The organism is Prosthecobacter fluviatilis, from assembly GCF_042655725.1.
Taxonomy (GTDB): domain Bacteria; phylum Verrucomicrobiota; class Verrucomicrobiia; order Verrucomicrobiales; family Verrucomicrobiaceae; genus Prosthecobacter; species Prosthecobacter fluviatilis.
Window position 1 is genome coordinate 57,672 of record NZ_JBHSMQ010000002.1, and the last position, 55,700, is coordinate 113,371.

Annotated in this window: 53 protein-coding genes (2 of these 53 cut by a window edge); 18 read left to right on the top strand and 35 right to left on the bottom strand. The window is 60.6% G+C overall.

Going from position 1 to position 55,700, the window contains the following annotated elements; genetic code table 11:
• Positions 1–178, top strand: the end of a protein-coding gene (locus ACFQDI_RS05420; protein WP_377164220.1) for a metallophosphoesterase family protein. It extends 1,283 nt beyond the left edge of the window; the window shows 178 of its 1,461 coding nt (coding positions 1,284–1,461); the start codon falls outside the window, past its left edge; it ends in the stop codon at positions 176–178.
• Positions 179–212: 34 nt separating this feature from the next.
• On the opposite strand, the gene ACFQDI_RS05425 is transcribed toward ACFQDI_RS05420, so the two are convergent.
• Positions 213–821, bottom strand: coding sequence for a carbohydrate-binding family 9-like protein (locus ACFQDI_RS05425; protein WP_377164222.1), 609 nt, complete (start codon positions 819–821; stop codon positions 213–215).
• A gap of 77 nt (positions 822–898) precedes the next feature.
• On the opposite strand from ACFQDI_RS05425, the gene ACFQDI_RS05430 reads away from it, so the two are divergent.
• The gene (locus tag ACFQDI_RS05430; RefSeq protein WP_377164224.1) at positions 899–2,836 is read left to right on the top strand and encodes a CehA/McbA family metallohydrolase; all 1,938 of its coding nucleotides are present in this window, start codon (positions 899–901) and stop codon (positions 2,834–2,836) included.
• A gap of 41 nt (positions 2,837–2,877) precedes the next feature.
• The gene (locus ACFQDI_RS05435; RefSeq protein WP_377164226.1) at positions 2,878–4,308 is read left to right on the top strand and encodes an FAD-dependent oxidoreductase; all 1,431 of its coding nucleotides are present in this window, start codon (positions 2,878–2,880) and stop codon (positions 4,306–4,308) included.
• Here ACFQDI_RS05435 and ACFQDI_RS05440 read toward each other — a convergent pair whose 3' ends face one another.
• The 4 genes from ACFQDI_RS05440 to ACFQDI_RS05455 all read right to left on the bottom strand — a co-directional run bounded on the left by ACFQDI_RS05440 (position 4,309) and on the right by ACFQDI_RS05455 (position 8,649).
• Positions 4,309–4,617, bottom strand: coding sequence for a ribonuclease III domain-containing protein (locus ACFQDI_RS05440; RefSeq protein WP_377164228.1), 309 nt, complete (start codon positions 4,615–4,617; stop codon positions 4,309–4,311).
• Positions 4,618–4,662: 45 nt separating this feature from the next.
• Positions 4,663–7,251, bottom strand: coding sequence for a M56 family metallopeptidase (locus tag ACFQDI_RS05445; protein ID WP_377164230.1), 2,589 nt, complete (start codon positions 7,249–7,251; stop codon positions 4,663–4,665).
• A 6-nt stretch (positions 7,252–7,257) separates the two neighbouring features.
• The gene (locus ACFQDI_RS05450) at positions 7,258–7,638 is read right to left on the bottom strand and encodes a BlaI/MecI/CopY family transcriptional regulator (protein WP_377164232.1); all 381 of its coding nucleotides are present in this window, start codon (positions 7,636–7,638) and stop codon (positions 7,258–7,260) included.
• Between the two features lie 84 nt (positions 7,639–7,722).
• Positions 7,723–8,649 carry a hypothetical protein gene (locus ACFQDI_RS05455; RefSeq protein ID WP_377164234.1) on the bottom strand — a complete coding sequence of 309 codons (927 nt, stop codon included), beginning with the start codon at positions 8,647–8,649 and terminating at the stop codon, positions 7,723–7,725.
• A gap of 249 nt (positions 8,650–8,898) precedes the next feature.
• Between ACFQDI_RS05455 and gap the strand changes: the two genes are divergently transcribed.
• The 3 genes from gap to rarD all read left to right on the top strand — a co-directional run bounded on the left by gap (position 8,899) and on the right by rarD (position 12,113).
• On the top strand, positions 8,899–9,948 hold the full coding sequence (gene gap, locus ACFQDI_RS05460) for a type I glyceraldehyde-3-phosphate dehydrogenase (RefSeq protein WP_377164236.1): 1,050 nt from the start codon (positions 8,899–8,901) through the stop codon (positions 9,946–9,948).
• Between the two features lie 112 nt (positions 9,949–10,060).
• Positions 10,061–11,233, top strand: coding sequence for an MDR family MFS transporter (locus ACFQDI_RS05465; RefSeq protein WP_377164238.1), 1,173 nt, complete (start codon positions 10,061–10,063; stop codon positions 11,231–11,233).
• Positions 11,223–12,113 (top strand): EamA family transporter RarD, encoded by an 891-nt coding sequence (gene rarD, locus ACFQDI_RS05470; protein ID WP_377164240.1) that lies wholly within the window; start codon positions 11,223–11,225, stop codon positions 12,111–12,113. Before ACFQDI_RS05465 ends, rarD begins: the two co-directional genes overlap by 11 nt.
• A gap of 6 nt (positions 12,114–12,119) precedes the next feature.
• On the opposite strand, the gene ACFQDI_RS05475 is transcribed toward rarD, so the two are convergent.
• Complete coding sequence (locus tag ACFQDI_RS05475) at positions 12,120–13,043, bottom strand: D-alanine--D-alanine ligase (protein WP_377164242.1); 924 nt, start codon at positions 13,041–13,043, stop codon at positions 12,120–12,122.
• 93 nt (positions 13,044–13,136) lie between these two features.
• Between ACFQDI_RS05475 and ACFQDI_RS05480 the strand changes: the two genes are divergently transcribed.
• Positions 13,137–14,696, top strand: coding sequence for an N-acyl-D-amino-acid deacylase family protein (locus ACFQDI_RS05480; protein WP_377164244.1), 1,560 nt, complete (start codon positions 13,137–13,139; stop codon positions 14,694–14,696).
• Position 14,697: 1 nt separating this feature from the next.
• Here the strand turns inward: ACFQDI_RS05480 and ACFQDI_RS05485 are convergent, their stop codons facing one another.
• Positions 14,698–16,650, bottom strand: coding sequence for an LTA synthase family protein (locus ACFQDI_RS05485; RefSeq protein WP_377164246.1), 1,953 nt, complete (start codon positions 16,648–16,650; stop codon positions 14,698–14,700).
• Positions 16,651–16,891: 241 nt separating this feature from the next.
• Here ACFQDI_RS05485 and ACFQDI_RS05490 point away from each other — a divergent pair, with 241 nt between their 5' ends.
• Complete coding sequence (locus ACFQDI_RS05490) at positions 16,892–17,152, top strand: hypothetical protein (protein WP_377164248.1); 261 nt, start codon at positions 16,892–16,894, stop codon at positions 17,150–17,152.
• Positions 17,153–17,158: 6 nt separating this feature from the next.
• Here the strand turns inward: ACFQDI_RS05490 and ACFQDI_RS05495 are convergent, their stop codons facing one another.
• The 4 genes from ACFQDI_RS05495 to ACFQDI_RS05510 all read right to left on the bottom strand — a co-directional run bounded on the left by ACFQDI_RS05495 (position 17,159) and on the right by ACFQDI_RS05510 (position 21,051).
• Positions 17,159–18,175 carry a glycosyltransferase family 9 protein gene (locus tag ACFQDI_RS05495; RefSeq protein WP_377164250.1) on the bottom strand — a complete coding sequence of 339 codons (1,017 nt, stop codon included), beginning with the start codon at positions 18,173–18,175 and terminating at the stop codon, positions 17,159–17,161.
• Positions 18,172–18,894 carry a metallophosphoesterase family protein gene (locus ACFQDI_RS05500; protein ID WP_377164252.1) on the bottom strand — a complete coding sequence of 241 codons (723 nt, stop codon included), beginning with the start codon at positions 18,892–18,894 and terminating at the stop codon, positions 18,172–18,174. The genes ACFQDI_RS05495 and ACFQDI_RS05500 overlap by 4 nt, the downstream gene beginning before the upstream one ends.
• A 315-nt stretch (positions 18,895–19,209) precedes the next feature.
• Entirely contained in the window at positions 19,210–19,671 is a 462-nt protein-coding gene (locus ACFQDI_RS05505; protein WP_377164254.1) for a dihydrofolate reductase, read from the bottom strand.
• A gap of 21 nt (positions 19,672–19,692) precedes the next feature.
• The gene (locus ACFQDI_RS05510) at positions 19,693–21,051 is read right to left on the bottom strand and encodes an MBL fold metallo-hydrolase (RefSeq protein ID WP_377164257.1); all 1,359 of its coding nucleotides are present in this window, start codon (positions 21,049–21,051) and stop codon (positions 19,693–19,695) included.
• 130 nt (positions 21,052–21,181) lie between these two features.
• On the opposite strand from ACFQDI_RS05510, the gene ACFQDI_RS05515 reads away from it, so the two are divergent.
• Positions 21,182–22,054 (top strand): SHD1 domain-containing protein, encoded by an 873-nt coding sequence (locus ACFQDI_RS05515; RefSeq protein WP_377164259.1) that lies wholly within the window; start codon positions 21,182–21,184, stop codon positions 22,052–22,054.
• Here ACFQDI_RS05515 and ACFQDI_RS05520 read toward each other — a convergent pair.
• The 6 genes from ACFQDI_RS05520 to ACFQDI_RS05545 form a co-directional block, all read right to left on the bottom strand.
• Positions 22,051–23,268, bottom strand: a complete 1,218-nt coding sequence (locus tag ACFQDI_RS05520; RefSeq protein WP_377164261.1) for a hypothetical protein — start codon at positions 23,266–23,268, stop codon at positions 22,051–22,053. The genes ACFQDI_RS05515 and ACFQDI_RS05520 overlap by 4 nt on opposite strands.
• A 30-nt stretch (positions 23,269–23,298) precedes the next feature.
• On the bottom strand, positions 23,299–25,827 hold the full coding sequence (locus ACFQDI_RS05525) for an ATP-dependent Clp protease ATP-binding subunit (RefSeq protein ID WP_377165566.1): 2,529 nt from the start codon (positions 25,825–25,827) through the stop codon (positions 23,299–23,301).
• Positions 25,820–26,944: a protein arginine kinase gene (locus tag ACFQDI_RS05530; RefSeq protein ID WP_377164263.1), complete on the bottom strand. Its 1,125-nt coding sequence runs from the start codon at positions 26,942–26,944 to the stop codon at positions 25,820–25,822. The genes ACFQDI_RS05525 and ACFQDI_RS05530 overlap by 8 nt, the downstream gene beginning before the upstream one ends.
• Positions 26,945–27,020: 76 nt before the next feature.
• Positions 27,021–27,578 (bottom strand): UvrB/UvrC motif-containing protein, encoded by a 558-nt coding sequence (locus ACFQDI_RS05535; RefSeq protein ID WP_377164265.1) that lies wholly within the window; start codon positions 27,576–27,578, stop codon positions 27,021–27,023.
• 82 nt (positions 27,579–27,660) lie between these two features.
• Entirely contained in the window at positions 27,661–28,275 is a 615-nt protein-coding gene (locus tag ACFQDI_RS05540) for an HAD-IA family hydrolase (RefSeq protein ID WP_377164267.1), read from the bottom strand.
• 36 nt (positions 28,276–28,311) lie between these two features.
• The gene (locus ACFQDI_RS05545) at positions 28,312–29,166 is read right to left on the bottom strand and encodes a platelet-activating factor acetylhydrolase IB subunit (RefSeq protein WP_377164269.1); all 855 of its coding nucleotides are present in this window, start codon (positions 29,164–29,166) and stop codon (positions 28,312–28,314) included.
• A 220-nt stretch (positions 29,167–29,386) separates the two neighbouring features.
• On the opposite strand from ACFQDI_RS05545, the gene fdhA reads away from it, so the two are divergent.
• Positions 29,387–30,583, top strand: a complete 1,197-nt coding sequence (gene fdhA, locus ACFQDI_RS05550; RefSeq protein WP_377164271.1) for a formaldehyde dehydrogenase, glutathione-independent — start codon at positions 29,387–29,389, stop codon at positions 30,581–30,583.
• Positions 30,584–30,867: 284 nt separating this feature from the next.
• On the opposite strand, the gene ACFQDI_RS05555 is transcribed toward fdhA, so the two are convergent.
• Both ACFQDI_RS05555 and ACFQDI_RS05560 read right to left on the bottom strand, forming a co-directional pair.
• Entirely contained in the window at positions 30,868–31,500 is a 633-nt protein-coding gene (locus ACFQDI_RS05555) for a DUF2959 domain-containing protein (protein ID WP_377164273.1), read from the bottom strand.
• Positions 31,501–31,506: 6 nt separating this feature from the next.
• Positions 31,507–31,863 (bottom strand): glutaredoxin family protein, encoded by a 357-nt coding sequence (locus ACFQDI_RS05560; protein ID WP_377164275.1) that lies wholly within the window; start codon positions 31,861–31,863, stop codon positions 31,507–31,509.
• Positions 31,864–32,014: 151 nt separating this feature from the next.
• On the opposite strand from ACFQDI_RS05560, the gene ACFQDI_RS05565 reads away from it, so the two are divergent.
• Complete coding sequence (locus tag ACFQDI_RS05565; RefSeq protein WP_377164277.1) at positions 32,015–32,860, top strand: SPFH domain-containing protein; 846 nt, start codon at positions 32,015–32,017, stop codon at positions 32,858–32,860.
• A gap of 12 nt (positions 32,861–32,872) precedes the next feature.
• Here ACFQDI_RS05565 and ACFQDI_RS05570 read toward each other — a convergent pair whose 3' ends face one another.
• The 4 genes from ACFQDI_RS05570 to ACFQDI_RS05585 form a co-directional block, all read right to left on the bottom strand.
• Positions 32,873–35,197, bottom strand: coding sequence for a hybrid sensor histidine kinase/response regulator (locus ACFQDI_RS05570; protein ID WP_377164279.1), 2,325 nt, complete (start codon positions 35,195–35,197; stop codon positions 32,873–32,875).
• Positions 35,198–35,313: 116 nt separating this feature from the next.
• Entirely contained in the window at positions 35,314–37,500 is a 2,187-nt protein-coding gene (locus tag ACFQDI_RS05575; RefSeq protein ID WP_377164281.1) for an alpha/beta hydrolase family protein, read from the bottom strand.
• Positions 37,501–37,533: 33 nt separating this feature from the next.
• A complete protein-coding gene (locus tag ACFQDI_RS05580; protein ID WP_377164283.1) occupies positions 37,534–38,244 on the bottom strand; it encodes a carboxylesterase family protein in 711 nt (236 codons plus the stop codon).
• 43 nt (positions 38,245–38,287) lie between these two features.
• Complete coding sequence (locus ACFQDI_RS05585) at positions 38,288–38,983, bottom strand: zinc metallopeptidase (protein WP_377164285.1); 696 nt, start codon at positions 38,981–38,983, stop codon at positions 38,288–38,290.
• A gap of 98 nt (positions 38,984–39,081) precedes the next feature.
• Between ACFQDI_RS05585 and ACFQDI_RS05590 the strand changes: the two genes are divergently transcribed.
• Together ACFQDI_RS05590 and ACFQDI_RS05595 are read left to right on the top strand one after the other, a co-directional pair.
• Positions 39,082–40,104: an NHL repeat-containing protein gene (locus tag ACFQDI_RS05590; RefSeq protein WP_377164287.1), complete on the top strand. Its 1,023-nt coding sequence runs from the start codon at positions 39,082–39,084 to the stop codon at positions 40,102–40,104.
• 97 nt (positions 40,105–40,201) lie between these two features.
• Entirely contained in the window at positions 40,202–40,954 is a 753-nt protein-coding gene (locus tag ACFQDI_RS05595; RefSeq protein ID WP_377164289.1) for a hypothetical protein, read from the top strand.
• Positions 40,955–40,959: 5 nt separating this feature from the next.
• On the opposite strand, the gene ACFQDI_RS05600 is transcribed toward ACFQDI_RS05595, so the two are convergent.
• The 5 genes from ACFQDI_RS05600 to ACFQDI_RS05620 form a co-directional block, all read right to left on the bottom strand.
• A complete protein-coding gene (locus ACFQDI_RS05600; protein WP_377164291.1) occupies positions 40,960–41,748 on the bottom strand; it encodes a succinate dehydrogenase/fumarate reductase iron-sulfur subunit in 789 nt (262 codons plus the stop codon).
• Between the two features lie 18 nt (positions 41,749–41,766).
• Positions 41,767–43,683: a fumarate reductase/succinate dehydrogenase flavoprotein subunit gene (locus ACFQDI_RS05605; protein WP_377164293.1), complete on the bottom strand. Its 1,917-nt coding sequence runs from the start codon at positions 43,681–43,683 to the stop codon at positions 41,767–41,769.
• A gap of 18 nt (positions 43,684–43,701) precedes the next feature.
• The gene (locus tag ACFQDI_RS05610) at positions 43,702–44,421 is read right to left on the bottom strand and encodes a succinate dehydrogenase cytochrome b subunit (protein WP_377164295.1); all 720 of its coding nucleotides are present in this window, start codon (positions 44,419–44,421) and stop codon (positions 43,702–43,704) included.
• Positions 44,422–44,649: 228 nt separating this feature from the next.
• Positions 44,650–45,006: a hypothetical protein gene (locus tag ACFQDI_RS05615; RefSeq protein ID WP_377164297.1), complete on the bottom strand. Its 357-nt coding sequence runs from the start codon at positions 45,004–45,006 to the stop codon at positions 44,650–44,652.
• Positions 45,007–45,088: 82 nt separating this feature from the next.
• Positions 45,089–46,411, bottom strand: a complete 1,323-nt coding sequence (locus tag ACFQDI_RS05620; RefSeq protein WP_377164299.1) for a muramidase family protein — start codon at positions 46,409–46,411, stop codon at positions 45,089–45,091.
• Positions 46,412–46,514: 103 nt separating this feature from the next.
• On the opposite strand from ACFQDI_RS05620, the gene ACFQDI_RS05625 reads away from it, so the two are divergent.
• The 3 genes from ACFQDI_RS05625 (at position 46,515) to ACFQDI_RS05635 (ending at position 48,789) form a co-directional block, all read left to right on the top strand.
• Positions 46,515–47,249, top strand: coding sequence for an N-acetylmuramoyl-L-alanine amidase (locus ACFQDI_RS05625; protein WP_377164301.1), 735 nt, complete (start codon positions 46,515–46,517; stop codon positions 47,247–47,249).
• Positions 47,250–47,327: 78 nt separating this feature from the next.
• Entirely contained in the window at positions 47,328–48,062 is a 735-nt protein-coding gene (locus tag ACFQDI_RS05630; RefSeq protein ID WP_377164303.1) for an amino acid ABC transporter permease, read from the top strand.
• A complete protein-coding gene (locus ACFQDI_RS05635; protein ID WP_377164305.1) occupies positions 48,052–48,789 on the top strand; it encodes an amino acid ABC transporter ATP-binding protein in 738 nt (245 codons plus the stop codon). Before ACFQDI_RS05630 ends, ACFQDI_RS05635 begins: the two co-directional genes overlap by 11 nt.
• 173 nt (positions 48,790–48,962) lie before the next feature.
• On the opposite strand, the gene ACFQDI_RS05640 is transcribed toward ACFQDI_RS05635, so the two are convergent.
• Both ACFQDI_RS05640 and ACFQDI_RS05645 read right to left on the bottom strand, forming a co-directional pair.
• On the bottom strand, positions 48,963–50,921 hold the full coding sequence (locus ACFQDI_RS05640) for a hypothetical protein (protein WP_377164307.1): 1,959 nt from the start codon (positions 50,919–50,921) through the stop codon (positions 48,963–48,965).
• Between the two features lie 12 nt (positions 50,922–50,933).
• Positions 50,934–51,341: a hypothetical protein gene (locus ACFQDI_RS05645; RefSeq protein WP_377164310.1), complete on the bottom strand. Its 408-nt coding sequence runs from the start codon at positions 51,339–51,341 to the stop codon at positions 50,934–50,936.
• A 192-nt stretch (positions 51,342–51,533) separates the two neighbouring features.
• Here ACFQDI_RS05645 and ACFQDI_RS05650 point away from each other — a divergent pair, with 192 nt between their 5' ends.
• Positions 51,534–51,668, top strand: a complete 135-nt coding sequence (locus ACFQDI_RS05650; RefSeq protein ID WP_377164312.1) for a hypothetical protein — start codon at positions 51,534–51,536, stop codon at positions 51,666–51,668.
• Between the two features lie 11 nt (positions 51,669–51,679).
• Here the strand turns inward: ACFQDI_RS05650 and ACFQDI_RS05655 are convergent, their stop codons facing one another.
• Positions 51,680–51,970 (bottom strand): hypothetical protein, encoded by a 291-nt coding sequence (locus tag ACFQDI_RS05655; protein WP_377164314.1) that lies wholly within the window; start codon positions 51,968–51,970, stop codon positions 51,680–51,682.
• A gap of 304 nt (positions 51,971–52,274) precedes the next feature.
• Here ACFQDI_RS05655 and ACFQDI_RS05660 point away from each other — a divergent pair, with 304 nt between their 5' ends.
• Positions 52,275–52,781 (top strand): DUF6702 family protein, encoded by a 507-nt coding sequence (locus tag ACFQDI_RS05660; protein ID WP_377164316.1) that lies wholly within the window; start codon positions 52,275–52,277, stop codon positions 52,779–52,781.
• A gap of 19 nt (positions 52,782–52,800) precedes the next feature.
• Here the strand turns inward: ACFQDI_RS05660 and ACFQDI_RS05665 are convergent, their stop codons facing one another.
• The 4 genes from ACFQDI_RS05665 to ACFQDI_RS05680 all read right to left on the bottom strand — a co-directional run.
• The gene (locus ACFQDI_RS05665; protein WP_377164318.1) at positions 52,801–53,487 is read right to left on the bottom strand and encodes a lipoprotein; all 687 of its coding nucleotides are present in this window, start codon (positions 53,485–53,487) and stop codon (positions 52,801–52,803) included.
• Between the two features lie 220 nt (positions 53,488–53,707).
• Positions 53,708–54,364 carry an ATP-dependent Clp protease proteolytic subunit gene (locus ACFQDI_RS05670; RefSeq protein WP_377164320.1) on the bottom strand — a complete coding sequence of 219 codons (657 nt, stop codon included), beginning with the start codon at positions 54,362–54,364 and terminating at the stop codon, positions 53,708–53,710.
• Positions 54,365–54,471: 107 nt separating this feature from the next.
• Complete coding sequence (gene sugE, locus ACFQDI_RS05675; RefSeq protein ID WP_377164322.1) at positions 54,472–54,798, bottom strand: quaternary ammonium compound efflux SMR transporter SugE; 327 nt, start codon at positions 54,796–54,798, stop codon at positions 54,472–54,474.
• Between the two features lie 47 nt (positions 54,799–54,845).
• On the bottom strand, positions 54,846–55,700 hold the 3' end of the coding sequence (locus ACFQDI_RS05680) for a protein kinase domain-containing protein (RefSeq protein WP_377164324.1). It continues 1,638 nt past the right edge of the window; only the last 855 of its 2,493 coding nucleotides appear in the window; its start codon lies off the right edge, out of view; it ends in the stop codon at positions 54,846–54,848.

The window sequence follows — 55,700 nt, forward strand, 5'->3', positions numbered from 1 at the left end:
CAGCGCGGAGGAATATGGATACACGGGCACCATTCTGGGCAGCTCAGGACATGTGAGAGTGATGGTGGGCCCGGGTGAAGCGCAGGTGGACTATGTGAGATCCATCGTGCCCGGGGTGACACGCGACGAGGTGCCCAATGCCTCCGTCGCACACAGCTACAAGATCAAAAGAAAGTAGGTTGAGAGGACCGCCGGCGTTCAGGCGGGGCTCGTCACACCAGTTCGAGAATGCCAAACGAGGCAGGCACGTGAAAATCTGGTCGCTCTGTCTGCGGATTGACCCAGGGCATCCAGCCGGACTGCACGGAGCCGTCGGGTTTGTGGCGAAATTCTGCGCGGTAGAGTCCGGCATAAAATTCGCGGCTGTCGGCTTTGAGCACCTGGAGCGTTCGCAGCGTGTCCAAAGGGATGCTGCCCATGACGGTGTAGCGGTTTCCCATGATCTCGGCTGCGAGGCTCAATCCCGCGCATCGCCAGTCCCAGTTCATTTCACGGTAAAAGCTGGCCTCGTAGTCGAGCACATCTCCACGAGGGGACATTTCCAGGCAGAAGTAGGGCTTCAGGCTGAGATCGGGTGATAGAAAAATTTCGACGCGATCAGATCCAAGCACGCGCTCTTTAGCATCAGCACCATCGGGCAGCACGAGGTCGTCATCTTGGCAGTCAAAGCGGAAATGAAGATGGCTTTCGTCCCACAAGGCGCGGAATTCGGTGAACGGCGCCGTGCTCTCTTCCCAGGGAAAGGAAAAGGCGGTCAATGATTCGGCCACCGCCCAGTCGAGGGCGGTGGCAGAGGTGTGGCGGACACGGTAGCGTTTCATGCGGCAGCTTTGGCAAGCAAGCGCTGCATTTCAATGACGGCTGGAAAACTGTCTGCCGGCGGAGGCGTTGATAGTGGATGAAATGGATTTTAGCCTGCCTGCCCGCATTGACCCTGATGGCGGAAGACGTGATCGTGCTGCCTGGAAAGATGCATCTCGGAAAGCCGGGGCAGTTTGAATGGGAGGAGTTCAAGGACAGGGCTGTGGACGCCGAGCGGCTGGAGAAGCATTTTGAGGCCAGGGCAAATACCTCAGAGCAGACGCTGCGCATCTGGCAACGGGATGTGAAGCTTGGCTGGCCTGTCTTTTTGAATGGCAAAAAGCTGGGGGCCTTGGTGACGGCCGAAACAGCGATGGAGAGCCTTCTCGCGATCCCGCTGGGGACTTTGCGTGATGGGGACAATCTTCTGATGATCGAGGCACCTACAGCTCTGGATGACATCGAGGCGGGGCCCGTGATCATCGCGTCAAAGACGAGTGCTGAGCTGCTCAGTGGTGCCCAAGTGGAAGTCACCGTGATGGATGGAGATGCGGGAGGTGAGCTGCCCTGCAGGCTGACGGCGACGCGTGTGGATGGAACCTTGCAGCCGCTGAGAGCCGAGTCTGCCGCAGATATAGCCGTGCGTGTGGGTGTGGTTTACACAAGGAATGGGAAAGCCAGACTCTCTCTGCCGCCTGGGGATTACATTCTCCATGCTGGGCGCGGCTTTGAATGGGGTGTCAGTCGTGAGGTGCTAACTCTTCAGGAAGGAGAGAGCAAAAGGGTGGCGGTGAAGCTGCGGCGCGAGGTGGATACCAAAGGCTGGATCGCGGCAGACAGCCACATTCATACGCTGACTTATAGCGGGCATGGCGATGCCAAGATCGAAGAGCGCATGCTTACCATCGCGGGGGAGGGGATCGAACTGGCGATCTCCACGGATCACAATCATCACACAGACTATGCACCGCAGGCCGCCAGCATGAGGGTGGCGAAAAGCTTCACGCCGGTGATCGGCAATGAGGTCACCACCAAGCACGGGCATTTCAATGCCTTTCCCATCGAGCCAGGAGCCCGTGTGGTGAATCACCAGCAGGAAGACTGGGCAAAGCTGCTGCCGGATATCCGGGCCACTCCTGGCGTGAAGGTGATCACGCTGAATCATCCGCGGGACCTGCACAGCGGCTTTATCCCGTTTGGCGGCATCCAGTTCAATCCGAAGACGGGCAGGCACCGCCAGGCAGATGCACTGGCGGGCATCGATGCGATGGAGGTGATCACTTCTGCAGCGATGCAGTCTGACATTCACCTGCTTTACCGTGACTGGTTTGCGCTGCTCAATCGCGGGTACCGCATTGCGGCGGTGGGTTCGAGCGACAGCCATGATGCGAACCGTTTCATTCTCGGGCAGGGGCGCACCTATGTGGCCGCCAAGGATGCCGATCCGGCGAACCTTGATCTGGATGAAGTCTGGCGCAGCTACAAGGAAGGGCGGCTGCTGGTGAGCCTGGGACTGCTGGCGCAGCTCAGGGTGGATGACAAATTCATCGTCGGAGATCTGGCGACAGGACTGAAGGAAAAGATCAAGGTGGAAGCGTCCGTCTCTGGGCCTGCATGGACGCAGGCAGACCACATCGAACTCTTTGCGAACGGCATCCTGATTCGTGAGCAGAAGATTGAAGACAACCATCGTGCGGGTGAAAAAGCGCGCATTGTGTGGGAAATGCCCAAGCCCGCACATGATGTGCATTTGGTGGCCATCGCGACGGGGCCGGGTATCACCGAGCCGTTCTGGGAGATTCCCCGGCCGTATCAGCCGAGCAGCAAGAGCTTCATCCCTCGTGTGGTGGGTTCGACGAACCCGATCTGGCTGGATGCCGATGGCGATGGCCGCTTTGAGCCTGCGGTCGAGATCGCCCGGAGGCTGATCCGGGAAAATGGCGGAGATCGTGAGAAAATTCGGCTGGCATTGCAACGTTGTGACGAGGCCGTGGCGGTTCAGGCGGAATCTCTGATGGAAAAAAGTGGCCCATGATTTTGTCCAAAACTGCGGTAAATCTGACTTCACAATCCGCCATGAGCACATCCAGCCCTTCCTCCGATCTCAAGCGCCGTTCCTTTCTGCGCGCCGCCTTCTCTGGTGCCCTTGTCACGCCCGGGGTGATGAACGCAGCGGAGGTGGAAAAAGCCATTGCCACATCTGAGGGGCATTTTCATGAGCAGGCACGGGATCTGCCGCTGGTGGAGGATGCAGACGTGATCGTCTGCGGAGCCGGACCGGCAGGTATTGCGGCTGCCATCACGGCGGCGCGAGCCGGGGCACGTGTCCGCGTGTTTGAGTGGCGCGGCTGTCTCGGCGGCGTGTGGACGGCGGGCCTGCTGGGGTATCTGCTCGATTTTGACAAGCCGGGCTTCAACCAGGAGCTGCTGAAGCGGCTGGACGAGCGCGGCATGCGCCGTGGCACCAGCCACAAGAGCATCTGCTACGAGCCGGAAGGCATGAAGCTGCTGCTGGAGGAGATGTTTGTCGAGGCAGGCATCAAGTTCCAGCTTCATACCCATGTGTGTGCCGCCTACCGCGACGGAAAGCGACTCACGACGGTGGTCACGGAGTCCAAATCTGGCCGGCAGGCCTGGAAGGCGCCGGTCTTTATCGACACCACGGGAGACGGAGACCTCGGAGCCCTGGCGGGTTGCTCCTTTGAATACGGTGAGGCGGACGCCTGCCCCTGCCAGCCGATGTCTCTCAATGCTTTGCTTGTGTGCAAGGATGTCGCGGCTTTGGAGGCCTTCATTCACAAGTCCGACCCCAGCAAGGCTGATGGTGTAGCCAAAGACGCGTTTCTGGCGGAGATCAAGCGTGCGGGCCTCTTCCCCTCCTATGCCAAGCCCACCCTCTGGCAGGTGCGGGACAATCTGCTGCTGGTGATGATGAACCACCAGTATGCCGTGCCCTGCTTTGATGCCGCGAAGATCACCGAGGCCACTGTGCAGGCCCGTGCGGAGATGAACAAGATCGTGAATGCCCTGCGTAAGCTGGGCGGCCCGTGGGAGGCCCTGCAAATTGCCGCCACGGCGGAGCAGATCGGCGTTCGCGATGGCCGTCGCATTGCCGGGCGCTACACTGTAACGAAGGACGATGTGGCCACAGGTGCACGCTATGACGATGCCGTGGTGCGCCCGACCTTCAGCGTGGACATTCATGCCCTAAGTGCCGACATGAACAAGACGACCGCCTATCACAACGCGGGCATCAAAGTGAAGCCGTATGACATTCCGCTGAGGGCGCTGATCGCCAAGGATGTGGACGGCCTGATGATGGCCGGGCGCAACATCAGCGGCGATTTCATCGCGCATGCGAGCTATCGCGTGACTGGGAACTCGGTGGCGATGGGAGAGGCGGCCGGTGTCACCGCCGCGCTGGCAGCCACCACCAAGCGCCTGCCGCATGACGTGCCATGGAGCGAGGCCGAAGCCAAGCTCAAGGCGCTGGGACAGCGCGCCTAGCTACTTGCCGGTGCGTTTGCGCTTGGCCTCCTGCTTGAGAAACAGCGGCTCAAGGTTTTCGTGGATCCAGGCAAAGGCGGCCTCCAGCCCCTCGCGCTGGTAGATCACGCCGATGTCAGCCTCCACCGCGGTGGGGTTGCCTGTGCAGGAGAGGAATTGATTGCAGGTGAAGCGCATTTTCATCTCCGCATCCACCTTGCCATGCAGCTTCAGGATGAAGCTGCGGACGTAAAGCTCCAGGACGGCATCGCCGATCCAGGCGTTTTCGCGCAGGCGCTGGGTGAGGTCGAGTTCTGGGAGGGATGCCATGAGCGTGGCATCCAGAGCGAGCTTTGGCGCAAGTTCAACCGTGGATCACTCGGTATCACCGGGCTGTGCCGAACTTGTCAGCCCTTTGAAATAGGCGCTGACCCAGGAGTGCTGCAGGCGGGTGGCTTTCACATAGAAGGAGGAGTATTCTTTTCGGTATGTGACGCTCGGTGTGGAGGTGTCCTTCTTGGGCGTGGCATTGCTTCCATTCAGGATGGTGCTGATGTCCTTGAGAATGGTCTCGGCGCTCGCTTGCGTTTTGGGCTGGGAGTAAAATTTACCGATCAGATCGGCATCTTCGCTGGGACGGATGATCCAGCGTTCACGATCAAACACCAGTGTCAGGCCGTTCGCACCACAAAGGGTTTCCAAGACATCAAAGGGACTGGCATGGATGCTGAAGGTGACCAGCTTTTGGTTGATGGGATTGTCGTCAGGCGGAGAGATGAAATTCATGCCGGCGTCGGTGGCGAGATAGCGCAGCACATCCCCCAGCCGCGCTTTGGCGAATTCATACTTCTGCGGGCGGGCCTTGCGGAGCTTGTCGGCCTCAGCCTCTGCGGCAGATGGTGCAGCGGAGGAAGGGCTGGAAGCCTGGCTTTTGTCCTGCTTCGACTCCGGTATGAGGACGTAGGACCGGGCGTCATGAGTCAGCTTGTGATGTCCTAGCTCGGCGCAGTAGCGCAGGGCTTCGTCAACCGGCACGTCCTTGAGGGAGAGGGTGATGTTAGCCGAAGTGTCCCCGCCTGGTTGGAGGATGATGTTGACGCCTTTCCTCTCGGGGTCGAGCTCCCGGGATTGGTTGCGGATAAAGTCGAGGCATTCGTTGAGCGATGCCTCGCGCATCTCCAAGCTGGGAATAATGACTCTGGGAGATGGCATTTCTGCTGCAGGGACCTGACTTGAACTTGCAGCCCCAGTTTTGATCTCGGTTTCACTCACAACGACGGCATATGGCTGCACGCTCATTTTGAGGTTGGCCAGCTCGACGACATAGCGCAGGGCTTCGCTCAGCGGGATGTCTTTGAGATCCAGAGAAATGATCGCGGCAGACGGCGGGTCCCCGGCGCGGTAGAGGATGCTGACTCCACGTGCTTTGGGGTCGGTGGTCAGAGTGTCAAATTCACGCCCTTTGACGCGGAGGTATTCGAGCGCCTCCTGCACCGAGGCCTCTTTAAATTGAATGCTGGGTATGATGATCTTATCCAGCTTCGACTTGATGAAAGCATATGGGTTTGCGGCCTCTGTCTGAGTGCCCGCCTTCATGTAGTTTAAGTTCATGGCCTTGGATGCCGCGGCTTCGTCCTGGGTGCCGAAATAGATGCCACCAAAGGCTTCGCCATCCTTGTTGTAAAAGCTGAGATGTGGCAGTCCCGTCTGTGGGTGCGGGTGCACCAGGACAACGCTGCCTTTCCCCTTTTTGATCCGGGCTCTCTGCCGCGGATCGACCGGAGTGCGGTCGGAGTTTTTCACGGTGACGAAAAGGGAGATGTAGGCCTCGTCCTCACTGGCGAGCACATAATCGGCGGAAACGGTCAGCGATTCTGCCGTGGTCTGCACGGAGTGGATCTGAATGGAGTCTCCCTCGCGGAATGAGAGCTGGCCGATGGTGAAATCACGCACCGGCTCCGACTTTTGGGCGCGGGTCACTCCAAAAAATGTCATGAGGATGATGCATATGGCCAAGACCGCCCTCATGACCGGACGTGGGCGAGGGTGGCTGATGATGGACTGAATGCGGGAACGCAGCACCGCGCCACGCTGAAAGATACCGACAAAGCCCAGACTGAGGCCGCGTGGGCAGAAGGCGCTCTCCACCTTGAGGAGGGCATGGCCGTATTCGGCACGGTGGTCCTTGGTGGCATCGTGGAGGACCTGGGCGTCGCACGCAGCTTCGCGGTCGGCGCGGATTTTAAAGAAGGCGATCCAGAGCAGGGGATTGAACCAATGCAGAGCCATGAGAAAGCACATGAGGGCATTGAGCGTGAGGTCGCCGCGCTTGAGATGCATGAGCTCATGCTTGAGCACGAGGCGGGCTTCGGCGGGGGTGAACTCATGGTCAAAGCTGACTGGCAGCAGCAGCACGGGGTGCAGCAGGCCGGTGACCGCAGGACTGCTGACGCCAGGGGAGATCAGCACCTCGGGCATGCGGCGTAGGCATACCTCGCGGGCGATCTGCGCGAGCGTGGCCAGGATCTCGTCGCTGGCGGGATGACGGGCCCGCTGAAAGCGGCGCAGGGCAAGCATGAGGGAGACTCCGCCGGAAAGGAGAATGCCTGCGGCAATGACGAGCCAGCCCACGCGGACCAGGTGCTGCCAGTCCACAGGCGGCGGCAGAGGCTCAGGGGCGGAGAAAACCACCGGCATCTCATGCACGACATCGCTGACAGCCATTGTCGCGGCGACAGGCGTCTGGCGCGCATGCGCTTGAAACACCTGCTCAAGGCTCCAGCGGCTCTCCGGCAGCACCGGCATGAGCAGCACAACGAGGGTGGGCAGCCACAGCGCGTAGCGCATGCGGGCGCTGAGGTGGCGGTGCAGAGCCGCCTGGATGAGCAGCGTGGCAGCAGTGAGCAGCGACGCACGGAGGCTGGCGGCGAGGAGCCAGTCGAAAATGTGGGTGAGCGTGTTCATGGTGGGTCAAGAGTTGAGAGACTGGTCGAGCAGCTTTTTCAGCTCCTTCACTTCTTCGGCGGTGAGCTTGCTGTTCTGGGCGAAGTGCACGAGCAGGGGCTTGGCTGCGCCGCCAAAGATGCGCTGCATGAAGGACTCGCTCTCGGCGTGCACGCATGCCTCCCGCTTTACAGCGGGGAGGAAGGTGCGGGTGCCGCTGGCGTTTTCGGCGGTCTTGAGCGCGCCTTTTTCCACCAGCCGCGTGAGCAGCGTGCGGACGGTGTTTTCAGCCCAGTTGGTGGAGGCACGCAGGGCCTTGGTCACTTCAGAGGCGGTCTTTGGGGATGACTCCCAGAGAACCTCCATGATGGACCACTCAGATTCGGAAATGTCGGGTGCGTCTGGCATGATTTAATGGAATTAAATTCATTTCACTACATTTGTCGTGATATGACAACTACAAATGTAGTGATTGGCGGCTTTGGAGGGCTTTTACTTCAGGCCAACAGGGGAGAGGACATAGCTCCTGACGTCGTATGAAAGCTTATTGCCGGAAACTTCAGCGATGTAGCAAAGGGCTGTGCTGAGGGGAATCTGTGAGAGGCAAAGAGTGATGGACGCGCGCGGAGCACCGGGTTTGACCACAATGGAGAGCTCACTGCGATCAGGATTGAGCTCGCGCGATTTGACGCGAATAAAGTGGAGACTCTCTTCTAGGGTTGCCCCGTTGAGGTCCATGAGAGGCAGAATGGGCTGGGCGGAAGAAGTGGCGGGAAGGCTGGCACTTTCAGTTTCTGCGTCGGTGGCCACCACCGCAAAGGGATCGTAGCGCAGTCTGACGTTGGAGATTTCGGCGCAGTAGCGGAGAGCCTCATCCAGCGGAATGTCTTTCAAATCGATCGAGATCGGCGGGCGCTTGACGCCTTCGCGCAGATGCAGGACATAATTTAACGGAGGGGGAATTTTGTCACCCATATCGTAGCAGCCGCGGTTCACCCGCAGGTACTCCAATGCCTCCTCAAGGCTGGCGTCTTGAAACTGGACAGTCGGAAGAATTCGCTTCTCCATGTGGTTCTGGAGGCTGGTGGTCTTCTGATAAACAGGAACCCTCTGGTCATTCTGCTCTCGGATGGCCACAGCGTGCCGCTCAACGGTGTATTTGAGCCCGACCAGACCAGTGATGTGGCGCAAGGCTTCGGCCAGTGGCACGCCTCGCATGCTGAGGCCGGATGCGGCCGGCAGCTTGAGGCTGCCTCCGGCAACGATGACGATGTTGACTCCCTTGATTCCGGAGCCGGCGGAGGTGGTGTCAAATTCACGGCTTTTCATGCGCAGGACCTCGACGGCTTCCTCAAGGGCGACTTCTGACGTAGGATAGTCTGGGATGATGATCGTGTTCAGCTTCTCCTCCAGCGACATGACATGTGGCTTTGGCTGTGCTTCGAGCTCCGGGGCTGTCTTTTCACGCCAAAACCAGCCAGCTGCCACGGCGACGCACGCAAGCAAGGAAAGCACTGTGGCGGACCTGTTCATGGTGGCAGGATAGGGCTGGCGCTCGGCCTTTGGGAAGCTTATTCCGGCCCGAAACCTGCTGCCTCGGCGGTTGACACCCACCCCCCCCGGCAGTAATCCTGCTTCCCCTCAAAAATCAAAACTAACTCAAACAACATGGTCAAAATCGGCATCAATGGTTTCGGGCGCATCGGCCGCCTCGTGTTTCGCGCAATCTGTGACCAGGGTCTCCTGGGCAAGGAAATCGACGTCGTCGCCGTGAACGACCTCGTGCCTGCTGACAATCTGGCCTACCTCGTCAAGTATGACTCCACCCAGGGCAAGGCCCGTGAGGAAGTGTACTCCAAGAAGTCCAGCCCTGACGTGGCTGAAGACGACATCCTCGTGGTGGACGGCCACGAGATCAAATGCCTCGCCGTGCGTGAAGGCCCCTCCGCCCTGCCATGGAAGGCACTGGGCGTGGACATCGTGATCGAGTCCACCGGTCTCTTCACCGAGCGCAGCAAGGCTCAGGGCCACATCGACGCAGGCGCCAAGAAGGTCATCATCTCCGCCCCTGGCAAGGATGAAGACATCACCGTCGTCATGGGCGTGAACCATGAGAAGTATGACGCCTCCAAGCACCACGTGGTGTCCAACGCCAGCTGCACCACGAACTGCCTTGCGCCGATCGTGCACGTGCTGCTCAAGGAAGGTTTCGGCGTGGCCGAAGGCCTCATGACCACCATCCACTCCTACACCGCCACTCAGAAGACCGTGGACGGCCCGTCCAAGAAGGATTGGAAGGGTGGTCGCAGCGCCGCCATCAACATCATTCCTTCCGGCACCGGTGCCGCCAAGGCCGTGGGTCTCGCGATCCCGGAAGTGAAGGGCAAGCTGACCGGCATGTCCTTCCGCGTGCCGACGCCGACGGTTTCCGTGGTGGACCTGACCGTGAAGACGGAGAAGGAAACCAGCTACAAGGAAATCTCCGCCGCCATGAAGAAGGCCAGCGAAACCTACCTCAAGGGCATCCTGAACTGGACCGCCGACGAAGTGGTGAGCACCGACTTCATGCACGACCAGCACAGCTCCATCTTTGACGCCGGTTCCGGCATCGAGCTGAACAGCAAGTTCTTCAAGCTCGTGAGCTGGTACGACAACGAGTGGGGCTACTCCAACCGAGTCGTCGATCTCGTGAAATACATTGTGAGCAAAGGCCTGTAATCTAACCGAACACAGACACCCTTTAAAGCCTTCGACGGGCCGGCTCACCTGAGCCGGCCCGTTTTGCGTTCCTGCTCACCCTTCTTTTTTCCATGAACCTCTTTTTCCAACCATGTCCCTTCTTTCACAATTGCGCGTCCTGCCCAGACCCTTCTGGGTTCTGGTAGGCGCGACCTTCGTCAATCGGTTCGGTGTCTTCGTCGTGCCGTTTCTGGCGCTCTTCATCACGCGCAACGGCCACACCACCGCCCAGGCGGGCTATGCCGTGGCCTCGTATTCGGTGGGCGGCTTTGCGGCAGCCTGGATCGGCGGCTGGATGGCTGACCGCCTTGGGAGGAATGTCACCATGGCCGTCTCCGCGCTGGCGGGTGCGGTGTGCATGATCGCCATGTCCCAGGCGGTGGACTGGCGTACGCTGGCGCTGCTGGCTTTCATCACCGGTGCCATCAATGAGGCCGGGAGCCCTGCCAGCGCCGCGCTGGTGCAGGACCTGGTGCCGCCGGAGCACCGTGTCATCGCCTATGCGGTGCAGCGCTTTGCGGTGAATCTCGCGTGGTCCCTCGGGCCAGCCACAGCAGGCTTCCTGGCGGAATACTCCTTTTTCTGGCTCTTCGCTGTCGATGCTGCCACTTCGGCCTTCTTTGGCATCATCGCCTGGGTTTGCCTTCCCCGGGGCAGGCGCACGGCCCGCGAGCACGCAGGCTGGGGGCATGCGTGGCAGTCTATAAAAAGCAATCACGCTTTCCTGGCCCTGTTCGCAGCCTGCATCTGCACGGCATGGATCTTCCGGCAGACCAACACCACTTTCCCGCTGCACTTTGAGCGGAACGGGCTGCCGCTGCATGACTGCGGCCTCGTGCTGGCCCTGAACGGCGTCATGATCTGTCTGTTTGAGCTGCCACTGGCAGCCGGGCTGCGTAAATGGCCGGTCAGGCAGGTGCTGGCGCTTGGCTACATTTTGATGGGCATCAGTTTCCTCACCTTTCTCGTCAGCGGCTCGCTCACTGCCTTTGTTTTCATGATGGTGGTGTTTACTCTTGGCGAGATGTCCGCCTTCTCGCGACAGCAGGCCTACTCTGCCAGCCTTGCCCCTGAGGATATGCGTGGGCGTTATGTGGGCTTTCTCAGCCTTGCCTGGTGCGCAGGCAATACCGCCAGCTCCGCCCTGGGCATGGCGCTGTATGATCAGCACCCCGGACTGCTCTGGGGCATCAATGCCACGCTGGGCCTGGTGGCGGCGCTGCTTATTCTTTCCACCCGCAAACTTTCCCCGCATGAATCCTGAAAAGACATCCGCCAATGCCACACTGAGCGCCGTGCTGGCCTTTGGTCTGTGGGGAGTGCTGCCGGTGTACTGGAAGCAGCTCGGCCACTTGGGCAGCGATGTGGCGCTGGCCCAGCGCGTGGTGTGGACCATGGCCACCGTGTTGCCGCTGCTGATGCTGCGTGGCGAGTGGTCCGGCTTTCTGCGCTCTCTGCGGGATGTCCGGCTGGTCGGCGCTCATGCATGGTCCGCCTTTCTGCTGGCCATCAACTGGGGCGTCTTCGTCTGGGCAGCCCAGCACGGGCGCATCATCGACTGCAGCCTTGGCTACTTCATCAATCCGCTGCTGAATGTCCTCATCGGCAGCCGTCTGCTGGGGGAGCGCCTGACGGGACTGCAAAAGCTCAGCATCTTCTCCGCCGCGTGCGGTGTGCTGACGCAGCTCGTGCTGGTGGGCCACTTTCCATGGATCGGCCTGCTGCTGGCGGGCAGCTTTGCGCTCTACGGACTGGCGCGACGGCAGTCGCCTCTGGGATCACTGCCTGGTCTTGCGATGGAGACAGTGGTCGGCATTCCGGTGGCGGTGGTTTACCTGCTGTGGGCGCAGCAGAGCAGCCTGCCCATTTGGGGCACCGCGTCTGCGCATGACCTGCTGCTCATCATCGGCCTTGGCATCATCACCACCATTCCGCTGCTGGGCTTTGCGCATGGCGCGCGGCAACTGCCCTTTGCCCTGCTCGGGGTGTTGCAGTTTCTGGCCCCCACCGGTCAGTTTTTGGTGGGAGCTCTGATGTATCACGAACCGGTCGGCTCAGGAGCCCTCGTCTCCTTTGGCCTCATCTGGCTCGGGGTGTTGCTGTTTTGCGGAGATCTCTGGCTGCGAAAGCCCAGCAAGGCCTGAGGAGCCTCAGGGCCTTGCGGCAAGCGACAGCTCGATGATCTTTGCACACAGATCCGGGAACTCGATGCCCACAGCCTTGGCGGCTTTGGGCAGCAGGCTGCTGCTCGTCATTCCAGGAATGGTGTTCACCTCCAGCACAAAGGGGGCTTGATCGCTGTCCCGCAGCATCACGTCCACACGGCCATAGACTTCCGTGCCGCAGGAGCGGAAGGCTTTCAGCGCAGCGTCCTGCACAGCCTGGGTCACTTCGGGGCTCAGGGCGGCAGGGCAGTTGTAGTTCGTTTTACCGGTGCCACCCATCCATGGGTACTTGTTGTTGATGTCGTAGAAGCCCTCCACGGGTTCGATGTGGATGATGGGCAGCACCTGATCGCCAAGGACGCCCACGGTCAGCTCCTTGCCAGCCACGTAGTCTTCGATCAGCGTGTCATGGCCAAACTTTTTCGCGTCTTCCAGGGCGGCGTCCAGCTCAGCCTGGGTGTGGCAGATGTGCACGCCCACGCTGGAGCCTTCACGCGGCGGCTTCACTACCAGGGGCAGGCCGATGGCCAGTGGCTGGCTGCCGTCCAGCAGGTAGGTTTGCGAGCGCGGCGTGGGCACACCTGCGGCGATGAAGCGCTCCTTGCTCAGCAGCTTGTCAAAGGCGATGCGGCTGCTCGCCACGCCTGCGCCGGTGTAGCGGATGCCGCGCTGTTCCAGAATGGACTGAATCTGGCCGTCTTCGCCAAAGGTGCCGTGGATCAGGTTCATGGCGACGAAGGCATCCCCTGGTACTTCAAAGTCCGGCCCCGTCACATCCACCTCGACCACGATGGCCCCCTTGCTGCGCAGCGCTTCGGCCACGCTTTCAGCAGTTTTCAGGGAGACTTTGCGTTCAGAGCCGGGGCCGCCCATCAGCAGGGCGATTTTCTTGTTCGTGAGGTCGAGCATGGTGCGGCAGATATGGAATGCGGAGGCCGGATTGGCAAAAGGAATCCTGGCAATGTCCGTGCCATCAGCCACGTCTTTCTCCCTGCCACCACCATGATGCCCCGCCTCCTTTTTGCCTGCCTTCTCACCTCAGCTCTCAGCGCGGCGGAGTTCGATCTGCTCATCACCCATGCCCGGATCGCGGACGGCAGCGGTGGGCCGCTGATGGAGGGCTCGGTGGCAGTCAAAGACGGGCGCATCGCCGCCGTAGGCCAGCCCCAGGGCACGGCCACTGAGGTGATTGATGCTGGTGGCAAAGTCGTCGCCCCGGGTTTCATCGACGTGCACACCCATTCGGAAGACATCTGCCGCAATCCGGTGGCGGAGAACTTTCTCCGCATGGGTGTCACCACCATCATCTCCGGAAACTGCGGGCATTCCCGCACCGACGTGGCGAAGTTCTTCCAAGAGATCGGCGACTCGAAAGTCGCCCTCAACGTCGCCACTCTGATCGGCCACGGCTCCGTGCGCGAGCAGGCCATGGGCGGCAGCTTCATCCGCGCTCCGAATGACGAGCAGCTCGCAACGATGAAGGGGCTTGTCGATCAGGCCATGAAGGACGGTGCCGTGGGCATGAGCACCGGGCTCATCTATGTGCCGGGCTCCTTTGCCAAAACAGATGAACTCATCGCGATGGCCAAGGTCGCCGCCGCGCATGACGGCATTTACGTCAGCCACATGCGCTATGAGACGACACGCATCTTTCAGGCGCTGGAGGAGTTCATCCGCATCGCCCGGGAGGCCAGGGTGCGTGCCGAGGTTTCCCATATCAAGCTTTCCGGTCCCACCGCCTGGGGAAAGGCGGATGAAGTGCTCAGCGTGCTCAAAAAAGCCCGCGCTTCAGGTCTCAAGATCACGCAGGACCAGTACGCCTACACCGCCTCCAGCACCGGGCTGCGCCAGACGCTGCCGGACAGCGCTCTCGAAGGCGAGCATGCAGACTTTGTCGCACGCATTTCCGATCCGAAGAAAAAGGCCGAGATCATTGCCGGCATGGCCGAGATGCGCGCCCGGCAGGGCCGCAAGGACTACAGCTACGCGGTGATCGCCCGCTGCAAGGCCGACCCTTCGCTCAATGGCAAAACCATTCCTGAAGCTGCAAAGCTGCGGCGCGGTGCGGACACGCTCGAAGACCAGATCGAGCTCATTTTGGAGATCGAGGCCCAGGGCGGTGCCAGCGCCATCTTCCACGGCATGAATGAGGACGACTTGCAGACCTTCCTCAAGCACCCGCTGACCATGGTCGCCAGTGATGGCGGTCCGCGTCGCCTCGGCGAGGATGTGCCGCACCCGCGCAGCTATGGAAACAATGCAAGGGTGCTGGGGCGCTACGTGCGCGAGTTGAAGCTGCTCTCGCTACCCGAAGCCATCCGCCGCATGACCTCACTCCCGGCACAGACTTTCCACCTGAAAGATCGCGGCATGCTCAAAGCCGGAGCTCATGCAGACCTTGTGATTTTTGATCCGGCCAAAATTGGCGATCCCTCCACCTTCAGCGATCCGCATCATTACGCCGAAGGCTTCGATCATGTGATTGTCAACGGAGGTGTCGTAATCCGTGATGGCAAAATCACGGAGGTTCGCAGTGGTGGTCCGCTGCGGATGGGGCAGTAGCTCAAGGTTTGTCCGTTTCTGCCCCCAGGTGTCCGTTGCGAAACAGCCATGAGGCGGCTTGATAAAGCGAGATGGTGTCGCTCAGGCGCCTTTGCAGAGAGTCTGATTTATCCGGCGCGATGGTTCCCGCTTTCAGATCCACTTTCCCCAGAGTGAACTCCTGCTTGGGCTTGAGCATGGCAAAGTCTCCCTGCGTGATGTAGGCGATCTTTTGGTAGTTGGAGACAAAGATGCGCTCCTTGTCAGGAGTGTAGCCGGAGGAGAAAACATCCTGGCCAAAGGTGCGTGTGGTGTAGCTCCAGTTCATCATGCCAAAGAGTGTGGGCGCCACATCGATCTGGCTGCACAGCCGGTCATACGAGCGTGGCTGGATGAGCTGCGGATTCCAGATGATGCAGGGGATGTGGTACTTGGTCACGTCCAGCTCCATCTTTCCGGCGCTGCCGTGGCAGTGGTCCGCCACCACGACGAAGATCGTGTTGGCAAACCACGGTTTCGTTTTCGCCTTCTCCAGGAAGTCGCCGATGCACCAGTCCGTGTATTTGACGGCGGCCTCGCGTGAGCCCTGCGGCATGTCGATGCGGTTTGCCGGGAAGGTGAAGGGGCGGTGGTTCGACACCGTCATGACGTGCATGAAGAAGGGCTTGTTTGCCGCATGGTTCGTGTCCGCTTCCTGCATGGCCCAGCGGAAGAGATCTTCATCCGCCACGCCCCAGGCGTTTTGAAAGGTGATCTCGCTCTTCGGTTTGGTGCCGCGGTCGATCACGCGGTAGTTGTTGCGGGAAAAATAGGTGCGCATGTTGTCAAACATGGCATCGCCGCCATAGACGTAGCTCACATCATAGCCACGGCTGCGGCACACGGAGCCGGAGGTGAAGAGGTTGGTGTTCAGTGGCCGCCAGACGATGGACTGGCCCGGTGTGGGCGGCACGCTCAGCGTCAGCGCCTCCAGGCCGCGCACGGTACGTGTGCCGGTGGCGTACAGATTGGTGAAAAGGATGCCTTCATCTGCCAGCCGGTCCAGGTTTGGCGTCAGGTAGCTGCGCATTTTGAAGTTCACCTTGAAGTGGCTCATGAAGGCCGCGCTCAGGCTTTCGACCGAAATGAACACGATGTTGTGCCGCTTTTCAGGGCCTGCGTGCTTGATCATGCGTCGCAGATCGCGCGGGTCCGCACTGGCCGCCGGAGTGTCGGGCAGGATGAGAAGCTCCTTCGCACGCGCCAGCGCCTTGTCGATGTCCTGCCTGAGATAGAAGCGTTCGAATTCGATCTCGCTTTCCCAAAAGGCCGCACACCAGGCATAGGGGCCGTTTTTGGCCAGCTCACGATTGAAGTTGTTGCTGAAGCGCGGGAGCTGCGATTGCGAGAAGAAACTGGAAATGCCCACCACAAGCACAGCGATGCCCAGCGCCGGCACGATGCGCAGCCGCCACGCACTGTCTCCGGCGCATACCCAGCGCACGCCTCCGAGCTTCCACATCACCCACACCACTGCCGAGCCCGCCAGCGCCAGCCCGGCATAGATCAGCGGCATGGGGTAGGACTGCTGGATGTTGTCGATCACCTCCTGGGTAAACACCAGATAGTCCACCGCGATGAAGTTGAACCGCACCTGAAACTCATCCCAGAAGAACCCTTCCGCCACTCCGATGAAAATGAAGACCACGGCATACAGCAGCAGGAGGAATGACACGACCCATCGTGCCGCTTGGCTGCGCCACAGGGCTGCGGGCAGCAGTACCGTCAGCAGAAGCCACGGCACCACCGCATAGCAGGCTGCCAGCACATCATAGCACAGGCCATAGCCAAACGAACCCAGCAGCGAGGCATCCCAGGCGATGTCGTGCCGCCCCTGAATCATGAGCGCGACACGTGTACAAAACGCCACTGCCAGAAACAGCGCGATGATCAGCAGGGCGCCTCGGGCTAAAGACGAACGGGGGCTCAGTCGCATAATGGACACATGCTAAAAACTCGGATGAACGCTTTCGTAGGCTGGGTAAAGGCTGGGGAGCGTACGAAGTGGCAGGAGGTGATTCGCTTTCAAGGTTCAAAATGCCTAGCCAAGATGAGAAGTTTACTTCAGAACGGCATTGTGACCGCAGATGACGGCCTCATCCTGATGACGCTTTTTACAATCTGCTCCATGATCCCGCTGGAGAAGCACCATGGGTCTGAATAACATGCGGCCTCCTATGAAGCCCTCCCTCCTGCTCCTAGCCACTGTCGCTTTCAGTTTCAGCTGCACCCGTGCTGCGGACGGCATCCCGCCCTCCTATCCGCTCAAAAAGTGCGTCATTTCAAACGAACCCTTCGGGGGCGAGATGGGCAAGCCCGTCAAAGTCACGCATGAAGGCACGGATGTGTACCTGTGCTGCAAATCCTGCCTCAAGGACTTCAAGGCAGATCCCGCCAAGTACGTGAAAATGGTCAAGGACGCTGCTGCGAAGAAGTAGGCGGCCTTACAGCCGCCGGCTCACCCATTCGCCCATGCCTCGTGCATCGGCATCGGTTACGTTCGCATCGCGCTGGCATTCCTCGGGGCTGAACTCCGTTCGCGCGGCAATCCGCCCGGCCTTCCAGACATGCACCGCTGGCGGGTAGGGCCCGACTTTGCGTGGGTCGCTCCAGGTGTGGATGCCAAGCGTCTGCGGATTGACCGCCGCAGCGATGTGCATCGGCCCGCTGTCCACGCTGACGCAGAACCTGGCCTGTCGCATGATCCAGATCAGCTCGGGCAGGGAAGTGCGCTGGCTCCAGTCTTGGATATGCGCGCCGGTGGGCCGGGCTGGGTCAGAGGTCATGCCCACCAGCACCACCGGGTGGGGAGCCAGGGCATCGCAGAGCGACTGCAAAGCGGAATGGGAAAGCGACTTGCCCTCGCCGCGCGACCAGGGATGCACGGCGACGAAGCCTTGCGCTGCCTGCGTCCAGCCAGCGGGAGCCGAGCCTGGAGCAAGCTCAAAGGTGATGTCCTCAGCCTCGATCTTGATTCCCAGTGCGCGCGGCAGCTCCAGGTAGCGGTCCACGGCATGGGCTCCGGCGTCCACGGGCACGGTATGGTTGTAGAAGAAACGGGAGCCTTCACGCGCATCCGAAAGACCGACGACCGCTTTCGACCCACGCCAGCTGCTGACCAGGCCGCTGCGCAGCAGGCCCTGGAAATCGAGCACGATCTCCGGCTCCTCTCGCGGCAGCATCATCCAGGTGCGCCGCCAGTTCCAGAAACGCGCCAGGCCGGCCAGTCCGCGAAAGGTTTTGCGGGGGAAGGGGATCACTTCATCGAGCAAGGGGCTGCCTTGCAGAATGGGGGTCCACTCGGTGTTGGCCAGCCAGCGGATTTTTAGCCGGGGATGGGCGTCTCTCAGGGCCTTCACAGCCGGCAGGGTGTGCACGATGTCACCCAGAGAGCTGGGTTTGACGATGAGCGCGGAGCGGAAGTCGCGCAGGCTGGGAAGCTGGCGCGTGACCTCGCTCATTTGCCCAGGGCAAGGCGGTCTGCCAGCAGGGAGGGCAGACCAGCCGCGCGGATTTTTGCCTGGGCGGTTTCGATGTCGTACTCCAGCCGGCGGATCGAGATCGTCTGCGCCTGCACATCGTAGATCGCGTAGGCGGCTCTCCAGTCACCGTCGCGGGGCTGTCCCACGCTGCCAACGTTGACAAAGTACTTCACGCCACGCTGCAGCTGAACGTCGGTGCCTCGGGCGGCCCGCACAGCGTCGTCTTTTTCAAAGATGCGCGGGACGTGCGTATGGCCGTAGAAGCAGACCTGGGTAAACTGGTAGCTGAAGCTGGCCATCGCATCGAAGCGGTTGGTCACGTAGCCCCAGTTGCCGGGAGAATCGAGCGTGGCATGCACGATGGTGAAGTCACGCACCTGACGCACCAGCTTCAGCTCGCGCAGCCACTGGCGCTGGTCCTGGCTGAGCTGTTCACGGGTCCACAGCAGGGCATTCTGGGCCAGGGGGTTCAATTCTTCCAGGGAGCTCTCGCTGGCGGCACCCTCATCGTGGTTGCCGCGCACCACCGGGCAGCCCAAGTCTTGCACGGCCTGCAGGCACTCGACTGGATTGGCTGCGTAACCGACGATGTCGCCGAGGCAGACGTAATTGGCACAGCCCTGCTCCTGAGCGTCCCACAGAACGGTCTGCAGGGCTTCAAGATTGGCGTGTATGTCTCCGAATATGGCGAATTTCATCGTCTAAGGTTGGCGGCGATACCTGCACCTTCGGGACATGAGCAGGGAAATCAAGCATTTCAGCATCAGAAACCTGCTGTGGGGGGCAGGGCGGAGGTCCGTCAGGATTTCTGAAAAAGCAAACGGGGCGGATCACCCGATCCGCCCCGTCGCTTGATAGAGAGTCCAACAGCCAGAAGGAACCACTATTTGAAAATTTTGACCGGGCCATCTCAGACCCTTTGTCTGAGTGTATTCTTCCACATTCCCCAGACAATGCGTCAGAGGCACGTAAATGAGTTGTAAGCTGCTTGTAAATCGCAGCTCTCCCGCCTCCTAAACTCGTTCGTAGAAGCGAAATTCCAAGCCTTCTGACTGACCCACGATTTCTTTGAGGGAGAACAGGTGCTCAAAGGGCGGGAGCAGGACATCCCCCTCATAAGGCTCGGCAATCCAGGTGAGATAAAACCCGTCACACCGGGGCAGCAGTTCCTCAAAAACACGTGCCCCCCCAATCACAAAAACGGTTTCCGCTTCACCACACACCTGCGGAATCTCGTCGGCACTGCGAATGACCGTGACCCCCTCCCTTGGGGCCATGGTGCTGCTCAGGACGATGTTTTGGCGGCCCGGCAGAGGCCGGCCGATGGAGTCAAAAGTGGCGCGCCCCATCACGATGGGGTGGCCGAGAGTGGTGCGTTTGAAGAATTTCAGATCCTCGGGGAAGTGCCACGGCAGCTTGCCTTCGCGCCCAATGACGCGGTTGCTGGCCATGGCGACAATGGCGATGAGGCGCATAGGGCGGTGACGAAGGGCGGATTACCAGAGTTCGATCGGCTGATGCGGCTCAGGGCGTATGATCTCCGTGCCCGGAATGGTCTCGTTGAAGCGGCGGGTAAACCACATCTGGGCCGGTTCTTCACCGTGGACGAGCAGGAGCTTTTTCGGCTTCACCTTTTCGATGTATTCTGCGATCTGCTCGCGTGAGGCATGGGCGCTGAGGTCAAAGCTTTCGACACGCGCCCGCAGTTCCACAGCGGGAAGGTCCTTGGCCAGCTTGATCTTGGTGCCCGGGGTGGCGTTGCGGATCTTGTAGCCGGGGGACTCGGGGTCGGTGTAGCCGACGAAGCAGACGGTGTTCCGCGGATTGTCGAGGAACTTCTGGGCGAAGGTGTTGGAGACGGTGTGCTCCGTCATCATGCCGCTGGACAGGGCATAGAGAGTGCGCGGGCTGGAGATGATCTCCTGGCGCTTCCTGCCTTTGCGGGGGACGAGCATCTTCATGTCGTCCAGCAGGCGGAAGCCGGGATAGCTGCGGCGGCTGCGGGAGGCATAGTGATCGTAAAGCACCGTGATCTTCGTGCTCAGCCCGCCGATGTAGAGCGGCATTTCAGGAATGAGGCCCTCCTCGTGCAACTCGTGCAGCATCATCATGACCTCCTGGGTCTTGCCCAGGGCAAAAACGGGGATCATCACAGCTCCGCCTGCCTCATGGGTGTCGCGGATCACGCCAGCGAGGCGCTCTTTTTCGTTTTTGCGTGAAAAGCCCTCCGGGCGTGCGTAGTCGCCACGGGTGGTCTCGGTGATCATCACGTCAATGCCGCTGGTGGGGAAATCAGCGGCGCGGCAGATGGTCTGCGCCTCAAAATTCACATCGCCGGTGTAAAACAGCGTGTTGCTGCCTTCACGGATCAGGACGCCCGTGGAGCCGAGAATGTGGCCGGCGTCGAACATGGTGGCCTCCAGATTGGTGTCCGGAATCTCAAACGGGCGGTCGATGTCGCGGTAGATCCACTGGGCGCGGATCTCATCCAGCTCCCGGTGGGTGAAGAGGGGGTATTCCGTGATGCTTTCCTCCTCGCGCTGCTTCGTCATCACATTGACGGAGTTGTGCAGCATGGCGGATGAGAGCTCCCCGGTGATTTCCGTCATCAGCACCGGTGTGTTTGGCTGCTTGCGCTGCAGCACGGGCAGGGAGCCTATGTGGTCATGGTGCGCATGGGTGATGAGCACCGCATTGGCCGACTTGTGCGGCAGTGGGCCGAAATCCGGCATGGCACCGTAACCTGCCATTTTGGGGTGCATGCCGGAATCAAGCACGACGCGATGGTCCCCGGCTTCGAGGAGGTAGGAATTGGCGCCGATCTCACGTCGGCGGGTCAGGTTGCGAAAACGCATGCAGTATTTTTGGGGGGAGGCGGACACTAGGGGGCTGCCCGTGTTCCACAAGGCCTATTTGGTCATGTTCCGGCCGGTAGGCGCCTTCGATCTCGGTTGCCGTTCCGTGTTCTTGTTTCACCTTCCGCCCATGCGCACTCGATTGGACCGCCTGCTGAAACTTGTCCCTGTGATCAGTGTCTTGGGTGGAGGGGCGCTTCTGGCCGTGGAGCGTGTCTGGAAAGACTCCGGCGGCCAAAGCGAGGTCCGGGCTGAATTCGTCAAACTCTCAGGTGAAAACGTCTTCCTCCGGCGTGAAAACGGCATCGTCATCACCGTGCCGCTGTCCAGTTTGAGCAAGGTGGATCAGGAGTTCGTCGTCGGCACTCGTCCGCCTGGAGAGGCTGGTGCCTTGCTCGGAGCACAGGAGGAAATCGTGCTCCAGCTCCCCAAGCCCATGTTCGTCAGCAGCCCCGTCATAGACCTGGGACTTCCCAACATGGAGAAGTTTGACATCTCCAAGCGCATCAAAAGCTTCAAGGCTCTCAAGGGCACTGTGAATGTTGCGAAAGGCAAAAAGGTCACCTCCTCCGATCCGGCTCCCATCATAGGCGATCTCAATCTCATCACGGACGGAGATGCTGACGGTGCGGATGGCAGCTTCGTCGAACTCATGCCAGGGAAACAGTGGGTGCAGATTGATCTCGGAGCCACGCACACAATTCAGAAAATCGCCTTGTGGCATTATCACAAACTGTTAGCAGCCTATCTGGACGTGGTCATTCAGGTCTCCGATGATCCAGACTTCAGCAAGGGCGCCACCACACTGTGGAACTCCGATCATGACGACACTTCCGGTTTTGGAAAGGGCAAGGACCCAACGTATGTCGAAAGCAACTACGGTCGCATCATTGAAGGCAAGGCCGCCAAGGCCCGCTACGTCCGTCTCTGGAGCCATGGCAACACCAGCAACGAGATGAACCACTACTGCGAGGTGCAGGTCTTTGCCGTGCCGCCTCCTTAGGATGCCGGACTGATCCTGCGCCCGGCAAAGCGTGCGAACACTGCAGAGACGGCCAGCAGCGCTGCGGGAATGGTGGGCGGGCACCAGATCAAACTGGATTGAAAGGCGAGAAAGCAGGTGACCAACGCGGCGAAGATGCACAGCAGGCCGCGCGGGATGGCTTTTTTACGCGGCACGAACAGCACCAGCCACAGCCCCATCAGGCCAGCGGCACCCCAGATGATCCATTGCGCCCAGTCAGGGAGCAGTCGCAGGCGCGGCATGGCAAGTATTTCGGCCAGAGCCACGGCATGCAGGCGTGCCAGCCCGCCGGTTTGAGCGTCATCCGTGCCGATCACGATGAGCTTGCCGCCGGAGAGATGCTGTTTGTCCTGGGGTGAGAGCGCCTCGGCCAGTTCGGTCGTCATCAGGTTGAGCGCGTCCACCTCGGGCACAGCCCGGTCCATGCACACCCATTCAGCGTTGCGGGTGAGGTTGACAAAAACGCCGTCAGCCAGGTAGGCCCCGGACCCCGTTTCCAGCGCCAGCCGGTGCTTGGCATAAGGTGTCTTGGTGAAACGCGCCAGGGCCTGAGCCAGCACCGTTGGGAGCAGCCTGCCGCCTTCCTGGACAGCATAGGGCAGCAGCACCGTTTCCTTTTCCTGACGGGAGATGGCTATGCCCAGCTCCGCCTGCGCACGCATCAGTTCATCCGGTGCCGAGATCAAAGCCTTGAGCGGAGGGACGGACTGCATGTTTCCGTGCACTTTTTGGAACACCGGCAGTGAATTTTCCAAGCCTCCGAGAAAGGCTGGCGTGTCACGCGTGGTGGCGAGTTCGGCCTCCACGCCGAGCACCGTGCTCGGAATGGGCAGCAGTGCCTGAGCCGCCTCGGCCACAAATTCAGGGGGCGGGCGGCCCCAGAAAAGCGTTTCGGGCACGACCACCACGGCCGGATCATACGGCTGCAAGCCCTTCAGAATCATCCGCCAGTCCAGCGGGCGTGGCGGCCAGCCAGCGTATTCCGCCCTGTCGGCGGTGCGCATTTTCACAAAAACCACCGGGGACTCTTTCATCGCCTGGTCTTTGGCGAGCACAAAGCGTTCCCGGGTATTGGCCACGAGGAAGTCCAGAAACAGCTCGTCCACCCGCTGAAACCTTCCGGCCTGATGCTCACGATCCAGCCACCAGCCGAAGCTGCCGAGCAGGAGAATGAGAATCAGGGCACGAAGCATGGCAGGCAACGCCCGGCGGCTAGCGCCCGGTTAAGGTGTGGGCGTTTCAGCCGGGATGTCAGTGGTGGTGCTTTCGCGCTTTTCAGCGGCAAACTTGAGGCGGTTGGTCTCTTCATCGTGGGAGACTTTGACGATGTCGCCTTCGCGGATGTCACCACGCAGCAGGTGCTCGGCCAGCGGGTCCTCGATGTTTTTCTCCACCGCACGGCGCATCGGGCGCGCACCATACTGAGGATCAAAGCCCTCTTTCATGAGGAACTCACGGGCGCTGTCGTCCAGCGCGATGTGGATGTTCTTCTTCTTGAGGCGTGTGACCACCTTGCTGACTTCGAGATCCACAATCTTGTTGAGCTGCTCTTTCTCGAGCATGCGGAAGATGACGATGTCGTCCAGGCGGTTGAGGAACTCAGGCTTGAAGAACTTCTTCGCGGATTCGGTGATCTTGCCCTTGATGCTGGCATTGTCAGCCACGTCCTGCTGCATGGCGATGAAGCCCAGGCTGGTCTGACGCTTGATGGTTTCAGCGCCCACGTTCGACGTGAGGATGACGATGGTGTTCCGGAAGTCGATCTTGCGACCGAAATTGTCGGTGACCTGACCTTCTTCAAGGATCTGGAGCAGGAGGTGCATCACATCCGGATGCGCTTTTTCGACTTCGTCGAAAAGGATCACGGAGTAAGGGCGACGGCGAACGGCTTCGGAAAGCTGGCCGCCTTCTTCATAGCCGACGTACCCGGGAGGCGCACCGATCAGACGGCTGGCGGTGTGCTTCTCCATGTACTCGGACATGTCGATCTGGATCAGCGCCTCGGCGGTGCCAAACATGAACTCGGCCAGGTTCTTGGCCAGGAAGGTCTTGCCGACCCCGGTCGGGCCGAGGAAGAGGAAGGAGCCGATTGGGCGGCGCGGATCCTTGAGGTCTGCACGTGAACGGCGCAGCGCCTTGCTGATCGCGATGACAGCTTCGTCCTGGCCGATGACCTTGCCCTTGAGCTCGGTTTCCATCTTGAGGAGCTTCTCGGCTTCGGCCTGCTCCATGCGTTGCAGCGGGACGCCGGTCCATTTGGAGACGACGGACATGATGTCCTCTTCGGTCACGTCGACGATACGCTCCTGGTTGTTGGAGCGCCAGCTTTCCAGCACGTCGTCAAAACGCTTCTTGGCATTCTTTTCACGGTCACGCAGGTGAGCCGCCTTCTCGAAGTCCTGCTCCTTGATGGAGCCTTCCTTCTCGACGCGGATCTCCTCGATCTCGGCCTCGATCACCTTCAGCTCTGGCGGACGCGTCATGGCGGCGATGCGGGCCTTGGAGCCGGCTTCGTCCATGATGTCGATGGCCTTGTCCGGCAGGAAGCGGGAGGGCAGATAGCGGGAGCTGAGGTTCACGGCGGCCCTCAGGGCGTCTTCCGTGTACTTGGCCTTGTGGTGCATCTCGTATTTGCCGCGCAGGCCAAAGAGAATGCGGATGGCGTCCTCCACGGAAGGCTCCTCAACCTTCACGCTCTGGAAGCGACGCTCCAGGGCGGAGTCCTTTTCGATGTACTTGCGGTACTCGTTCAGCGTGGTGGCGCCGACACACTGCAGCTCGCCGCGGCTGAGGGCGGGCTTGATGATGTTGCTGGCGTCCATGGCGCCCTCAGCACCGCCGGCACCCACGATGGTGTGGAGCTCGTCAATGAAGAGAATGACGTTCTTGTGGCGGCGGATCTCGTCCATCACTGCCTTGATGCGCTCTTCAAACTGGCCGCGATACTTCGTGCCAGCGACCATGAGTGCGAGGTCGAGGGTGATGACTTTCTTGTCGCGCAGAATTTCCGGGACGTTGCCAGCGGCTATTTCCTGGGCCAGGCCTTCGACGATGGCGGTCTTGCCCACGCCGGCTTCGCCGATGAGCACCGGGTTGTTCTTGGTGCGGCGGCAGAGGATCTGAATGACACGGGCGATCTCTTCCGAGCGGCCGATGACCGGGTCCATCTCTCCCTTGATGGCGAGTTCGGTGAGGTCACGACCAAAGGCTTTGAGCGCCGGGGTCTTCTCGTTCTTTTTCTTGTCGCCCGAAGGGGTGTTGCCGGTGGGATTGACGGGTTCGCTTTCCTCTTCCTCCTCCTCGTTCTGGGAGGAGAAGTTGGGGTCGAGTTCCTTCAGGATCTCACTGCGGGCCTTGTCGAGGTTCACGTCGAGGTTGCGCAGCACCTGGGCGGCCACGCCTTCCCCTTCGCGCAGGAGGCCGAGAAGGATGTGCTCGGTGCCGACGTAGCTGTGGTTGAGCGCCTTGGCTTCCTTGGAGGCCAGGGCGAGCACCTTCTTGACCCTTGGAGTGTAGGGGATGTTGCCGACCATCTTGGTCTCCGGGCCGGAGCCGACCTGCTGCTCCACCTGCATGCGCACGGTTTCGAGGTCGAGGCCGAGCTTGGTCAGCACGTTGACTGCCACACCCTGGCCAAGTTTGATCAGGCCCAGCAGCAGATGCTCCGTGCCGACGTAGTTGTGGTTAAAGCGGTCGGCCTCCTTGCGGGCAAGGGCCAGAACCTGTTGAGCACGTGGAGTGAAATTATTCATCATTAGTGGGGGAGGCGTTGCCTCCGTTGTTAGATTGTGATGGTGGAAAACTACCCGGGCCGTCGATGGATTGCAACCGCGTGCGGGTTAAATCAGCACGCATGCTGTCACGCTCTTCAGGGGACAATTCACGCGCAGCATTGAGCTGAAGATGCGCAGGTTGAATTTCCAGCAGAAGCATGTCGATCAGGCTGCGGTCGCAGTTCCTGACAAGGTCGAGATCCGCGCCCAAGCGCAGCATGGAAAGCAGGTTCAGTGCCTCTTTGGAGGTCAGGATGTGCGCATACCTCAGAATGGCAAAGGCGCGCCCCACCTGGTCCTGCAGCATGGTCTGATGGTCTTCTTTGAGCTTGGCGCGCGCCGTCACTTCGGAACGGACGACGCCCTCGATGACTTTTTCGATCTGGGCGATGATTTCAGGCTCCGCCTCACCCAGTGTGTGCTGGTTGGAGATCTGGAACAGATTGCCGAGAGCCTCGGTGCCTTCACCATAGAGGCCGCGCACCGCCAGGCCGATCTTGCCGATCGCCTTGATCACCGGGTTGATCTGCTCCGTGAGCACCAGCGCGGGCAGGTGCAGCATGACGGAGGCGCGCATGCCGGTGCCCAGGTTCGTGGGGCAGGCGGTCAGGTAGCCGAGCTTGGGGTCAAAGGCGTAAGGCAGCAGGCCTTCGAGCTCCGTGTCCACCCGGTCCACCGCCTCAAAGGCACTGGCGAGGTTCAGCCCGGGCCGGATGCCCTGGATGCGAAAATGATCCTCCTCATTGATCATGATGGAGATGCTCTGCTTGCGGTCCACGACCACGGCGCACCCGGAGGAGCGCGCTGCGTGCTCACGGCTCACGAGGTGGCGCTCCACCAGCACCTGTTTGCGGATCTTGCTCAGATCGGTGTAGTCCTCGCTGTAGCCGTCCCTCATTTCGGGCAGCTCCTCCACCACCGGGCGTGCGCGCTCCAGCAGCTCGATGCGCTGGCGTTCCTGGCTGAAGCCAGGAAACGGGTAGCCACGGAGATTGCGGGCAAGACGCACACGCGATGTCATGACCACATCAGAGTGGGGCCCCGTGCCTTTCATCCAGTCGGCGGGGTTCTTGATCAATGTGGCAAAACGCATCATGAGATTATGAAGTTGGACGTCTGAAAAGGGATACGCGTTGAATCATGCGCGAGGATGATTCCACCTGCGGCATCCTTCATTTGGAGGCCTTGGGCTGGAGATTTTCGATCTCGGATTTCAGCCGCGCCGCGTCCTCGTAGCGTTCCTCTTTGACGGCGAGATCGAGTTCGGCGCGCAGCTTGGCGATGTCCGGCGTAGGCGCTTGGGCAGGCGCCACCGGAGCCGGTGGCGGTGGCTCCTTCACCGCAGCCGCCCGCTGCCGGGGCAGGATCTGCGGTGTGACGGCGCTGATGTGGCTCGGGCGCTTGCCCACGTGCCGGGTGCCTTTGTGCATGTTGCGCAGCAGTCCGTCCAGCCCCTCCCGGAAGGCCGCGTAGCATTCCGGGCAGCCCATACGGCCGATTTTTTTCAGCTGGGAGGCGGTGAAGCCGCAGGCTTCGCACACAATCTCCATCGTGTCGGACTCCGCCCTGTGGGAAGGGCTGAGAAATGCCTCCGCGAGCCCGAAGCCGGTCTCTTCGGTCACGCCTTTGGCCTTCGAGCAGGTTTCACACAGGTTCACCGTGGTCATCTGACCGTTGATGATCTGGGTGAGGAACACAGTGGCCTCATTCTCGCAAACGTCGCATTTCATGGAATTATTCGTGCATGCTTTTCATGCCACACAGGTGATACGAACGGCAGCACGTACTGGTTATGACAGGTAATTGCGCCCGTCAACCAATGCCCTGAGCCGCCAGCCATTCGTCCAGCTCGGCCTGCAGCTGGGAATGCTTCACAAAGCTGTAATGAAATGTGCGGAACCCCAGCCGTGCCGCCGTGGCGATGTTGGCCTCCAGATCGTCAATGTAAAACGTCCGTCCGGGGTCGAGGCCCAGCTGCGCGGCGGTCTTGAGAAAGATCTCCTCCCCCGGCTTCGCGCAGCGGGCGATGTGTGAATACACGCCGCCCTGAAAGAGCTGGAAGATCGGAAACTCCCGCAGGAAGTAGCTCTTGTGCAGTTCGTTGGTGTTGGAGAGCAGGTGCATCGGCAGTCTACCCGCCAGACTGCGGAGCGTCGCGTACATGGGCTCGTTCTGGGCGAAAATCTCGCACCAGATTGCAGCAAATTCATCGGGGCTGCCACGAAATCCCGTCAGCGCCATGCCCTCCTGCACAAACTCCCCGTCTTCCATGGCTCCCACCTCGTAGGGGCCCTTGATGTCGTCAAACAACGTCAGCACCGTCTCCGCCGGATGATCGCAACGTTCTGCGAGCCGGCGGGCGGCGATGCTGAAGTCAAAGTCGATGAGGACCTTGCCAATGTCTGAAAGGATGACGGGCTGGGGCATGCTCCTCCTTTGCATGCGGGGTTCTGGGATGCCAGATCATTTCATCAGTTCCGCCAGCTTTGGGCCGATGGCATCCGCCCAGATCTGATAGCCTGCAGGCGAGAGATGCAGGAAATCAGGCATGACCTCCTTGGTCAGGGCGCCGTCAGGCTGAGGAAACTGGCTGCCGATGTCCAGGAAGAAGACGTTTTTGCCATCGTCGAGCTTGGCGATGATGGCGTTGACCTGCTTGAGTTTTTCATTGGCGGCGCCGAGCTTGCCGGTGGGTTTGTCGCCACGCGGGAAGACGGCCAGCAGGAGGATCTTTGCCTGCGGCTGCTTGGCGCGGATGGTTTCGACAATCGCGGTCACGCCTTTGGCGATGCCTTCAGCGGGGTCAGCGCCGACATTGTTCGTGCCGATCATCAGCACCACGGCCTTGGGCTTGATGCCCTCCAGTTCGCCATTCTGGATGCGCCACAGCACATGCTGAGTGCGGTCCCCGCCGATGCCGAAGTTCGCAGGGGTGTATTGGCCGAAAGCCTTGGGCCAGACCTCCTTGCCACTGCCCGCCCAGCCGGCAGTGATCGAGTCGCCCAGGAACACGAGCTGGGCCTTGCCCTCCTTGGCGATGCTCACAAACTTTTCATGCGCAGCGATGAAGCCCGGGTTGATCTTGCCGTCCTTGCCATACTTCTCCGCAGGCACATCCGGCGGTTGAGGCGGCAGGACGACCGCTGGGGCGGCGCCTTCGAGGCCACGGCCGCTTTGAGTTCCAATGATGCCGCCGGAGGCAGCACCGCCGGCAGCGCCAATGACATCATTCTTCTGGGGGCCTGGAGCCGGGGTCTGTGCCTGGAGAGCGGCGGAGGCCAGCAGAAGAAGGGAGAATGCGAGTGATGTAATTTTCATGCATGCGCATTGTGGAGGTCTGCTCGCGGGCAGGCAATCCGAAAGAGCATGTCGTGCGATCCGTAAAGTTGACGCGGCGGTGTCAGCCTTCCCGGGCCCCTGCACCGCTGACTTCTGGCCGCAAGCATTTTTCCCTTCACCAGGATTGACGCCATCCGCCGGTTTTCAATAGCATGACCGGGAATCCCCCAAATTCAGCCAACCACAACCATACAATATTATGCCAAGCAATCATGGTGTCGCCTACATGGGTACCGGAAAGGTAGAGGTTCAGAGCATTGATTTCCCCAAACTGGAGCTGCGCGAACAGAAGCGCAAATGCCATCATGGGGTCATCCTTAAAGTCGTCAGCACAAACATCTGCGGCTCCGACCAGCACATGGTCCGTGGTCGCACCACCGCTCCCCAGGGGTTGATTCTCGGTCATGAGATCACCGGTGAGGTCATCGAGACCGGCCGTGATGTCGAGTTCATCAAAAAAGGCGACATCGTCAGCGTGCCCTTCAACATCGCCTGCGGCCGCTGCGCCAACTGCAAGGAAGGCAAGACCGGCATCTGTCTCAATGTGAATCCCGCCCGCCCGGGTGCGGCTTATGGCTATGTGGACATGGGGGGCTGGGTCGGCGGTCAGGCAGAGTACGTCATGGTACCCTACGCTGACTTCAACCTGCTGAAGTTCCCGGACCGTGATCAGGCCATGGCCAAGATCAAGGACCTCACCCTTCTCTCCGACATCTTCCCCACCGGCTATCACGGTGCCGTCTCTGCCGGCGTCGGCCCAGGCGCGACCGTCTATGTCGCAGGTGCCGGCCCTGTCGGCCTTGCCTGCGCAGCCTCCTGCCATCTCCTCGGTGCCGCCGTCGTCATCGTGGGTGATCTGAACAAGGAGCGTCTCGCCCAGGCCCGCCGCTTCGGCTGCGAAACCGTGGACGTTTCCAAGAGCGCCACCGTTCAGGAGCAGATCGAAAACATTCTCGGTGTGCCTGAAGTGGACTGCGCGATTGACTGCGTGGGCTTTGAGGCCCGCGGCTGCGGCCACAACCACAGCAAGGAAGTGCCAGCCCAGGTGCTCAACAGCGTCATGGAGATCACCAAGGCAGGCGGTGCCATCGGCATTCCCGGCCTCTACGTCACGGGAGATCCCGGCGCCGTGGACGAGGCTGCCAAGGTGGGCAGCCTTTCCATCCGCATCGGTCTCGGCTGGGCCAAGAGCCACACCTTCGTCACCGGCCAGTGCCCGGTCATGCGCTATCACCGCCGCCTCATGATGGCGATCTTGCACGACAAGATCAAAATCGCCAAGGCGACGAACGTGCAGGTCATTTCGCTAAAGGGTGCACCCAAGGGCTACACCGACTTCGACAAAGGCGCAGCCCGGAAGTACGTCATCGACCCCCACGGCATGATCAAAGCCTGATCGGTCAGAGAGTTATTCTGCGAAGCCCTCCCGCTGCAAAGCCGGAGGGCTTTTTCTTGCGTACGACAGACACTCTTGTCTGTCGCTCAGCGCCACCGCAGCCCGGCACGCGTCGAAGGTTCAACAAGCTCGCGAAGACCGGTCTTGTCTCGGCAATGAACTCATCACACAGGCACAACAGTCACGAAGATGAATGTTCAGAATCACCTCAGGCCTCTGTGCTTATCGTGCCTCTGCGGTTAAAACATAAGCACGATCCATCCCGCCTTTTAACTGCAATGGGATTACAACGTCTGAATAAACCGGTCCGCCTCGGCGATCGAGCGGTTCATCTGGTCCAGCAGCCTCTGGATGTCTCCCTGGATGTTGTCAGCCGTTCCGCGCAGCGAGCCGATGGCGGCAGCGTTCAGGTTATGCTTCAGGTAGAGCACCTGGTCATGAAACTGGCGCAGCACCGGATCCATCGTGGCTTCCGCCGCGTGGAGTGAGCGTGAGAGCGGCTCAAACCGGCTGCGTGTCTCCGCCAGTTTGCGGCGGCTGTCCGCAGCGAGAGAGGCGTTCCCATATTGGCGGATTTCCCCTTCCCATTCAAGGAAGAGGTCCCGTGCCACCGTGTCCACCTCGCGGATCTGACTGCGCACCCGGGCCGCCTGAGACTCACAGTCTTCGTATTCGCCTTTGAAGCGGTTGTAGGCAGACTCCAGGCTGCCGCCGTTGTAGTTGGTCAGCTTCTTGAGCTGGGTCAGAGCGTCCTGGAACTGCTCGCCAGCCTCTTTCTGCTCGCCACGGGCTTTTTTGACCGCGCTCTTGAGCAGGTCACGCTTCTCATAGCCCAGCTTTTCCCAGGCGGCATAGTACACGGTGTTGCAGGCTGCGAGAGCACAAGCCAGCCCGATGAGGAAAAGCCGGGAACGCATGTGGAATCAGCCCACGAATTTCAAGGTGCCAACCTGTCCTGCAGCCATCGCAGCGTGCTGGGCATCGGAGCAGGCCGAATTGGTCGGAGCATCAGCTGGTGCCTCATTCTTTTCCAGCAGGCCGTTTTCGGACATCCAGGCTTCCACTTCAGCGCCGCTGATGTCAGCGAGCATCGTGCCGTTGATCTCCACGCAGGGGGACAGCGGCTGGCCGCTCTTCTGCTCCATCTCCCAGCGGAAGGCCGGGTTTTTGATGATGTCCTTCTCTTCGTAGGCGAGCTCATACTTCCGGAAGATGGCACGGACGCCTTCGCTCCAGCCGCAGTAGGTTTTCAGGTAGGCAGTGATTTTGGGTGTTTGCATAGCGCGTTGAGTTACGCCCTCAGCCTAGCGGACGATGCAGCGAATGCAAACGGGCTGTCGAGCCGCCTGGGGGTGGAAAATCCCCTAAATATTATCAGTGACCACGCTGTGGTCAGGTGATTCAGTGGCACCCTCAACACTCATCCTGACCATGAAAGAACGCAACGCCTTCGCCATACCCGGCCTCCTTGTCATCTTTGCGGCCCTCGGCCTTGTGGCCTTCTACATCTACAGGTTTCCCGAGCACATCCCGCTGCTGATGCTTCCGGCGGCCATACTCGGGTTTCTGCTGCTGAAAGGATTTGTCATCGTCTCCCCCAATGAAGCGGTCGTGCTGACCTTTTTCGGCCAGTATAGCGGCAGCCTCGTGCAAAACGGATTCTGGTGGATCAACCCCTTTGCCAGCAGGCAGAAGATCTCCCTCAAGATCGCCAATTTTCAAAGCGAGCAGCTCAAGGTCAATGATGCGCATGGCAATCCCATTGAAATTGCGGCGGTGATTGTGTGGCGCGTGGTGGACTCCGCCAAAGCGACTTTTGCCGTCGAGAACTGCAACAGGTTCGTCCACCTGCAGGGGGAGACCGCGCTCCGGCATCTCTCCAACCTTTTCCCCTATGAGCCCCACGCTCCCGGAGAGATCGCTCTTCGCAGCCATCCGGCTGAAGTCGCAAATCAGTTGCGTGCCGAGCTGGCGGAGCGGACCAGCATTGCAGGCATCGAAGTTTTGGAGGCCCAGCTCAGCCACCTGGCCTACAGCCCTGAAATCGCACAGGCCATGCTGCGCCGTCAGCAGGCGCAGGCGGTTCTCGCGGCACGCCAGATCATTGTGGATGGCGCCATCGGCATGGTCGAGATGGCTCTGCGCAAGCTGGAAACGGACGGCATCGTCCAGCTCGACACCGCCTCCAAATCCACCATGGTGAACAATCTGCTCGTCACACTGGTCTCGGAAAACCACATCCAGCCCGTGCTTGCGACCACGCAGATGAAAGCCTGATGGACGGGCCACTCAAGGCGTCAGGGGCTTGGCCGGCGTCTTGTCCCGGGTGTCCGGCTCGTTGATCACGAGGTTGAGTGTCGTCACGACGCTCTGGGCGGAATAGGGCTTGGGCAGGAACTCCTGCACGCCCATCTCCGCCACCTTGGCAGGGCCGCCCAGATGGCTGACCCCGCTGGTGGCGATGATTTTGACATTCGGGTTGATGCGCTTGAGCCTCTGAATCGTGGCCGGACCGTCCATGACTGGCATCATCATGTCCGTCAGCACGACGGCTATCTCCGCGCTGTGCTGGGTGTAGAGCGCCACTGCCTCCGCGCCATTGGTGGCCACCAGCGTACGGTAGCCCAGCACTTCCAAAGTTCGCCGTATGGTTGTCCGGATGGACTCCTCATCATCCACGATCAGGATCAGTTCTCCCTTGCCCGTCGGCAGGGGCACTTCCTCTGCTTGGGCGGGCTTTTCGCTGCTGGCGGTGTTTGCCACGGCCGGCAGGCAGATGGTGAACACTGTTTGCCGGCCTGGCTCGCTGCTCACCGTGACGAATCCGCCGTGGCTTTTGGTGATGCTAAGTACCGTCGAAAGGCCCAGTCCCGTGCCTTTTCCTGTCTCCTTGGTGGTGAAGAAGGGATCAAAAATCTTGTCTAGTGATTCCGACGGAATGCCTAGCCCTGTGTCGCTCACGCTCAGCGTGACATAAAAGCCGGGCCTCGCGTCGATGTGTCCAGCCGCAGCAGCTTCATCCAGCATGATGAAGCCTGCGCGGATGGCCAGCTCCCCGCCTTCGGGCATGGCATCACGCGCGTTGACGCAGAGGTTGAGAAGGATTTGATGAAGCTGCGTGGGGTCGCCCAATAATGCAGGCAGGTCTTTTGGCAGGCTGCTGGTGCAGTGAATGTTTTTGGGAAAGGTGTCCTGCACGAAATGCTGGATGTCCTTGATCAGCGGCCCGGCGTGCAGCTCCTTGCGCTCGCCCTCCACGCCTCGTGCAAAGGTGAGAATCTGCCGGACCAGATCTGCGCCGCGTTTGGCGCTGCTTTCGATGCTCGCCAGGATGGAGAGGGTGCGCTCATTCGTGTGGATGAGCCTCAGCAGCTCGATCGACATGACGATGGGGGTCAGCACATTGTTCAGGTCATGAGCGATGCCGCCAGCCAGCGTCCCCACGCTTTCGATGCGCTGTGCGCGCAAAAACTGCTGCTCCAGCTTCTTTTTCTCCGTGATGTCGTTCACAATGCCCAGAAAGCCTGTGATTTCCCCGTGCTCGTCCTGCATTGCCGTCACGTTCAGGGAGACAGAGACACGGCTCCCGTCCTTCCTCACGTAGGTGCATTCACGCTCGCGCAGGATGCCGCGCCTGGCCTGCGCCACAAACACCTCAAATCCCGGCGGGATTGACAGGCCCGTTTCACGCGAGACCTCGGCGGCCAGGCGCTCCACATCAGACGCCTCATGGAACAGCTCCGGTGTCACGCTTCCAACCACTTCCTGCCTTGCATAACCGGTGAGTTTTTCAGCCCCGCAGTTGAAGGTCGCTATCAGTCCCTTCGTGTCGGTGCTGATGATGCCGCACGACGCGCTCTCCAGCACGCCGTTCTGCAGGTAGGTCAGCTCCTGCAGCTTCACGCTGGTGTCGATCAGGCGCTGCATGGTGGAAACCTGGCCGCGTGTCAGCAGCAGGGCGGTCAGCAGCGCAATGCCTCCGGTGACTGCGATCTGCGTCCAGCCCAGCAGCCGGATGTGCTCGTTGATGTCGGTGTTGACCACGATCATCTTTTGGACGGCCTGGTCCAGAGCGCCCGCCATGGCATCGCAGTCTTCGGTCAGCCTCTCACTGGCGTTCTTCAGCAAACTGCCTGCATTCTCCGTCTGCGGGTGCAGCTTGTTCATCACCTTGCCGATCTTCAAATAGCTCTCATGTGCCTCTTGCAGCTTTAGCAGGATGCTGGCCCGCTGGTTTCCTGTGGCGTGCTGCACCAGGCTGCCGGAGTTCAGGGCTTCCTCGCAGGTCTTCATGGCACCCCAGACGAGATCTGTCCGTCCCAGGTAGTCAGTCAGCTGTGGCATAGCGCTGCCCCCTGCCTGAAGAACAAGCCGGCTGAGGGTCTGACTATGCGTTCGCTGCTTCCCCAGCAGATTGACCGCACTGACCGTGGCAGCACGTTCTTTTTCCAGGGTGGTCCCTGTGATGTAAAAAATGGCAAAACTGGCCAGCAGCAGCAGTGCCGACCCGCCGAAGATGAGCCACAGGCGCCTGAAAAAATGCCTCAGATTGGGCATGTCCTGGCGTGCCGGCAGGGAGAATGCAGGCTTCTTCAAAAAATGGGTCACGCTCATCAGGGGGTAGCATAAGGGAAAGACCGGAGGTATCCCTTGGCATTTGATTCAAAAAAAGAATAAGCCTTTGCCGCTGAGGGCATAATGTCGGCTCAGCTCTCCTTAAATACGGGAAATCACTTCCACTCCAGCTTTTCCTTCAGGAATTCAAACGTGCCCACTCCATGGATGGTGTGCGGGCCGTCGAAATGCTCGATGGTGGTGCGCTCGCCAATCAGGAGCTTGTTGTAAAGGCGGCGGACCTTGGCGAACTCGTAGTTCACCCACTCGTCCACACCCACGCCATCGTTGTGTCCCCGCTCGACCATGAACGGCCGCGGCGCGATCAGGGCAGCCATCTCGGCGTAGTTGAAGGTGCGGCCCATGTTCCACTCCCAGATTTCATACTCATGGGTGTGGATGTAGCTCATCGGCATGTCCGTGCTCACGCACTTGCGCACCCATTCATTGAAGTCCCCGCTGCAGATGCTCAGGCAGTAGTCTGTCAGCACGGCCGGCGTGCGCATGGCGGATTTGCCTCCGTAGCTCAGGCCATAGAAGGCGATTTTTCCCGGCTGGGTGAAAGGCTGTGCCTTCAGCCATTCCAGGATGCGCTGGTGCTGGCCGTTGATGACGCTGTAAAGCGTGAGTCCGAGCGGGTTGAGCTTCCGCTGCAGCGTGCGGAAGGCGTCTTTGCCCCGATATGGGTTGTGCGGGGCAAAGGTGATGAAGCCCTGCTCCGCCAGCCGCAGGGTGAAGGCCTTGTAGGGCGCGTAGGCTTTCTGCGTCTCATCGGTGGTAATGGTGTCTTCAGGGATGCCCTCCAGGCCGTGCTGGCAGACCACAACGGGCCGCTTCTCGCCCGGCTTGAGGTCTTTGGGCAGGCAGAGCCAGCCCCAGGCAAAGACATCATCCCAGACATCCATGGTCACCTCGTAGATGGAAACTTTATCCGTTTCGCGCACGAAGCGGCTCTTGGCGTTCACCGGCAGGTTTGGGTCAGGGAGGCGGCCGATGACTTCGTTCCAGAAGCGCTCGCGCTCTGCGGCCGTGTGCTTTTCAAAGTCCGCCACAGACTTAAGCGGCAGTTTGTCCCAGAACTGCGCCTTGCGTTCCAGCTCCGTGCTCACCAGCAGGCGTTGGGTGAAGTTTTCCAGCTCCCTTACCAGGCGCTTCTGCCGGGTGGAGTCCACACGGGCGCGCTGCTCGTTCTTCTGCGGCATCACCGGCTCGATGGTTTTCACCAGCTGCTCCGCGATCTCCTTGGGCAGCAGGTGCGTGACCACTTCTTTGAGGCCATGCTCTTCGGTGGCCAGCATGAGCCAGTCTCCCGGTGCGAGCGCCTTGGCACGTGCCACTTCCGCCTGCACCGCGGCCAGGCCGGGCTTGGTGATCTTGCCCGGTGCGGCGATGTTTCGCTCTCCCTGCTTGGCCTCAGGAGGTCCCTGCACATTGGGGAAGCCAAGGTTCTGCACCACCATCGGACGTGGAGCGATGAGTGAGGCCACTTCGGCATCGCCAAAATCGCGCAGCAGTCCAAACACGTTGCGGTAGATTGGCTCCGCCCAGACACCTTCACGCGGCTCGAAGCAGCCCCAGACATAGACTGAGCTGATACGTTCGTCGATGGCGCCCGAGTACATGGCAAGAAGACCGCCTTCTCCCAACCCCGCCACCAGCAGCGGCAGCTTTGGCTGGGCACTGAAATAATCGACCAGGGACAGCATTTTCTGCACTTCATAGCCGATGATGTGGCGTCCGAGCTCATACGACTGGCGGTAGATCCACTCGCGGTGCGGAATGTTCGTCTTCACTCCGAACTTGCCGTTCGTGCTGAATTCGCTGCCCCGGCTGATGAGCGCCGGAATGACGATTTCACAGCCGCTGTAGGCCAGCATGGCGTCATTGGCCAGCTTCTCGGGATCCGTGTCCGCATCCGGGATGTAGATCACCCGTGCCACAGGCTTGTCCTTTGGCTGAATGAGGATGCCCTCTCCATGCACACCCTCAAACACCGGCCAGCGCACGCGCAGGATGCGCGCCGTTGCGGTCTCTGCCAGCAAGGCAGGAGCGGAGGTGTCTCCCACAAGCTCCAGCGCCGTGATGGGCAGCCGTGCGTCCACCATTCCCAACGCCGCCCGCAGCTTCTCGCGGGTCGGCTTGCGGCCCTCTTTGGACTTTTCGATCAGCCTCAGCGCTATTTTGTCGATCCCCGCCACCATGGTGGCGGAAAAATCAGCATTCGGCTCCAGCGGCTGGGTGCCGGGCAGCACTTGAGCCTGCAATGAGGAGGCAATGAGAAGCGGGAGGAGAGGTCGGATCATGGGAGATCAAACGCCCGCCGGGCCTTCTCCCTGTCATGGCTTCTTCTGCTCAAACAGCCAGTTCCAGAACTCCGGATTGGCATATGTTTGAGTCCATGAATCATGACCCACGCCGGGGTAGATGGTGAATTTGACCGGTGCGCCGATCTTTTTCAGAGCATCGAAAATCTTCTGGCTGTTCTCGATCGGAACGGCGCCGTCCTTGTCGCCATGGAAGATCCAGCAGGGCATGCTCTTGAGACGTTGCGCGGTTACCCAGCGCACGCCTGCGCCACCGCAGATGGGGGCGATGGCGGCGTAGGTTCCAGGATACTCAAAGGCCGTCTCCCAAGTGCCAAAGCCGCCCATGCTGATGCCCGTGAGATAGACACGCTTGGGATCGACGCGCAGCGTTTTGATCAGGTGTTCGGTGACCGCCTGGACGCCGTGCGGATTCCACAGGTTGTTGGATTCGCACTGCAGGCTGGCGATGATGGCGGGAAATTTCTGCCCGGCGGCGAGCAGCTTTGGCGGCCCGTGTTTTTTGATCAGTTCAAGATCGGTGCCCCGCTCTCCAGAGCCGTGGAGGAAGACCACCAGCGGCCATTTCTTGTCCTTGTCGGCTTCGTAGCGCTCGGGCTTGCTCAGGAGGTAGCGGTAATTGACCTTGATGACAAAATCACCGCTGAATGAAGCCGGTGTTTGTGTGTCTGCGAGAAGCGCGGACGAGATGGCAAGAATGAATAAGGCGGTGAGTTTGACCATGCTAGCAGAACGTCACCCCTGAGCCTTGCCTTGCTTCACAAGATCACTGCGGACGCATCTTTCCCGTGCCAGGCAGGGCGCTGAGGAAAAAATAGCGCGGCGAACTCAGCAGATCCCCAACCTCACGAATGGCCATGCAGAAAAGCAGTTCATCGAGCCGGCTGCTGGCCTGGGCATGGTTTTTGAGGTGCTCGTCCAGGAAACGGCGCAGACGCTTGTTGGCGTTGAACTCCAGAGGCACGCTGCCAAGGTTCAGCAGCAGAAGAAGAACGATGACTGCGGCGGTGACGAAAATGGCGTTCTTTGCTATGAGAATGCGGGCGATCATCAATCCCACAATGGCGAACACTGCGGCCATGGGAATGTAGCGGCTCATGCGGATGCAGCTCTGCCGCCACTTGAGCTCGCTCAACGACTCCCCGGTCTGCAGCGCATGCGCTGCCTCATGCAGTGCGATGGCCCAGGCGGACAAGGTGGTGCCCTGGGCCACATCCCGACGCAAAAACAGGCGGCGCCGGGTCGGCTCGAAGTAATCGGTCACGACAGCATTGTGTTCGACGATCTGCACGTCATCCACGCCTTCGGATTTCAGAAACATGAGCGCGATCTCGCTGCCGGTATGCGCTGTGGGGGCGTTGGCCCGGAAGCCTTTCAGCATCATCGACGCATGGCGCGCCTGCGCCCAGCGGGCGACGGCAAGGCCGAGGAAAAGAGCAGCGACAATGAGAATGAATACCATGGGAAGAAGCGGGGAACACCCTCGCAGCAATACGGGTGCTGGCAAACCATCCATGCGTTGATCTTGCACCGGGACGCCAGGCATGATTGCTTGCCCGCATGATCCGCTCCGCCATCCTGCCGCTGCTCAGCCTTTTCGCCGCCGGGTTTTCCCATGCTGAGGATGTTCTCGGGCAAGGGGATTTTCGTTATCGGGTTGTTCCCGGCTGGGGACGCGAGGCGCTGGCCCAGGTGAATGTGAAAAATGGTCATGCGGTCGCCATCGACTCGCAGGGGAGGCTGCTGTTCCTCACAGACGATGCCAGGAACAATGTGGTGATCCTCGATGCGAAGGCGGGCACGCTGATCAAGCACTGGACGGCCCGCATGCCGGGGGCGCATGGGATGAGTTTGGTGCGGGAAGGGGGGCGCGAGGTGCTTTTTATCACGGACACGCAGCTCCATGAGGTACGCAAACTGACGCCAGATGGCGAAGAACTGGCACATTTTGCGTGGCCGGAACAGGCGAAGCTGCATGCGAGCGCCAACGAATACCGGCCTTCGAAAACGATCCATTTTCCCGATGGTGCGTTCTGCGTCTTCGACGGCTATGGAAAGGACTACATTTTCCACTACAAGCCGGATGGGACGTTGCTGCGCTGGTGGGGTGGAAATTTGGGGGAAGGCGAGAACCAGCTAAAGCACTGGGGGCCGCATGGCGGGGCTCTGGATGTGTCGGATTCGGCAAAAATGCGGGTGATTGTCGCCATGAGCGACCAGCAGGAGATCAAACGGTTCACGGCCGAGGGGCGGTTCATCGACAAGATCCCGATGCCGGGTGGGAATCCGCGGGACATCATCTTTTGGGGAGACCACGTGATTGTGCCACATCTGGGGGATCAGTGGCCAAAGGACAGGAACTCGCCGGGTTTCATCTCGATTGTGGACCGGGAGTATCGGATTGTTTCCAACATCGGAGCCCCGGCGGCGGTTTATCAAGATGGGGTGCTGCAGCCGATGCAGAGCGATCACAAGACCTTCATCCACCCGCATGGGGTGGCGGTGGACACTGAGGGGAATCTTTACGTGGCCCAGTTTGCCTCTGCGGCGGCGCCTCTGCTGAAACTGGAGCGCATCAGGTGAATGAAACTTCCTTCGGGCAGAGGTGTTAATAGCTGCAATGAAAACTGAGACCAGCTATCAGGTTGCCAAGAGGATGCAGCGGAGGAAACTGCCCGTCATGCGTCCACTGGTCCTCCTATTTGCCCTCTGCACAGCAGTGCTTGCCCAGAGTGAGGGCAACAAGCCAACGCCGCCCCCGCCTCCTCCGCCCAAGCCCGGGGAGGGGCCGTCGTATCGTGATGGAGAACATCGCGGACCACCGGGGATGATGCATGGCCGGGGCGGACCTCAGCGTGGATTTGACGGTTTTGAAAAGCTTTCCGAGGACGAGAAGCAGAAGGTGCGTGCCGCTTTTGAAAAGGCTTGGCAGCGGCCTGAGGTGATCGAGGCGCGTGACAAGGCTCTGCGTGCGAACGAAGAGATGCGCAACACGCTGCACGCGGCGCTGAAGGACATTGATCCCGAGGCGGTGGCGATCCTGGAGAAGATCAAGCCGCAGTTCCCGATGGATCAACGCGGCCTGCCGGAGCTGCCGAAGCCGGACTCACCTGAGTTTGCCCGCATGGCGGTGATCCGTCTTGGCGCGGAGATGCTTTCGTTCTCCAGGCCTGAGCGCCGTGACGAGACAAGGCAATTCCATGAGCGCATCATGCAACTGCCACGTGTGAAAGAGGCGCTGGCCAAACTGGGCGAACTAGCGCCTGACCAGCGTATGGAAGCCTTTAAAAAGCTGCGTGAAATCTACCGCGAGGCAGCAGGGCAGGAATTCATCAAATTCCGCGACCGAGGAGGAGATCCGAAGGATGGATTTCGCCGTCCGCCACCGGAGCAGGACAAGCCTGCTCCGCCTCCTGGAGAGCCGAAACCTTAAGACGATCAGTCGCCGCCGCCGGCCACCTTGGGGGTGTTGCCGAAGGCTTCTTTGACGGAGGCGATGGCGTAGTCGCGGTTGAGCTTGGTGATCCAGCGGACGCTGATGCCTTTGGGGCAGGCGGCTTCGCACTCGTACTGGTTGGTGCAGTTGCCGAAGCCTTCCTTGTCCATCTGGCGGACCATGCCGAGGGTGCGGCGGTCTTTTTCGGGCTGGCCCTGAGGCAGGGAGTTAAGCTGTCCGGCCTTGGCGGAGACAAAGAGCATGGCGCTGGCGTTTTTACAGGCGGCCACGCAGGCACCGCAGCCGATGCATTCGGCTGCGTCCATGGCGGCGTCGGCGACTTCTTTGCCGATAGGCAGGGCGTTGGCGTCCTGAGGTGCGCCGGTGCGGACGGTGACGAAACCACCGGCCTGCTGGATGCGGTCGAAGGCGGTGCGGTCCACCATGAGGTCCTTGAGGACGGGGAAGGCGCGGGCGCGGAAGGGCTCGATCCAGATGGTGTCTCCGGTGCGGAATTTGCGCATGTGGAGCTGGCAGGTGGTGGTGGCTTTTTCAGGGCCGTGGGGGACGCCATTGATCTGCATGGAGCACATGCCGCAGATGCCTTCGCGGCAGTCGTGGTCGAAGGCGACGGGGTCTTCGCCTTTGGAGATGAGGCGCTCGTTGACGATGTCCATCATCTCCAGGAAAGAGGCATGATCGGGGATTTCCGGGGCTTCAATGTCCTGGAAGTGGCCTGGCTGCGAGCCATTCTGACGCCAGACTTTGAGGTGCAGATTGAGTAGAGACATGGGGACGGGAGAGGAACGTTATTTGTAGCTGCGGACGGCAAGGTGGACTTCTTCGAAGGCCAGCGGCTCCTTGTTGAGGGTGGGCTGGCTGAGGTTGCCGGTGTATTCCCAGGCGGCTGCGTAGCTGAAGTTTTCGTCGTCGCGCTTGGCTTCGCCGTCTTCGGTCTGGTATTCGGAGCGGAAGTGACCGCCGCAGCTTTCCTCACGGTGGCGGGCATCGAGGCAGAGGAGCTCGGCGAACTCCATGAAGTCGGCGACGCGTCCGGCTTTTTCGAGCTCGGGATTGGTGAAGTCGCCGCTGCCGGGGACCTTCACATTTTGCCAGAACTCTTCGCGCAGCTCAGGGATGCGCTTGAGGGCTTCGGTGAGGCCTTCGCGGGTGCGGGCCATGCCGCATTTGTCCCAGACGAGGAGGCCGAGCTCGCGGTGGAAGCTGTCCACGCTGCGCTTGCCGTTGATGTTGAGGAATTTCTTGGTCTGCGCGGTGCAGTTTTCGAGAGCCTTTTTGAACTCAGGGTGCTCAGTGGTGATGCTGCCGGGCTTCTGGTTCACGAGGTAGTTGGCGATGGTCGTCGGGATGACGAAGTAGCCGTCTGCGAGGCCCTGCATGAGGGCGGAGGCTCCGAGGCGGTTGGCACCGTGGTCGGAGAAGTTGGCCTCTCCGAGGACATGGAGACCGGGGAGGTTGCTCATCAGATTGTAGTCCACCCAGAGGCCGCCCATGGTGTAGTGGACGGCGGGGTAGATGCGCATGGGGCGCTTGTAGGCGCTCTCTCCGGTGATGCGCTCGTACATTTCGAAGAGGTTGCCATAGCGCTCGGCGATGGTCTTGGCTCCGAACTGGCCAATGGCTTCTGCGAAGTCGAGGTAAACACCGCGTCCGCCGGGGCCGACTCCGCGACCGTCGTCGCAGGCTTCCTTGGCGGCACGGGAGGAGATGTCACGAGGGGCGAGGTTGCCGAAGCTGGGGTATTTGCGCTCGAGGTAGTAGTCGCGGTCGGCCTCGGGGATCTGGTCGGGATTTTTACCGCAGTCTTCCTTCTTCTTGGGGACCCAGACACGGCCGTCGTTGCGGAGGGACTCGGACATGAGCGTGAGCTTGCTCTGGTAGTCGCCGCTAACGGGGATGCAGGTGGGGTGGATCTGGGTGTAGCAGGGGTTGGCGAAGAAGGCGCCTTTGCGGTGAGCACGCCAGGTGGCGGTCACGTTGCAACCCATCGCATTTGTGGAGAGGTAGAAGACGTTGCCGTAGCCGCCGGTGCAGAGGAGGACGGCGTCGCCGGCGTGGGCTTCGATTTTGCCTGTGACGAGGTTGCGGGTGATGATGCCCTTGGCGTGGCCGTCAACGGTCACGAGGTCGAGCATTTCCATTCGGGTGTACATCTGCACGCCACCTGCGGCGATTTCCTTGTTGAGCGCGGAGTAGGCGCCGAGGAGGAGCTGCTGGCCGGTCTGGCCGCGGGCGTAGAATGTACGGCTGACCTGGGCACCGCCGAAGGAGCGATTGGCCAGCATGCCGCCGTATTCACGGGCGAAGGGAACGCCCTGGGCGACGCATTGGTCAATGATGTTGACGCTGACTTCGGCGAGGCGATGGACATTGGCCTCACGGGCGCGGAAGTCGCCGCCTTTGACGGTGTCGTAGAAGAGACGGTGGACGCTGTCGCCGTCGTTCTGGTAGTTTTTAGCCGCATTGATGCCGCCCTGGGCTGCGATGGAGTGGGCGCGGCGGGCGCTGTCCTGGAAGCAGAAGCATTTCACCTTGTAGCCGAGCTCGGAGAGAGTGGCGGCTGCGGAGGAGCCTGCGAGGCCGCTGCCAACGACGAGGACGGTGAACTTGCGCTTGTTCTTCGGATTGATGAGCTTGGAGTCCTGCTTGTGCTTGGACCACTTCATGGCCATCGGGCCGGAGGGAATGTTTGAATTGAGAGGCATGGCGTGTCGCGGGAAGAATTAACGGCCGTAGTTGAAGAACAGGATCGCGATGGGGATGGAGCAGTTGCCCACTAGGATGAGGCCGGCGAAGGCGTAGCCGAGCTTTTTGAAGAGGGGCTCTGTTTTGTCTGTGGAGACGCCGAGGGTCTGGAAGAGGCTGCTGAAGCCGTGGCTGAGGTGGCTGGAGAGAAGCAGCATGGCGATGATGTAGAAGATGGAGGCCGGGGCCCAGGAGAAGCCGGCGATGACCATGCGGTAAACGTCGTGGACGGTCTCGCCGTGGAGGGTGGTCTTGTAGGTGCCGTAGTCGTTGCCGACGCGGACGGTGAAGTGAAGCAGGTGGTAAACGATGAAGGCCAGGATGGTGAGACCGCTCCAGATCATGGTGTGGGAGGCCTTGCTGCTGACCTGGGCCTTGTGCTGGCCGTAGGCGTCCTTGCGGGCGGCGCGGTTGGCTTTGGTGAGCTGGATGGTGGCCACGATGTGGATACCCACGGCGGCCAGCAGTCCGAGGCGGGCGATCCAGACGCCGCCACCGTGCAGGGCGGTCTGGAGCATGTGGCCGTATTCATTGATGGCGTCTTTGCCGACGAAGATCAGCAGGTTGCCGATCATGTGGCCGAAGATGAAGCCGATCAGCACGAGGCCGGTGAGGGCCACGAGGAACTTTTTGCCGATGGAGGAAGCGTAAAATCGAGAGAGGGAGTCAAAAACAGCGCTCATGTGGGAGGTTTTCATCTTGAACATACGTAGCGACAGCGCAAGCCGGGCGTTCAATTTTTCCTGCGGAAATGCTGCTGCGAAGCGGTCTCAATCGTCTTCAATTGTCGGCTTGATGCCTATGTAATTCCGGAGTCTGGGTCTGCTTGTGTAATTCTCGCCATTAGGGAGAAGGTGTGGGCGGGGGCGCGGCTCAGCAGTTCCACAGGTCTCGCATTTCAAGAGGCGGCACTCCAGGCAGCCTGCTCAGTCCAGAGGCCGGATGCGGAGCTGGCGCAGTGTGTAAAAAGCATCCTCAGCCCCAGCCATGCGCCGCGCTCCATTTTTCCGCCGTGGGCCGAAGAGCTCGCGCTGCGCCTCGAAGATGCTTTCCACAAACTCTTTGCTGCCCAGTACGAGGCCATCGGTGAAGTAGCGCACCCGCAGGCGCACCAGCTCGGTGGTGCTGAGTTTGCCTTTCGCAGCCAGCACGGCACGGGCGGTGTCTGCGCTGACAACGGAGCGCACGACGTGTTCGTTCCGGGCGTCTTTGATTTCGCGGCCGTCGGCATGCAGCAAGCAGCGATAGGCTTCGGCGGCAGCGGTGCTTTTCCAGCTGCCCACGGGTTTGCCCAGAGTCAATCAATAAAATGCCTGGCATTTAGTTGATTGATTTTCGCGCAAACCTTGTGCGGGTGTGGGACGGTCAGCGGCTGCCTACGGAGACGGCACCCATGGCGGGGACCATGATTTCGTCTCCGGTCTTGAGAGGGGTGCCGGGGGTGAGGCGGTTCATTTCGCGAATCTGGTCGGGCGTGGTGGTGAACTGGGTGGCGATGGATTCGATGGTGTCGGAGCTGTCTACGCGATAGGCGAGGATGCCGCGGTGTGAGTCGGTGGTGTCGGGGGCCTTGGGGGAGGCTGCGACGATTGGGGTGGGAGCTGGTGGTGGACCTGGGGGCGGGGTGGCTGCTGGAGCGAGCCCGGCGGCGGGTGGTGGTGGGGCTCCTGGGACGCCGTAGCCGGGAAGGGGGATGGTGTCGGAGGATTGCTGTGCGGGGACGGGAGTTTTGGAGGCGACGGTGATGGTGGTGGTGCGACCGGGGATTTTGAGGCGCTGACCGACGGCGATTTTGTTGACGTCCTTGATCTTGTTTGCGCTGGCAAGGCTGGCGATGGTCATTTTGTGCTTGAGGGCGATGCCTTTGAGGCTGTCGCCTTTCCTGACGGTGTAATACACGGGGGCACTGACCTTGACGGTGGACGTGGGGGCTGGGGTGATGCCACCGGGAGTTGGCGGGGTGTAGCTGGCGGGTGTGGTGGGGGAGTCGAGGCGGTGAGGCGAGGGAATGAGGAGGGCCTGGCCGACATGGACTTCTTCTTCGGTCATGCGGTTGAGCTGCTGGATTTCGCCGACGCTCACGCGGTGGGTGGTGGCGATGCGCCAGAGGGTGTCTCCGGGCCGGGCGATGTAGGTGGTGTGTGCGGCGAGGTCGGTGCCGCCATCGTAGCGGGTGCTGCTTTTGCCGCCTCCGCGCTTGATGCTGCTGACGTCGCGCTCGAGCTCGCCGATGCGGATGTTTTGCACGCGGTCACTTTCACGAATTTTGGTGACCTGGGTGGAGAGGTCGCCAGTGGGGCCATAGACTTTGGGCGGTGGCGGGGGGCCTGCGGCGGGCTTTTTGGCGGGGGCGGACCTGGTGCCGGATTTACCGCTGGTGGCTGACTTGCCGGATTTGGTTGTGGCAGGTTTGGGTGCAGTGCCGTAGCCGGGAGGCGGGTAGGTATAGCCAGCAGGGGGGGGATAGGTGTTGGGGTATTGAGGACGCGTGACCGGGGCCTGAATGGCGGCGGCGGACTGGCGGCTGGCTTTGGTGGAGGGCTGCTTGAGCGCACCACTGGCGGGGTAGCCGGGTGGGGGGGGCTGATTGAAGGTGTTGGTGACTGCCGTGAGCGGCAGTGTGAAAAGGACGCTCCAAGCGAGTACCAGAAATCTCAGCGCACGGGATGCAGGGCGAGGCGTCTTCATATGGTTATTGTAGAAAATCAGGTTGTTAATTCAAACAAATATTTTATATTCTTGAATAATTTTTTTGAAATTTTACCCGTTTTTCGTCCTGAGCTTGCAAACGGTGGCTGCTTTTTTGGCCCTCGGTGGCAGTGCCTACTCACTAGTCTGGCTGGAGCAACGGCAGGCGGCCGAGCCTCCGGCGAGCCTGAGGCTGTGGGGGGAGAGGGTGCCTTTGGTGGTGGTGGATGCCGGGCACGGCGGGCATGATGGCGGGGCAGTGGCGAACGGGGTGGTTGAAAAAAATTTGAGCTTGGACATCGCGAAGCGGCTGAAAAGGGAGCTGGAGGCTGCGGGGGTGCGTGTGGTGATGACTCGCAGCGGGGACAGGTTCCTGACGCTGGATGAGCGGGCGGCTCTGGCCGGGGTGCATGGGGCGGCTGCGTTTGTGAGCGTGCATCTTAACACGAGCGGGGAGGGGAGTGAGGCGGAGGGGATCGAGACGTATTTTTCTGAATCGAAGGGGCTGTCTGCACGACTGATGGCGGTTGCCGGGGGCGGGCAGGAGCGGGCGGAGGAGGGCGGGGCAGAATTTGCCGCTACTGTGCAGAGGCTGGTCTGTGAGACGACCCGGGCGGTCAGCCGTGGCACGAAGGCGCGTGATTATGCGGTGGTGGCGAGGGCTGCGTGCCCGGCGGTGCTGGTGGAGTGCGGCTTTATCACGAGTGAGCGCGAGTCTGTGCGGCTGAAGCAGGTAAGCTACCGTGACCAGATCGCGGACGGGATTGCGCGCGGCGTGGTGCTTTTTTTGCAGACGCAGGGGGGCGGGCCGGCGGTGGTGGCTGCGGTGGCGAAGTAAATTCAGCGGGACAAACGGCCGGTTTCTGGCGTAGATGATGAGGTCTTGCCTGCGTGCCCTGTCAGTGATGTCCCGAAGATGCGCCAAGCCCTGTACGGGCTGGGGCTGTTTGTGCTGGCTTCGGGGGTGTTTTACGGGGTTTTCTCTGCGGTGGAGTATCCGTGGAACTGGAGCGGGGTGTTGCGATACCGGCAGCAGTTTTGCCAGGGCTGGCTGAGCACGATGGGGCTGTCGCTGGTGGCGATGGTGGTGAGTGTGGTGCTGGGGTTTGTGCTGATGCTGGGCAGGCGTGCGCCGTGGCTGCCGGTGAGGATGGGGTGCAGCAGTGTGGTGGAGGTGGTGCGTGGGTCGCCACTGCTGGTGCAACTGCTGATCGGGCACTATATCATCGCGCAGGCGCTGAAGGTGGATCAGCCTCTCTTTACCGGGATTCTTTTGTTGGGATGCTTTGAGGGGGCGTATCTGGCGGAGATTTTCCGCGGTGCTGTGGAGAGCATCAGCGCTTCGCAGCTGGAGGCAGCGCGGGCGGTGGGCTTCAGCCGGGTGCAGACGTACCGGTTTGTGATCATTCCGCAGGCACTGAGGAGGGCGCTGCCGGGGACGACGGGACAGCTGGTGTCGCTGATCAAGGATTCTTCGCTGCTGTCGGTGATCGGGATCGAGGAGATGGTGCAGAAAGTGAAGATCATGAACGCGGCCAACTTTGCTCCGCTGGAGGGCTACCTGCCGCTGGCGCTGGCGTACCTGATTGTGACACTGCCGCTTTCGCACCTGGCGCGGCGTTTGGAAGGGAGGTTTGCGTATGAAACTTGAGTCACATGCTGTGACGAAGCGGTACGGGGCGCATGCAGCGCTGGACGGGGCCTCGTTTGAAACGGGGGAGGAGGCGCGAGTGGTCGCGCTGCTGGGGCCGTCCGGTGGCGGGAAGTCCACGCTGCTGAGGGTGCTGGGGAGTCTGCTGGTGCCGGATGACGGACATGTGAGCATCGATGCGCGTGTGCTGCCGCATGATGAGGAGGGCGCTCTGAATGAGCGGCGTGGAAACGGCTTTGTGTTTCAGGGGTACAATTTGTTTCCTCACCTCACAGCGCTGCAAAACATCACGCTGCCGCTGGTGGAGGTGCATGGGATGCCGGAGGCGCAGGCGAAGCAGCGTGCGCTGGAACTGCTGCACCGGCTGGGGCTGGCGGGGCATGAGGACAAGCGGCCGAGCCAGCTTTCAGGTGGACAGCAGCAGCGTGCGGCGATCGCGAGGGCGCTGGCTCCGAAGCCTAGGCTGCTGCTGCTGGATGAGCCGACTTCGGCGCTGGACCCGGTGATGACGGGGGAGGTGCTGGATGTGATCCGTGAACTGGCGGAGGCGGGGCAGAGCATCATCCTGGCGACGCATGAGATCAGCTTTGCGCGCAAGGTGGCGGACTGGGTGGTGTTTCTGGCGGCGGGCAAAGTGCAGGAGTCATCGAGTGCGGCGGATTTCTTCACGAGGCCGCAGACGGAGCTGGCGCGGCAGTATCTGGAAGGGTTGTCTAAGTACCGCTGAGCACGCCCGAGCAGGCTCGTGAATAACAGAAACACGATGGGTGGAGCGGGGTTTGTGTCACCGCTACGCGGTTCCACGGATTTCCCCACAAGCCTGAGCGGTGCTGTCCCGTGGGGCAATAACCACGGCCATTGCTGTGCCAGCGCCAGGCGCTTTCGGGAGACGAAAGCGCTCTAGTTGTTGAGCGCCGAGGCGGAGGTGGTCTCGGGCGTGGCCGGTGGAGAGTCGCCGTTTTTGACGACTTCAACGAGGCGCTTGATGCCATCGCGGGCCATCTCGCTGAGGGGATGCATGCTCTTGGCTTTCAGATACCAGGCGAGGGCGGAACCGACCTGCTGCTTTTCCTCCTGCTGGCGGGCGTTTTCGATGGCGGTGACGAATTCGCTGGCCTTGACGCCGAGATCTGCGCGCAGTTTGCTGAGCACGGGATCATCGGGGTAGAGGGAGGATTCCTTTTCGACTTTTTCCCAGGCTGCGGGGGGGCTGCTGGCGGCGAGTTCCTTGGCTCCGCCGAGGATGAGCTCGAGTTTGCCCATGTCCTTGAGGACTTTTTCGAGCTGCTGTTTGCGGGTGAGGTCGTCTGCGACGGCGGCGATGAAGGGGGCCTGGTTTTCGAAGATCTGGCGGTAGTTGCGCTGGCTGATGAGGCGGTCGAACTCCATGAGAGCCTGGGACTTCATGTCTGTGGACTGCATCATGTGCTCGCTGAGCTGGGTGACGCGGGGATTGGTGGGCCAGATCTCGGCGGCGGCCTTCATCTCCGCCTCAACGGTTTTGGCGTCCTTGTTTCCCATGGCTGCATTGGCGTTGTTCACGTGCAGATTGCTCATGGTCTTGGCGGTCTGGATCGCGGCGAGGGGCTTGGCGTATTCAAAGTCGTCGGAGGTAGCGCGCAGCTCCATGACGACGGTCTCGGCGCTGGAGTAGTCCTTCATTTCGAGGAAGGAGAGGAGCTTGTTTTTCTTGCGGACGAAGTCGAGGACCTTGGTCTTTTCGGACATGGGGAGGCGGCGGACACGGGGGAGGTACTCGCCGATGCCGTAGGCTTCGAGGAGGCGGTTGCTGGCGCTGTCCACATCGCGACGGGCGACGAGGTTTTCAAAGGAGACGAGGGATTCGTCAACGCTGCGGATGGCTTCGAGGGAGAGGCCGTCGATCATGCTGACGGTGGGAGGGACGCCGAAGCTGCTAGAGAGGATCTTTTGGACGTCGCTGTTCTTGTCGAGCTGGAGGATGCTTTCGCCGTCGCGGAAGAGATTGGGATAGAAGCGGCAGGCGATGACGGCGTGCTCAAAGCGGCGCTGCATGAACATCTGGATGATGAGGGCCTGAAACTGGATTTTGCTGGTGACTTCGGAGAGACCCATGGCGGTCTCGTTGAGCTTGGTGCGGGCTTCGATTTCGGCGATGCCTTTGATGTAGCCGGAGGTGCGGCCGACGGTGGCGCTGTTGGTCTGCTGATTCTGGGCGTTCTGCTGGTTGTTCTTGGTGGTGCCGCCGGTTTTGGCCAGCGGGGTGCTGTTGAGGCCCATTTCCGCATTCCATTCGAGCTGCTTGCGGCGCTCGAGCATGGCGGCGTTGGCGAGCTTGCGCTCGTTGACACGCTTCTGAGAGGTCCAAACATCCCAGACGGCGTTGGCGACGGCATTGCAGAGGCCGCCGTCGATTCTGGCGGCACCGGCTTCGGGAAGCAGGGCGAAGGCCTTCATGACTTCGGGGCCACGGAGCTGGACTTTGGTGACGGGATCGGGGGCCTGTTTGTGCGTAGGCGCCAGCAACTCCATGATCTGGGCCATGATGTCGCGGTAGGCCTGGTCTTCGGGGCCGTTGGCCTCGGGGGTGGTGAGGTAGGTCTCAAAGCGGGAGCGCATGAGACGGTTGTTGGTCACGTTCCAGATTTTGCCGTTGAAGGTGACGTTTTCCGAACCGGGGTCGGCCATGGGCATGTTGCCGAGGGCGGTCTGGGTGTCGGTCTGGCGGTCGGCAGCGCTGCCGGGCACCATGTTGTAGTTGTTGTTGGAGGTGGTGGTCGTGGGTGCCGGAGTGGCTCCGGTGCCGTTGCCGCCGGGCAGGACCTGGGCGCTGAGGGGGCAGAGAGCGGCAAGGGCGAAGGCAAGAGTAAGGCGCTTCATAACAATGTGGGGTTATGCTTTGACGAGTTCGAGCACTTTGAGAACACCGGTTTCCAAGACGAGCACCTTGAAAATATAACGCTGACGGCGCTGAATGTTGGCGCCTTTGTAATCTGGCGGGACCCAGACGGGAATGAAATTGTTGCCTGAGCTGTCGCTGACCTGAAGGCTGAAGAGGCGGCCTTCGGCGCTGCGCCAGTTGTCGAGCCGGTCATCGACGACCCCTTCGATCTTGTATTCGTTGCCGCTGAGTGCGGTGGCATTTTCCATGAACTCGCCGGGGCTGAGCTCGGTGATGCCTGTCATGGGATCGGTGGTGCGATTCATCAAAAAGAAACCACCGCCACCGACGAAGGCGAGAATGGCGATCAAGCCCAGCCAGTGGGTGGGGCGTACTCCGGATTGTGCGCGGCGTGACATGGGAGGATCGGGAAGTTTTGGGTGGAGGGATCGGTGAAAGACAGGTTAAAAATCGACGACAATCGCTGGCTGTCCAATCCAAGATGACGCAGGTTGTCATGCATGGGAGACTCCGGCAGAACCAATATCCGCACTTATCACGATTCGTTTCAGGGAATCGGATGCGGGACAGGGTGCGCGCTGCATCTGGTTTTGCTGGGTTTCATCGGCCTGGCGGCGCTGGTGTGGTGCATCAAGAACCGCGCCTGGGAGCTGAGCGTGACTGTGGAGATGCCTGCGGGAAAAAAAGCCCCGGAGGATGAGGGCGGTGGCAGGACAGAGCCGTGAGGGGGAGCGGCCTACTTGTGGTCTGAGTCTTCGATATCGAAAAACTTGCCCGCGACGCCCCATGCCAGATCGGTGCGGGGCAGGATGCCATCGCCTCCGATGTAGTAGCGGCTGAAGATGAAGTAATTGTCACGGGATACGCCGGTGCTGGTGCCTGCGGAGAAGATGGAGGCCACTTTGAGGCTGAGCGAGCCTGCGATGCCGTATTTGTTCTGCATGTGGGAGCGGAATTCGGTCTCGTTGGGGTTGGTGAGAACGAGAACGACGAGCAGCGAGATGAGCAGGAAGATGATGAGTCTCATGGCGTGTTCACAAAAAATGGGTGCTGCGGGTGCGAAGTTGCACGCGCCCACGGGATGCTGTGGCGGCTGGCCTGGGATGGCAGCTGCAGCCGCTGGCCCAAGCCCCGGTGTCTACCAAAATGCCGTGCCAGAGGCTGGAAGGCCTATGCTGACAGTGGGATCTGGGAGGGGTGGTGAAATACACGGAATTTACTGTAGCATAAGGGTTTCAGCAGGGTTCCGTCCACTTTTTTGAGCGGGCCATGCGGGGTGGATGGGGCCGCAAGGCTTGCCGGAGAGGGGTTGCGGGCTAGGATGCGCGGGCATGCGTTTTCTGCCGTTCATTGTGTACTTTGTGGCGACTGCCTGCCTGCATGCGCATGCCGTGCATACCTCGACGGCGGAGGCGGAGTATAATCCGCAGACGAAAAGGCTGGAGGTGAGCCTGACGGTTTTCATCAGCGATCTGGAGACGGCGCTGATCCGGCAGAGCGAGCGGGAGATGCGGATGGAGAAGGTGCCGCCGGCGGAGTTTGATGCGCAGGTACTGGCTTACCTGAAGAAGACGTTTGTGGTGATGGATGCGTTGGGGAAAGCGGCGGAAATGAGGTGGGTGGGACGGGAGATGGAGAAGGAGAGTGAGAAGAGCGGGGACCCGGCGGTGGTGCTATTTTTTGAGGTGGAGATGCCGGGGGGCGTGGAGGGGGCGTCGCTGAGGTGCGCGGTGTTTGGGGAATTGTTTCCAGATCAGGTGACGATGGTGCATTTGCAAAATGGAGGCCACAAAACTGAACTCCGGTTTTTGCCAAGTGAGGCAACAAAGGAACTCTAGGAGATGACATGCCTTGCTCTCACTTGTATCCCCACTGCACCCAAAGGATGGCATAAGTAAATCCCAAGCCGAAGCCTTTTTCAGCGAGGAAGGTGTCGTAGTCACGGCTGTCAACGAAGCCTTTGGAGAACCTCCGAAGAGAAGCCGACACTCCTGCAAGCTGTCCGATGGTTTTGAGTGGTAGTGCATGCCCTGTTGCTGGATGCATCAAGACATCGATCGATGCATCGATTGCATCTGCGCAACTGATCAGCCTGACCTGGATGTCGACTGGTAATGTGAATGATGAACCATCACCCGCCCCGCTGTCATCGCGTGCACGGATGTATGCAGGTAGAATGTCCACCAGATCAATCCACGCTTTAGCAAGTGCGTTGATGGCTGGTTGATATTGCGGATGCAGACCTGCATCACGAAATGCCACGGGCAAAGATGGGGTTTTGAGAGTGGCACCCGCACGAAGCCGTTCAGGGATGGTTATGCCATTCAGGTGTCCCACGAAACCGCTGAAATCCCTGTGGTGGTAGGCGGTGGTCGCAATGGATTGGAGGGTGGAGCCTTTTGCAACGATGATGGTCGGAGTTGGAGGGGAGGGGACGTCGGAGATCTCTACTTTTGGCAGCGGGGGCACGATGACCTTTGCAGGCGTCTTCCTGCCGCATCCTGACAGGACGAGGAGGAGTGCAAGAATGACACTGAAGCGCATGGTGATTGCGTGAGCGTTAGTCAGAGCGGGCTAAAACCCGAAGTTATCCGGCACCCGGATATTTAATAACGCGAATGGGCGCGAATATCCGCGAATTTACAGGAATGACGCTGGGTTGGAGCCTGGTTCGTGGCGATTCGCGAGCATTCGCGTTTGATGAATGATTTTTGGGCACAAAAAAGGGCGGGAGTGTGAGTCCCGCCCTCTTTGGGTGAATGGGTTATTTGGAGTCGGAAGGGATGTCCTTTTTGCCTTCGAGGACTTTGTCTACGAGGCCGTATTCGGCGGCCTGGGCGGCGGACATGTAGTTGTCGCGGTCGGCGTCGCGCTCGATCTGCTCAACGGACTTGCCGGTGTGGTGGGCGAGGATGCGGTTGAGGCGTTTTTTGAGGCCGAACATGTACTCGACGGTACGCTCGACATCGCTGGCGGTGCCGCGTGCGCCGCCGGAGACCTGGTGGATCATGATGTCGGAGTTTGGCAGGGCGTAGCGCTTGCCCTTGGTGCCTGCGGCGAGGAGGACGGCGCCCATGGAGGCGACGAGGCCGATGGAGTAGGTGCAGACGTCACAGGTGAGGAACTGCATGGTGTCATAGATGGCGAGGCCTGCGGTGACGCTGCCGCCGGGGCTGTTGACATAGATGTTGATGTCCTTCTTGGGGTCCTGCATCTGGAGGAAAAGGAGCTGGGCGATGATGATGGAGGCCATGGTGTCATTGACCTCGCCGCCGAGGAAGATGATGCGGTCCTTCAGCAGGCGTGAGTAGATGTCATAGGCGCGCTCGCCACGGCCTTCGGATTCGATGACGGTGGGGACCATGTAGCTGGACTGAGGGGCGATGACGGAGGGAAAATCGGAGTATTGGCTGGGGGTCATAAGAGGGAATGAAGAGGCGGGGGGGGTGGTTGTCAAAGGAGAGATGGAAGAGGCGGAGCGGGAAATGACGAATGAGCAAATCCGAATGACGAGTCCAGAATGCAGTATCAGGCGGGCGGGGTGGAGGCGAGCTTGAGGCCGACGACGCCGGAGATGATGAGCAGAATGCATACGAGGCGGGCGGCGGTGCGGGGTTCATCAAAGATGAAGATGCCGATGAGCGCGGTGCCGACGGCGCCGATGCCAGTCCAGATGGCGTAGGCGGTGCCGAGGGGAAGCGTGCGGAGGGCGAGGGAGAGAAAGAAGAAGCTGGCGATCATGAGCGCCGCAGTGATGAGGCTGGGGCCGAGGCGGGTCCAGCCGGCGGTTTGCTTGAGGCCGATGGCCCAGGCGACTTCTAGGAGGCCGGCGATGATGAGGTGAAACCAAGGCATGATAAAGACTAGACTACGCACCAAGGCTCAAGAGCAGAGCTCTTTTTTCAAAGCAGTTCGAGGGTGATGTCCTTGAAGGCGACGCTGCCTCTCATTGACTGCAGGCCGATGGTGCCCTCGAAGGTCTGGACGTAGTTTTTGCTTCCAGACGGGGTCCAGCCGGAGGGCAGAGACCACTGATTGACCTGAACTCCGTTGATCCACACGGTGACGAGGCCTGATTTACTGGTGATGCGCATGGCGCGCCACTGATTGAAGTAGCGCTCGGAGGATGATTTGATGGAGCCGAAGGTGTCGCGGCCGTCGATGCGGAGGTTTTGAGGCGCCCCGCTGCTCATTTCCACGGAGCCGAGGATCGAGCCGGTCTGGCCGGCGCTTTCGTCGATGTTCACCTCAAAGGCCGAGACCTTGCGGTTGATGATGGTGACGGGGTCAGGTATGTGGAGCCAGATGCCGGAATTGGAGCGGTCCTGGCATTTGACTTTGATTTCGAGGGTGAAGTCTTTCCAGTCGGGGGCGACGCCAGAGGCGCCGACATAGATGAGGTTTCCGGGCCGCGAATTGCTGCGGATCTCGCCGCTGATGACGGTGAAGGAGTCGGCGTCACCAATGATGCGCCAGCCGCTGAGGGATTCGCCGTCGAACAAAGAAAGCCTGCCTGCCAAGGGGGAGGTCTGCGGTGGGAGGGAGGCGCTGGAGGCTGCTTTTGCGGCACGCTGCCTGCGGCGGGCGACGACGTCTTCACGCTTGGTGCGGATGGCTGCGGCGTCTGCGCCACGGCCCTGGGAGATGACTTCCTTTTCCAAGGCGTTGAGGACCTCGATGTAGCGATCGTAGAGCGGGAGGGAGGAGGCATCCTTCTGCTGGGCGTATTTTTTTTCTGCGCTGCGATAGGCGTTGCG

Coding starts and splice junctions, on each gene's coding strand:
- ACFQDI_RS05425 (WP_377164222.1), bottom strand. CDS start 821: ATGAAACGCTACCGTGTCCGCCACACCTCTGCCACCGCCCTCGACTGG.
- ACFQDI_RS05430 (WP_377164224.1), top strand. CDS start 899: ATGAAATGGATTTTAGCCTGCCTGCCCGCATTGACCCTGATGGCGGAA.
- ACFQDI_RS05435 (WP_377164226.1), top strand. CDS start 2,878: ATGAGCACATCCAGCCCTTCCTCCGATCTCAAGCGCCGTTCCTTTCTG.
- ACFQDI_RS05440 (WP_377164228.1), bottom strand. CDS start 4,617: ATGGCATCCCTCCCAGAACTCGACCTCACCCAGCGCCTGCGCGAAAAC.
- ACFQDI_RS05445 (WP_377164230.1), bottom strand. CDS start 7,251: ATGAACACGCTCACCCACATTTTCGACTGGCTCCTCGCCGCCAGCCTC.
- ACFQDI_RS05450 (WP_377164232.1), bottom strand. CDS start 7,638: ATGCCAGACGCACCCGACATTTCCGAATCTGAGTGGTCCATCATGGAG.
- ACFQDI_RS05455 (WP_377164234.1), bottom strand. CDS start 8,649: ATGTCGCTGGAGGAGAAGCTGAACACGATCATCATCCCAGACTATCCT.
- gap (WP_377164236.1), top strand. CDS start 8,899: ATGGTCAAAATCGGCATCAATGGTTTCGGGCGCATCGGCCGCCTCGTG.
- ACFQDI_RS05465 (WP_377164238.1), top strand. CDS start 10,061: ATGTCCCTTCTTTCACAATTGCGCGTCCTGCCCAGACCCTTCTGGGTT.
- rarD (WP_377164240.1), top strand. CDS start 11,223: ATGAATCCTGAAAAGACATCCGCCAATGCCACACTGAGCGCCGTGCTG.
- ACFQDI_RS05475 (WP_377164242.1), bottom strand. CDS start 13,043: ATGCTCGACCTCACGAACAAGAAAATCGCCCTGCTGATGGGCGGCCCC.
- ACFQDI_RS05480 (WP_377164244.1), top strand. CDS start 13,137: ATGATGCCCCGCCTCCTTTTTGCCTGCCTTCTCACCTCAGCTCTCAGC.
- ACFQDI_RS05485 (WP_377164246.1), bottom strand. CDS start 16,650: ATGCGACTGAGCCCCCGTTCGTCTTTAGCCCGAGGCGCCCTGCTGATC.
- ACFQDI_RS05490 (WP_377164248.1), top strand. CDS start 16,892: ATGAAGCCCTCCCTCCTGCTCCTAGCCACTGTCGCTTTCAGTTTCAGC.
- ACFQDI_RS05495 (WP_377164250.1), bottom strand. CDS start 18,175: ATGAGCGAGGTCACGCGCCAGCTTCCCAGCCTGCGCGACTTCCGCTCC.
- ACFQDI_RS05500 (WP_377164252.1), bottom strand. CDS start 18,894: ATGAAATTCGCCATATTCGGAGACATACACGCCAATCTTGAAGCCCTG.
- ACFQDI_RS05505 (WP_377164254.1), bottom strand. CDS start 19,671: ATGCGCCTCATCGCCATTGTCGCCATGGCCAGCAACCGCGTCATTGGG.
- ACFQDI_RS05510 (WP_377164257.1), bottom strand. CDS start 21,051: ATGCGTTTTCGCAACCTGACCCGCCGACGTGAGATCGGCGCCAATTCC.
- ACFQDI_RS05515 (WP_377164259.1), top strand. CDS start 21,182: ATGCGCACTCGATTGGACCGCCTGCTGAAACTTGTCCCTGTGATCAGT.
- ACFQDI_RS05520 (WP_377164261.1), bottom strand. CDS start 23,268: ATGCTTCGTGCCCTGATTCTCATTCTCCTGCTCGGCAGCTTCGGCTGG.
- ACFQDI_RS05525 (WP_377165566.1), bottom strand. CDS start 25,827: ATGAATAATTTCACTCCACGTGCTCAACAGGTTCTGGCCCTTGCCCGC.
- ACFQDI_RS05530 (WP_377164263.1), bottom strand. CDS start 26,944: ATGATGCGTTTTGCCACATTGATCAAGAACCCCGCCGACTGGATGAAA.
- ACFQDI_RS05535 (WP_377164265.1), bottom strand. CDS start 27,578: ATGAAATGCGACGTTTGCGAGAATGAGGCCACTGTGTTCCTCACCCAG.
- ACFQDI_RS05540 (WP_377164267.1), bottom strand. CDS start 28,275: ATGCCCCAGCCCGTCATCCTTTCAGACATTGGCAAGGTCCTCATCGAC.
- ACFQDI_RS05545 (WP_377164269.1), bottom strand. CDS start 29,166: ATGAAAATTACATCACTCGCATTCTCCCTTCTTCTGCTGGCCTCCGCC.
- fdhA (WP_377164271.1), top strand. CDS start 29,387: ATGCCAAGCAATCATGGTGTCGCCTACATGGGTACCGGAAAGGTAGAG.
- ACFQDI_RS05555 (WP_377164273.1), bottom strand. CDS start 31,500: ATGCGTTCCCGGCTTTTCCTCATCGGGCTGGCTTGTGCTCTCGCAGCC.
- ACFQDI_RS05560 (WP_377164275.1), bottom strand. CDS start 31,863: ATGCAAACACCCAAAATCACTGCCTACCTGAAAACCTACTGCGGCTGG.
- ACFQDI_RS05565 (WP_377164277.1), top strand. CDS start 32,015: ATGAAAGAACGCAACGCCTTCGCCATACCCGGCCTCCTTGTCATCTTT.
- ACFQDI_RS05570 (WP_377164279.1), bottom strand. CDS start 35,197: ATGAGCGTGACCCATTTTTTGAAGAAGCCTGCATTCTCCCTGCCGGCA.
- ACFQDI_RS05575 (WP_377164281.1), bottom strand. CDS start 37,500: ATGATCCGACCTCTCCTCCCGCTTCTCATTGCCTCCTCATTGCAGGCT.
- ACFQDI_RS05580 (WP_377164283.1), bottom strand. CDS start 38,244: ATGGTCAAACTCACCGCCTTATTCATTCTTGCCATCTCGTCCGCGCTT.
- ACFQDI_RS05585 (WP_377164285.1), bottom strand. CDS start 38,983: ATGGTATTCATTCTCATTGTCGCTGCTCTTTTCCTCGGCCTTGCCGTC.
- ACFQDI_RS05590 (WP_377164287.1), top strand. CDS start 39,082: ATGATCCGCTCCGCCATCCTGCCGCTGCTCAGCCTTTTCGCCGCCGGG.
- ACFQDI_RS05595 (WP_377164289.1), top strand. CDS start 40,202: ATGCGTCCACTGGTCCTCCTATTTGCCCTCTGCACAGCAGTGCTTGCC.
- ACFQDI_RS05600 (WP_377164291.1), bottom strand. CDS start 41,748: ATGTCTCTACTCAATCTGCACCTCAAAGTCTGGCGTCAGAATGGCTCG.
- ACFQDI_RS05605 (WP_377164293.1), bottom strand. CDS start 43,683: ATGCCTCTCAATTCAAACATTCCCTCCGGCCCGATGGCCATGAAGTGG.
- ACFQDI_RS05610 (WP_377164295.1), bottom strand. CDS start 44,421: ATGAAAACCTCCCACATGAGCGCTGTTTTTGACTCCCTCTCTCGATTT.
- ACFQDI_RS05620 (WP_377164299.1), bottom strand. CDS start 46,411: ATGAAGACGCCTCGCCCTGCATCCCGTGCGCTGAGATTTCTGGTACTC.
- ACFQDI_RS05630 (WP_377164303.1), top strand. CDS start 47,328: ATGCGCCAAGCCCTGTACGGGCTGGGGCTGTTTGTGCTGGCTTCGGGG.
- ACFQDI_RS05635 (WP_377164305.1), top strand. CDS start 48,052: ATGAAACTTGAGTCACATGCTGTGACGAAGCGGTACGGGGCGCATGCA.
- ACFQDI_RS05640 (WP_377164307.1), bottom strand. CDS start 50,921: ATGAAGCGCCTTACTCTTGCCTTCGCCCTTGCCGCTCTCTGCCCCCTC.
- ACFQDI_RS05645 (WP_377164310.1), bottom strand. CDS start 51,341: ATGTCACGCCGCGCACAATCCGGAGTACGCCCCACCCACTGGCTGGGC.
- ACFQDI_RS05655 (WP_377164314.1), bottom strand. CDS start 51,970: ATGAGACTCATCATCTTCCTGCTCATCTCGCTGCTCGTCGTTCTCGTT.
- ACFQDI_RS05660 (WP_377164316.1), top strand. CDS start 52,275: ATGCGTTTTCTGCCGTTCATTGTGTACTTTGTGGCGACTGCCTGCCTG.
- ACFQDI_RS05665 (WP_377164318.1), bottom strand. CDS start 53,487: ATGCGCTTCAGTGTCATTCTTGCACTCCTCCTCGTCCTGTCAGGATGC.
- ACFQDI_RS05670 (WP_377164320.1), bottom strand. CDS start 54,364: ATGACCCCCAGCCAATACTCCGATTTTCCCTCCGTCATCGCCCCTCAG.
- sugE (WP_377164322.1), bottom strand. CDS start 54,798: ATGCCTTGGTTTCACCTCATCATCGCCGGCCTCCTAGAAGTCGCCTGG.